The 57,671-nt window shown below is 72.8% G+C and carries 42 protein-coding genes; 31 read left to right on the top strand and 11 right to left on the bottom strand.

What is annotated here, in order from left to right; genetic code table 11:
* Positions 1-209: 209 nt before the first annotated feature.
* Entirely contained in the window at positions 210-1,643 is a 1,434-nt protein-coding gene (locus IE321_RS03250) for a pre-peptidase C-terminal domain-containing protein (RefSeq protein WP_226653038.1), read from the top strand.
* 138 nt (positions 1,644-1,781) lie between these two features.
* On the opposite strand, the gene IE321_RS03245 is transcribed toward IE321_RS03250, so the two are convergent.
* On the bottom strand, positions 1,782-3,170 hold the full coding sequence (locus IE321_RS03245) for an aspartate ammonia-lyase (RefSeq protein WP_190221661.1): 1,389 nt from the start codon (positions 3,168-3,170) through the stop codon (positions 1,782-1,784).
* Positions 3,171-3,626: 456 nt separating this feature from the next.
* Here IE321_RS03245 and IE321_RS03240 point away from each other — a divergent pair, with 456 nt between their 5' ends.
* Positions 3,627-4,526, top strand: a complete 900-nt coding sequence (locus IE321_RS03240; protein WP_226653039.1) for a flavin monoamine oxidase family protein — start codon at positions 3,627-3,629, stop codon at positions 4,524-4,526.
* A gap of 35 nt (positions 4,527-4,561) precedes the next feature.
* Here IE321_RS03240 and IE321_RS03235 read toward each other — a convergent pair whose 3' ends face one another.
* The gene (locus IE321_RS03235) at positions 4,562-7,780 is read right to left on the bottom strand and encodes a hypothetical protein (protein ID WP_229916293.1); all 3,219 of its coding nucleotides are present in this window, start codon (positions 7,778-7,780) and stop codon (positions 4,562-4,564) included.
* Positions 7,781-8,093: 313 nt separating this feature from the next.
* Positions 8,094-8,669: an antibiotic biosynthesis monooxygenase gene (locus tag IE321_RS03230; RefSeq protein ID WP_229916291.1), complete on the bottom strand. Its 576-nt coding sequence runs from the start codon at positions 8,667-8,669 to the stop codon at positions 8,094-8,096.
* Between the two features lie 168 nt (positions 8,670-8,837).
* Here IE321_RS03230 and IE321_RS03225 point away from each other — a divergent pair, with 168 nt between their 5' ends.
* Positions 8,838-9,923: a PP2C family protein-serine/threonine phosphatase gene (locus tag IE321_RS03225; protein ID WP_226653040.1), complete on the top strand. Its 1,086-nt coding sequence runs from the start codon at positions 8,838-8,840 to the stop codon at positions 9,921-9,923.
* Between the two features lie 102 nt (positions 9,924-10,025).
* On the opposite strand, the gene IE321_RS03220 is transcribed toward IE321_RS03225, so the two are convergent.
* Positions 10,026-11,414 (bottom strand): cytochrome P450, encoded by a 1,389-nt coding sequence (locus tag IE321_RS03220; RefSeq protein WP_226653041.1) that lies wholly within the window; start codon positions 11,412-11,414, stop codon positions 10,026-10,028.
* 36 nt (positions 11,415-11,450) lie between these two features.
* On the opposite strand from IE321_RS03220, the gene IE321_RS03215 reads away from it, so the two are divergent.
* The 13 genes from IE321_RS03215 (at position 11,451) to IE321_RS03155 (ending at position 26,709) form a co-directional block, all read left to right on the top strand.
* On the top strand, positions 11,451-12,224 hold the full coding sequence (locus IE321_RS03215) for a DUF3471 domain-containing protein (protein WP_308439700.1): 774 nt from the start codon (positions 11,451-11,453) through the stop codon (positions 12,222-12,224).
* 66 nt (positions 12,225-12,290) lie between these two features.
* Complete coding sequence (locus IE321_RS03210; protein WP_190221657.1) at positions 12,291-12,797, top strand: ATP-binding protein; 507 nt, start codon at positions 12,291-12,293, stop codon at positions 12,795-12,797.
* A gap of 359 nt (positions 12,798-13,156) precedes the next feature.
* Entirely contained in the window at positions 13,157-14,209 is a 1,053-nt protein-coding gene (locus IE321_RS03205; protein WP_190221656.1) for a substrate-binding domain-containing protein, read from the top strand.
* 145 nt (positions 14,210-14,354) lie between these two features.
* Positions 14,355-15,959: a sugar ABC transporter ATP-binding protein gene (locus IE321_RS03200; RefSeq protein ID WP_190221655.1), complete on the top strand. Its 1,605-nt coding sequence runs from the start codon at positions 14,355-14,357 to the stop codon at positions 15,957-15,959.
* A complete protein-coding gene (locus tag IE321_RS03195) occupies positions 15,956-16,984 on the top strand; it encodes an ABC transporter permease (RefSeq protein WP_190221654.1) in 1,029 nt (342 codons plus the stop codon). Before IE321_RS03200 ends, IE321_RS03195 begins: the two co-directional genes overlap by 4 nt.
* A 134-nt stretch (positions 16,985-17,118) precedes the next feature.
* Positions 17,119-18,210, top strand: coding sequence for a substrate-binding domain-containing protein (locus tag IE321_RS03190; RefSeq protein WP_190221653.1), 1,092 nt, complete (start codon positions 17,119-17,121; stop codon positions 18,208-18,210).
* Positions 18,211-18,344: 134 nt separating this feature from the next.
* On the top strand, positions 18,345-19,649 hold the full coding sequence (locus tag IE321_RS03185; RefSeq protein ID WP_190221652.1) for an ABC transporter substrate-binding protein: 1,305 nt from the start codon (positions 18,345-18,347) through the stop codon (positions 19,647-19,649).
* A 96-nt stretch (positions 19,650-19,745) separates the two neighbouring features.
* A complete protein-coding gene (locus IE321_RS03180) occupies positions 19,746-20,642 on the top strand; it encodes a carbohydrate ABC transporter permease (RefSeq protein ID WP_190221651.1) in 897 nt (298 codons plus the stop codon).
* A 92-nt stretch (positions 20,643-20,734) separates the two neighbouring features.
* Positions 20,735-21,589, top strand: a complete 855-nt coding sequence (locus IE321_RS03175; protein ID WP_226653043.1) for a carbohydrate ABC transporter permease — start codon at positions 20,735-20,737, stop codon at positions 21,587-21,589.
* A gap of 24 nt (positions 21,590-21,613) precedes the next feature.
* A complete protein-coding gene (locus tag IE321_RS03170) occupies positions 21,614-22,627 on the top strand; it encodes a hydroxyacid dehydrogenase (RefSeq protein WP_190221649.1) in 1,014 nt (337 codons plus the stop codon).
* A gap of 122 nt (positions 22,628-22,749) precedes the next feature.
* Entirely contained in the window at positions 22,750-24,774 is a 2,025-nt protein-coding gene (locus IE321_RS03165; protein WP_190221648.1) for an outer membrane protein assembly factor BamB family protein, read from the top strand.
* A 2-nt stretch (positions 24,775-24,776) separates the two neighbouring features.
* Complete coding sequence (locus IE321_RS03160; protein ID WP_190221647.1) at positions 24,777-25,628, top strand: heparin lyase I family protein; 852 nt, start codon at positions 24,777-24,779, stop codon at positions 25,626-25,628.
* A gap of 151 nt (positions 25,629-25,779) precedes the next feature.
* Positions 25,780-26,709 (top strand): ROK family protein, encoded by a 930-nt coding sequence (locus IE321_RS03155; RefSeq protein WP_190221646.1) that lies wholly within the window; start codon positions 25,780-25,782, stop codon positions 26,707-26,709.
* 114 nt (positions 26,710-26,823) lie between these two features.
* Here IE321_RS03155 and IE321_RS03150 read toward each other — a convergent pair whose 3' ends face one another.
* The 4 genes from IE321_RS03150 to IE321_RS03135 form a co-directional block, all read right to left on the bottom strand.
* Complete coding sequence (locus IE321_RS03150; protein ID WP_190221645.1) at positions 26,824-28,575, bottom strand: glycoside hydrolase family 35 protein; 1,752 nt, start codon at positions 28,573-28,575, stop codon at positions 26,824-26,826.
* A 163-nt stretch (positions 28,576-28,738) separates the two neighbouring features.
* Positions 28,739-30,070, bottom strand: coding sequence for an ABC transporter substrate-binding protein (locus IE321_RS03145; RefSeq protein WP_190221644.1), 1,332 nt, complete (start codon positions 30,068-30,070; stop codon positions 28,739-28,741).
* Between the two features lie 116 nt (positions 30,071-30,186).
* Positions 30,187-31,155 carry a carbohydrate ABC transporter permease gene (locus IE321_RS03140; protein WP_190221643.1) on the bottom strand — a complete coding sequence of 323 codons (969 nt, stop codon included), beginning with the start codon at positions 31,153-31,155 and terminating at the stop codon, positions 30,187-30,189.
* Between the two features lie 4 nt (positions 31,156-31,159).
* On the bottom strand, positions 31,160-32,089 hold the full coding sequence (locus IE321_RS03135; protein ID WP_190221642.1) for a carbohydrate ABC transporter permease: 930 nt from the start codon (positions 32,087-32,089) through the stop codon (positions 31,160-31,162).
* Between the two features lie 272 nt (positions 32,090-32,361).
* Between IE321_RS03135 and IE321_RS03130 the strand changes: the two genes are divergently transcribed.
* On the top strand, positions 32,362-33,363 hold the full coding sequence (locus IE321_RS03130; RefSeq protein ID WP_190221725.1) for a LacI family DNA-binding transcriptional regulator: 1,002 nt from the start codon (positions 32,362-32,364) through the stop codon (positions 33,361-33,363).
* A 602-nt stretch (positions 33,364-33,965) separates the two neighbouring features.
* Here IE321_RS03130 and IE321_RS03125 read toward each other — a convergent pair.
* The gene (locus IE321_RS03125; RefSeq protein WP_190221724.1) at positions 33,966-34,964 is read right to left on the bottom strand and encodes a LacI family DNA-binding transcriptional regulator; all 999 of its coding nucleotides are present in this window, start codon (positions 34,962-34,964) and stop codon (positions 33,966-33,968) included.
* 451 nt (positions 34,965-35,415) lie between these two features.
* On the opposite strand from IE321_RS03125, the gene IE321_RS03120 reads away from it, so the two are divergent.
* The 3 genes from IE321_RS03120 (at position 35,416) to IE321_RS03110 (ending at position 40,490) form a co-directional block, all read left to right on the top strand.
* On the top strand, positions 35,416-36,855 hold the full coding sequence (locus tag IE321_RS03120; RefSeq protein ID WP_190221641.1) for an RICIN domain-containing protein: 1,440 nt from the start codon (positions 35,416-35,418) through the stop codon (positions 36,853-36,855).
* 231 nt (positions 36,856-37,086) lie between these two features.
* Positions 37,087-39,507, top strand: coding sequence for an RICIN domain-containing protein (locus IE321_RS03115; RefSeq protein ID WP_190221640.1), 2,421 nt, complete (start codon positions 37,087-37,089; stop codon positions 39,505-39,507).
* 182 nt (positions 39,508-39,689) lie between these two features.
* Entirely contained in the window at positions 39,690-40,490 is an 801-nt protein-coding gene (locus IE321_RS03110) for a DeoR/GlpR family DNA-binding transcription regulator (RefSeq protein WP_190221639.1), read from the top strand.
* A 99-nt stretch (positions 40,491-40,589) separates the two neighbouring features.
* On the opposite strand, the gene IE321_RS03105 is transcribed toward IE321_RS03110, so the two are convergent.
* On the bottom strand, positions 40,590-42,143 hold the full coding sequence (locus IE321_RS03105) for a sigma-70 family RNA polymerase sigma factor (protein ID WP_190221638.1): 1,554 nt from the start codon (positions 42,141-42,143) through the stop codon (positions 40,590-40,592).
* Between the two features lie 77 nt (positions 42,144-42,220).
* Positions 42,221-43,012, bottom strand: a complete 792-nt coding sequence (locus IE321_RS03100; protein WP_190221637.1) for a hypothetical protein — start codon at positions 43,010-43,012, stop codon at positions 42,221-42,223.
* Positions 43,013-43,330: 318 nt separating this feature from the next.
* Here IE321_RS03100 and IE321_RS03095 point away from each other — a divergent pair, with 318 nt between their 5' ends.
* The 11 genes from IE321_RS03095 to IE321_RS03045 all read left to right on the top strand — a co-directional run.
* Positions 43,331-44,530 carry a S8 family peptidase gene (locus IE321_RS03095; protein WP_190221636.1) on the top strand — a complete coding sequence of 400 codons (1,200 nt, stop codon included), beginning with the start codon at positions 43,331-43,333 and terminating at the stop codon, positions 44,528-44,530.
* Positions 44,531-44,637: 107 nt separating this feature from the next.
* A complete protein-coding gene (locus IE321_RS03090) occupies positions 44,638-45,429 on the top strand; it encodes a YqjF family protein (RefSeq protein ID WP_043220040.1) in 792 nt (263 codons plus the stop codon).
* 122 nt (positions 45,430-45,551) lie between these two features.
* Positions 45,552-46,634 carry a substrate-binding domain-containing protein gene (locus tag IE321_RS03085; protein WP_190221635.1) on the top strand — a complete coding sequence of 361 codons (1,083 nt, stop codon included), beginning with the start codon at positions 45,552-45,554 and terminating at the stop codon, positions 46,632-46,634.
* 101 nt (positions 46,635-46,735) lie between these two features.
* Positions 46,736-47,536, top strand: a complete 801-nt coding sequence (locus tag IE321_RS03080) for an ATP-binding cassette domain-containing protein (protein WP_043220043.1) — start codon at positions 46,736-46,738, stop codon at positions 47,534-47,536.
* Between the two features lie 71 nt (positions 47,537-47,607).
* Positions 47,608-48,828: a sugar ABC transporter permease gene (locus tag IE321_RS03075; protein ID WP_226653061.1), complete on the top strand. Its 1,221-nt coding sequence runs from the start codon at positions 47,608-47,610 to the stop codon at positions 48,826-48,828.
* 411 nt (positions 48,829-49,239) lie between these two features.
* Positions 49,240-50,160: an alpha/beta hydrolase gene (locus tag IE321_RS03070; protein WP_190221723.1), complete on the top strand. Its 921-nt coding sequence runs from the start codon at positions 49,240-49,242 to the stop codon at positions 50,158-50,160.
* Between the two features lie 51 nt (positions 50,161-50,211).
* Complete coding sequence (locus tag IE321_RS03065) at positions 50,212-51,723, top strand: DUF8189 domain-containing protein (RefSeq protein ID WP_190221633.1); 1,512 nt, start codon at positions 50,212-50,214, stop codon at positions 51,721-51,723.
* 196 nt (positions 51,724-51,919) lie between these two features.
* Positions 51,920-53,431 carry a DUF8189 domain-containing protein gene (locus IE321_RS03060; protein WP_226653045.1) on the top strand — a complete coding sequence of 504 codons (1,512 nt, stop codon included), beginning with the start codon at positions 51,920-51,922 and terminating at the stop codon, positions 53,429-53,431.
* Positions 53,432-53,499: 68 nt separating this feature from the next.
* The gene (locus IE321_RS03055) at positions 53,500-55,542 is read left to right on the top strand and encodes a DUF8189 domain-containing protein (protein WP_190221632.1); all 2,043 of its coding nucleotides are present in this window, start codon (positions 53,500-53,502) and stop codon (positions 55,540-55,542) included.
* Positions 55,543-55,864: 322 nt separating this feature from the next.
* Entirely contained in the window at positions 55,865-56,674 is an 810-nt protein-coding gene (locus IE321_RS03050; RefSeq protein ID WP_190221631.1) for an FHA domain-containing protein, read from the top strand.
* On the top strand, positions 56,671-57,671 hold a 1,001-nt coding region (locus IE321_RS03045), incomplete at its 3' end, for a serine/threonine-protein kinase (RefSeq protein WP_373316601.1). The genes IE321_RS03050 and IE321_RS03045, both read left to right, overlap by 4 nt.

The following is a 57,671-nucleotide window of genomic DNA, read 5'->3' as shown; positions in this document are numbered from 1 at the left end:
CCCATTACGTTCATGTAACGAGAGTCCAGACCCCGGTTTTAGGGTGATTCGGTGGCTTATGGCGTGCATGGATGACTCGATTGCGAGGGGCCTGCCGCTGTTCCGGACGTACATCTTCCCCATCAAGGCCGTTACTTGTATGTTCCGCTACCAACCCCGCAGCCCTCGTCCGACGGCCGCGGCATCGAGCCCCCTTCTCAGGAGTGCGCATGACACACCGTTCCTTCAGGGCCCCTGCGGCAGCCGCCGTCGTCCTCGCCGTGATGGCCTCCGTGCTGATGGCGCATCAGCCGGCGCAGGCGGCGGCCGACCGCATCCGGCTCGGCAGCGCGTCCGACGTCAGCCGCAGCACGTGGAACGGTCCGGCGTTCACGATGAACGGGGCCGGCGGCATCGTGACGGCCTCGATGACCCGGGCCATCGACGAGATCCGCGGCGGCGCCGGGAGTCTCGACGTGGTCGTCCTGGCCGGCTCGGCACCGACGTCGGGCAGCAGGACTCCGGAGTGCGACACGATCACGGGACTGGCCGGCGTCAACTCCTGTACGACATGGACGCTGACGACGGCGTCCGACGGCGACAACGGCCAGATGAACACGGACGTCCGCAACGCCGAGTTCGTCTACTTCGCCGGCGGCGACCAGTGCCGCTACGCCGCGTGGAAGGGAACCGCCCTGGAGGCCTCCGTCGAGGCGGTCGTCGCCAAGGGCGGTGGTTCCGGCGGCGGCAGCGCGGGCCACCACATCAACAGCCCGATCGTCTACGACGCCTGCAACGGCAGCGTCACCAGCGCGGAAGCCCTCGCCAACCCCTACGACCGGTACGTCAGCTTCACCACCGGCATGTTCGCGTGGGCGAACTACGGGGCGGTCATCAACGACTCCCACTTCGTGACCCGCGACCGCATGGGCCGCACCATGTCCTTCCTGGCGCGTGCCGTGAAGGACGGCCTCGCGCCCGGCGGCTCCGCCTGGGGCGTCGGCGTGGAGGAGGGCGGCGGGTCCCTGTTCCTCGACCGCAACGGCATGGCGACGCAGTACGGCAAGGACGCCTACGTCGTCCTCGCCGACCACCAGCCGGAGCAGGCGGTGGAGAGGAAGCCGCTCACCTACAGCGGCTTCAAGATCTGGCGCCTGACGCCGGGCTCCACCTTCGACTTCAAGAACCGCCCCACCTGCGGCTACTACCTGCGCAGCGTCACGAACGGCGTGACCGACGCCAACCTCTACAGCGGGACGCCCGTGACCGATTGCGGCACCCAGGGCGGCGGCGGGTCCACGATCGCGGAGAGCGAACCCAACGACACCCGCGACACGGCCGACGACGCCACCGCGCTCGCCTCGCCCGGCACCCTGACGGGCGGCATGAAGTCAACCACCGACCGCGACTACTTCAAGGTCTCGGTGGCGGCCGGCCAGACCGTCTCGGTGAACTGCGCCGTGCCCACCGCCTACGACGCCGACGTGTACTGGCTCGACGCGAACGGCAGCACCCTGACCCGGTCCGTGAACGACGGGGCGGGCGCCGACGAATCCCTGTCGTTCACCAGGACGGCGACCGGAACGGGGACCTACCACCTCGACGTGGAGGCCTACAGCGGCTCCGGCACGGCCGCCTACGCCTGCACCCTCACCAGAAGCTGAGACGGCCGACCCCCGCGGGGCCCTCGCACACGCGCCATGGCCCCGCGGGCGTCCCGCACCGCACACCACGTATCGCACGTCAGGTTCCGGCCGGGACTCGGCTCGGCCGGGACCTGACGTGCCGCGGCTCGCCGGGGTTCAACTCGGCCGGGCGAGGCGCCACGGATCGAGCAGCTCGTCGAGTTCGTCGTGGGTGAGGAGCCCGTCCCGCGCGGCGAGCTCCCGGACGGGAACCCCCGACTCGCGGCACTCCCGCGCCAGGGCCGTGGACCGCTGGTAGCCGATGACCGGGTTGAGCGCGGTGGCGAGGCCGGAGCTCCGCTCCACCAGGGCGCGCAGGCGCTCCTCGTCGGCCTCGATGCCGGCGACGCAGCGCTCGGCCAGGAGCCGGCAGGCGGCGGCAAGCCGGTTCGCGGAGTTGAGCAGGTGGTGGACCATGAGGGGTTCGAAGGCGTTCAGCTGGAGCTGACCCGCCTGGGCCGCCGCGCAGACGGCGGCGTCCGCGCCGAGGACGTCGAAGCAGACCTGGTTCACGGCCTCGGGCATCACCGGATTCACCTTGCCCGGCATGATGCTCGACCCCGCCTGGAGCTCCGGCAGCCGGATCTCGCCGAGGCCCGCCCCCGGACCCGAGGCGAGCAGCCTGAGGTCGTTGCAGATCTTGGACAGCCGTACGGCGAACTGGCGGAGGGCGCCGGAGAGGCGGACGAATCCGCCGATGCCCTGCGTGCTCTCCACCAGGTCGCGGGCGGGCCGGACCGGCACGGACGCGACGGTCGCGAGGTGTGCGACGGCCTGCCGGGCGAAGCCCGCGTCGGCGTTGAGGCCGGTACCGATCGCGGTGCCCCCCAGGTTCACTTCCAGGAGGGAGGCGGCGGCCAGGCCGATCAGGTCGGCGTCGTCCCGTACGGTGAGCGCGAAGGCGTCGAACTCCCGGCCCAGCGTCATGGGCACGGCGTCCTGCAACTGGGTGCGCCCCAGCTTCACCGTCTTCGCGAAGTGCCCGCCCCGGTCGCCGAAGGCGTCGCGCAGTACGGTCATCGCGTCGAGCAGCCGCCCCGCGGCGGCGTACACCGCCAGCTTGGCCGCCGTGGGATACACGTCGTTGGTGCTCTGGGAGCGGTTCACGTCGTCGTTGGGGTGCAGGTGCTCATGGGCGCCGCGCGGGTGCCCCAGGATTTCGAGCGCCCGGTTGGCGACGACTTCGTTGGCGTTCATGTTCGCCGAGGTGCCCGCGCCGCCCTGGAAGACGTCCACGACGAATTGCTCGTGGAGACGACCCGCACCGATCTCCCGGCACGCCGCCACGACGGCACGGGCCCTTTCCTCGGGAAGGGTCCCCAGTTCCAGGTGGGTCAGCGCGGCCGCCTCCTTCACCGCGGCCAGCGCGACGACGAGTTCGGGATGCGACGAGAGCGGAATGCCCGTGAGGGGGAAGTTCTCCAGTGCGCGCAGGGTGTGAATGCCCCAGTACACGTCTTCCGGCACTTCTCGCACACCGATGAGATCGCGCTCTTCGCGTCGCATGTCCGCCCCTCGCTGTCGGCTCGGGCGGCTCGCGCGCCACCCGCCGGTAAGTATCATCCATTACAGATGGAGTGTGCAACAGCTCTGAAGAATCACACGTTACGAACGCGGGGCGAGCGCGGTCGCCCGCGCTCCGAGCCGTACGGGTGAGCGGGACCGGTCAGCCGATGGCGATCCGGTCGACCAGGAAGACGGTCGACAGGTAGGCGTCTTCGGTGCCGGTGAACTCCGGCTTCGCCGTCCGGCTCTTGCGGGCGGAAAGGTCGACGGTCTTCTGGACGTGTCCGGAGCTCGCGTCGGCGTTGGAGCAGGTGGCCAGGGTGGTGCCGTCGACCTTGACGCCGAGGGTGTCGTAGGCGGTGGAGCCGGACTCCTGGGTCGTGACCCTCAGTCAGAAGGTGAGCTTCGGGGTGCCGGTGGAGGGCCGCCCAGACGGTCGACAGCCGGCTGCGCAGAGTGCCGGGCCGTCACGTCCGCAGACTGCTCGAAGTCCTCGTCTCGGTCACCACCACCGCCGACCTCGACCGCTACTCCATGCACGCCTTCATCGAGGCGGTCCGCCACCAGGGCGGTCTGGCGGCGATGCTGTCCACGAGCGGCGGAGCCCAGGAGAGTCTGATCACCGAGGGCGCCGGCACGCTGACGGAACGACTCGCCGCCGACCTGGGGGAGCGGGTGCTGACCGGTCGACGGGTCACCTCGATCCACCGGGACGACGACGGAGTGACCCTCCGTACGACGGCCGGAGCCGTCCGGGCCGTCGGGGCGATCATCACCGTCCCGCCCCCCATGTCGGCCCGGATCGCCTACGACCCCCCTCTGCCCCCGAGCAGAACAGCGGTCGAGCAGCACACGTACATGGGATCGGTGTACAAAGCGATCGCGGTCTACGAACGCCCGTTCTGGAGGCAGGGGAAGGCGCACGCCGAGTTCATGCTCCTGGCCCACCCCGGCGGAGCCGTGTTCGACACCACGCCGCCCGGCGGGCCGGGGCACCTGTGCGTCCTCGTCGCCGGTGCGGAAGCCAGGGAACTCGACGGCATGGACGTCGCGGGGCGGCGCCGGGCGCTGCTCGGGCAGCTCGTTCCGCACATCGGCCCGCAAGCTCTGGCTCCCGCCGGCTGGCACGAGAAGTCATGGCATCTCGATGAGCACGTCGGAGGCGGTTACGCGGCACTGGCGATCCCCGGAACCACCGACGGGTACCTCCCCATGCCGTCCGCGCCGGTCGGCGCCCTCCACTGGGGCGGGACCGAAACCGCGAACGAGCACGCCGGATACATCGAAGGCGCCATCGAATCCGGCGAGCGCGTCGCCCGCGAAGTGCTCCGGAGCCTGGGGCGCACCGCGACGTGAGGACACGCGGACGGGTCCGTGGCGACGAGGCAGGGTCACGAGACGTCGAGGGGGCCCGTCAGCAGGCGTCGGGCCGTGGCGAGGTCGCCGGCGGTCAGCGAGGTGCCGCCGGGTGCCGGGTGCGGGAGGCTCGGGTCCGGTGCGGCGGCGAGCGCGTTCATCTGGTCGTCCATCGAGGCGATGGTCAGGTCGGAGAGGACCCAGCCCAGCGGTGCCGTCACCTGGGGCTGGGAGCGGGGGGCGACGAGGAAGCTCCGGACGTCCACGGGCCTCGTACGGCCGGCCGAGACCTTCGTGTCCGGGCCGAGGCCGGGCAGCGGTCCGGAGAACCGCATGAGGGCGGCCTGCTGGAGGGTGGTCGAACGCGCGGCGACCTCGGCGGCCTTCAGACCGGTGAGGGGGGCGAGCAGTTCGTCCGCGGGGACGAGCGCGGGCTCGGGCGTCTCGACGGAGTAGTGGTTGTCGAGGAACACCAGGAGCGGGACGACGTACCGCGTGCCGGCGCCCTCGGCCGTGCCGACCCGCCGGTTGTGGTCCGCGACGGCGGGTTCGACGGCGCTCCAGAGCTCCAGGAGCGCGGCGATGCCGCTGCCCTCCAGATTGCCGCCGTCGATGGACGAGACGGACTCGGCCACTCGCTCGGCGTCGCCTCCGGCGCCGTTCCCGCGGGGGACGCACCGGTACATCGTGCCGCTGGGCGAGACGTACGCGAAACGTGCCGAGAGGTGGGCGGCGGTGGACACGCGGAGCCCGGCGTCGTCGGTGCGGCAGTCCGCCGGGTCGGTGTACCCGAGGGCGTCGATGGTCGCGGTGGTGAACTGGGGGTCGGAGGCCGGGCGGGAGACCACCGCCTTCCGGCAGCGGAGACCTCCGTCACCGGTCGCCCCGCCGGCCGTCCGGTGCGCGGAGACCGCGATCCGGCATCCCGAGCGCACGTCCGTGCCGTTCAGGATGAGGACCGGACCGGATGCGGCCGCCCGGTCCCGTCCGTGCGGCGGGTGTCCGGTGACGGTGAAGTAGTCCTTCTCCCAGGCGTTGTCCGCTCCTGGCCAGGAACGTTCCCAGGCGCGCTCGAAGACCGAGGCGCGGTCGCCGACCACCTGGTCGAGCATGCGGTTCATGCCGTGGAACGCGCGGGTGCCGTCCCGGTAGAGCAGAGCGGCGACGTTCGCGGCGAGGGCGTCCTCGTCGGCGAGCCGGCGGACGATCTCCCGGCTCCGCGCGGGCGCGGTGGGGTCGGCCTCGACGGCGGGGCCGGATCGTGCGCCGGGGGCCGCCGCCCCGGGGGCGGGGTCCTGGGGCGTGTCACCGCCCGCGCCGGGCGCGCGACCGGAGAGGGCGTACGCGGAGAAGCCGAGGCTGCCGCCGGACACGCCGCTGAGCCCGAAGACCGAGGGCGTGGTGCAGGGGGACGCCTCGGTGAGCCGGTCCATTCCGGAGCTGGTCCAGTACGCGGCCCGGATGCCGCCGCCGGCCGCCGCCACGAAGAGCATGGGGAGCGCGTTGCCCGTGGTCTCTTCGGGCAGCCCGTCCCGGCACTTCGCGGCGTCTTCGTACCAGTCCGCGAACTCGGCTCGGGAGGAGAAGGACGGGGGAGACGTGGGCGCCGGGGCGCCCGGGGCCTTGAGGCGTACCGCGTGGTAGACGCCCGTGGTGTCGAGCATCGACTGGGTGACCAGGACGGCGAGGACCGGCAGCCAGATCGGGGTGGAACGAAAGCGCAGGGCGCGGAACGCCCGGTACGGCATCCGGGTCTCCGCGCGGCGGACGAAGGCCGCGCACAGGAGGACGACCGTGGTGAGGAAGAGGGAGAGGACACCGAGGGTACGCAGCCGGGAGCCCCAGCCCAGGGGGTCCACCGCGGTGAGGACGCCGAAGAAGGCGGTCACGGCGAGGAGCACCCCGCCGGTGATCATCGGCACCAGCTCGCGGCGGCTCGTCGCACCCGAGGTCGGGGTCCCGTCGGCCGCTCCGAAGAGGATTCGGTCCCACCACCAGAGGAAGGCGTGGAGGGCGGGCGGGACGACCAGGGAGAGGACGACTCCGGCCCAGAAGCAGAACCGCAGGCCGCCGGTGGAGACACCGGCGCCTTCGACGAGCGAGCCGAGGAGGACGGGGCGGGCGAAGGAGCGGACCAGACCGAGCGAGGCGATCAGCAGCGGCATGATCGTGAGCGCGCGTCCGATGCCCTCGACGCGGCCGCGGTTCCAGGTCGGTGGCCGCACGACGCCGGGCGCGGGCCCGGGCCCGCGCACGAACAGACCGGCGAGGGCCGTCACCAGCGCGATCAGGGGAATCGCCAGGGCTCCGAACTTCTGGTTCCAGTGCTGCGCGGAGAAGACCGGCCAGAAGCAGCAGACGACGAGCAGCGTGGCGCCGAACACCGCCAGGGGAACGGCGATTCCGTGAGCCCTGCGGCGCTCGCCCGGCTCACCGTCGAGGAGCGCCCACCGCCCGGCGACCCACAGGGCGAGGCTCAGCCCGAGCAGGGTGATCACCGGCCCGACGACGTCACCGGCCCGGAACGGGTCCTCCCCCTGGTGGACCCAGGCCCGCTGGATGTCGGGGAACTGCTCCAGCGGCCCGCCGCCGGGCAGCACCACCAGCGCCGCCAGACAGGCCACGGCGACGAGCTGGACCCGGTGCCGCGTCCAGGACCGGGTGGAGGCGGAGAAGCCGCACTGCCACCGGATGAACCACCGCGTCAGACGGACCGGCAGGACGTCGACCACGAGGACCGCCACCGCCAGGAAGACCGCGGCCCCGAGGGCGAGCCACTTGAACCAGGACAGCACCGTGACGGCCCACGCCCAGGCACTCAGTCCGCCCCCACCGCTCAGACCCGCGTGGACGAGCCCGCCGGTCGTGGCCGTCTCGGCCAGGTCGGCGAGGAGGTACAGCAGCACCAGGACCTTGACGAGACCGTCCGGGCACGGAACGGCCCTGGACGTGCCCTGCTCCTTCCGCAGGCCCAGGACGCGGTGCAGGAGCTTGTACAGGCCGAAGGCGAGGGCGGGAGCGAAGAAGACGAAGTCGAGGGCGAGGTGGAGGGCGAGCCACCCGGCCAGATGTGCCTCGCCGCTCGACGCGTCCGGGGACGCCTGTCCGGCCCAGGCGGTCCACGCCCTGATCGCGTCGATCCGCTCGCCGGGATCGACCGGGAGAAGACCGGGCGGGCCGGTGAGGGCACCCATGTCGTAGGAGAAGTGGCCACCTGTCGAGAGGGTTCCCAGCAGCTGCGAGATCTCGCTCATCACCAGGAGGGACCCCGCCGCGAGGGTCGGTACCCACCATCTCCAGCCCCACCGCCAGGCCCGCCCCGCCCCCTGTACGGCTGCCGCCACCGGATTGCTCATGCTCACGACGTGCGCAGAGGACGAGGCCCCCCGCGCGCGACACGCTCGAAACCGGAAGGAGGTTCATGCGTATGGCACGGCGCCCGTGAGGGGCGCTCCGGCCGGGGGCGTACGGGATGCCTCCGCGTCTGAGGGGGCGCTCCGGTCGGGTGCGTACGGGATGCCTCCGCGTCATCGCCCGGCGAGTGCGACGCTCACCCCGCCCGGTGGGTCACGGGGTCAGCCACCTGCGCAGGAGGCGGCTGACGGCCGGCATCGAGACGTACGTCATGAGGATGTTGAAGACGCAGGCGGTGACCGCGCTGCCGAGGAGAAGGGGGACGCCGGTGAGGCGGGGGGTGAGGAAGAGGCCGCCGAGGACGGAGATCGGGTAGATCGCGACGGTCGCGCTCACGGCCATCTTCCAGCGGGGCGGCGCGGGCCGGGTGGAGCCCGGCTCGGCGAACCACGTCTCCATGCCGGTCAGCTTCCGCCGGGCGATCTCGGTGTGGTGGTGCCCCTCGCAGTCGGCGAACCAGGCCGCGCGCTCGGGGGACTCCTGCCAGGTCCGGCAGGCTTCCGCGTCCCGGAAGCGGTGCACGAGGAACCAGGGGGCGTCGCCGCCGGAGGAGCGGAACAGGCCGTAGCCGAGGTGGCCGGGGAAGGTCGCGGCTGTGTCGAGGATGCCCTGCGCCCAGCGCTGGAACGAGGCTTCGTGACCGGGCTCCACCCGGCGGGCTATCAGCAGGGTCACCTCGCCGGTGTCGGCCGGGACGGTGGCGTGCTCAAGGCTGACGGCGGTCAACACAGACTCCTCGTGATCTCACCGCGCCCAGCCGTACTGTACGCGCCCGCCTCCGCCCGGCCGCGACAGGACAGGCCCCGGCGCCTGAGGTATGCCTTTTACGTGTGCCCCCATCGGCGAGACCGTGTCTCCCGCCCGTCGCGGCGCGGCGGGCGGCGGTTCCTCCTCGCCGTGCCGTTCGGGCTGATCGCGGCGGTCACGGTGGTGGACCTCCTGGTCCCGCCCGAGGTGCACCTCGGGCCGTTCCTGATCGCCGCGCCCGCCGTGACGGCCTCCTTCGCGGGAGCCCGGATGACGGCCTTCGTGGGGGCCGTCGCGGTCCTCGCGCAGACGGTGGTGTCGTTGGCGCGGACGAGCGTCACGGACCTCAACCACGCGTACCAGATCGTCGCCCTCGTCCTGATCTCGGTCATCGCGACCCTCTTCGCCCACCTGCGGGAACGCGACGAGAGCCGGATGGCGCGCCTGCGCTCCATCGCGCACGCCGCGCAGAGCGTCGTCCTGCCGCCCCTGCCCGAGCGGGCCGGACCGCTGCGGATCGCCTCGGTGTACCTCGCGGCCGAGGAGGAGGCGCAGATGGGCGGGGACCTGTACGCCGCCGCCCGTACGGGATCGGGGACCCGGCTGATCATCGGCGACGCCCGGGGCAAGGGGCTCGACGCGATCAGCGAGGCGTCGCTGGTCCTGGGCGCCTTCCGGGTCACGGCCCGCCGCGAGCCGGGGCTGCCGGAGCTGGTGGCCCAGCTGGAGGCGGGGGTCGGCCCGGCGGAGCGGCACGGGGCGGCGCGGCCCGGTGCCGACGGCGTGCCCGACGGGGCGGACGAGGCGTTCGTCACCGCCCTCGTGCTCGACGTCCCCGACCGCGAACCGGTGCTGCGCCTCGTGAACTGCGGCCACCCGCCGCCCCTGCTCCTGAGCGGGGGACGCGTCATCCCCCTCGAAGGGGCCGGTACGTGTCCTCCGCTGGGGCTCGCGGACGTCCTCGCGGCGGACGTGACGGTCGAGACCTTCCCCTTCGGCGAGGGGGACGTCCTGCTCCTCCACACGGACGGGGTGACCGAGGCCCGGGACGCTTCCCGCGCCTTCTACCCCCTGACGGAACGGCTCACCGCCTGGGCGGACGCCGGGGACGACCCGCGGTACCTGCTGGACCGGCTGCGGGCCGACCTCCAGGCGTACGCGGGCGGCCATCTCGGCGACGACGCGGCGCTCGTCGCGGTGCGGCGCGCCGGCGGCACGGAGACGGAGCGCGGGTGACGGAGCGCCGGTGACGGGGCGCGGGCGACCGGACGTCCGTGGCGATGGCGGTGGTCGTGGCGACCGGGCCGGCTCGGGTTCCGGGCCCGGCGTGCCGTCGGATCAGCCCGGCGGTGCGAGCCCGTCGGAGGGAGAGCGCGGGCCGTCCGGGGCGTCCGGGCCGTCCGCCGGTACGGGTTCCACCACCGGGACCCGGAGCGGGGCGCGGAAGGACAGCAGCCCGAGGACGGGAGCGCGGTCCGCTTCGGGCGCGAGCCGCAGGGCGGGCAGGTGCCGGGCGGCCGCGCGGAGTGCCACGGCCGCCTCCGTACGGGCGAGGGAGGCGCCGGGGCAGCGGTGCCGTCCGACGCCGAAGGCGAGGTGGAGGCGTCCGTTCGCCCGGTCGGGCAGCATCCGGCCGGGATCGTCGAAGACCTCCGGGTCGGAACCGCTGCCCATCAGCATCAGCAGCAGTTCGGCGCCGGCGGGGAGGGCGACGCCGCCCAGCTCCACCGGGTGTGCGGTCACGCGGCGCCACGAGGTGACGGGCGGCTCCCGCCGCAGCACCTCGTCGACCCACGCACCGGCCAGGCCCTCCTCGTGGCCGGTCCGCGGCCACAGTCCCGGTTCGGCGAGGGCGCGGTGCAGGACGGTGGAGATGAGCTGGCCGGTCGTGGACTGCCCGGCGACGAAGACGAAGAAGCAGGCGCTGACCACGGTCCGCGGATCGACCGGTGTCCCGTCGGGCAGCCGGTGGCGGTTCAGCGCGCCGACGAAGCTGTCGGCCGGTGCGGTCCGATCGCCGACGAGGGCCGTCAGCCAGGTGTGGAACTCCGCGACCAGCACGGCCAGTTCGCGCTGCCGTTCCGGGGACGGCCGCCCCCAGAAGAGCTCCAGCGAGGCGTCGCTCCAGCGCACCAGCGTGCCGGCGTCGAGGCCCTCGACGCCGAGGAGTTCCATCATGACCCGGCACGGCAGCAGGTGCGCGAAGGCGGGGAAGAGGTCGCCGCGTCCGGTGGCGTCCAGTTCCGCCCGTACCGTCCCGAGCAGCTCGCCGGCCACCCGCTCGATCACCGGGACCGAGGCAGCCACCCGCCGGGCGTTGAAGAAGCGCGTGACGACCCGGCGCAGTCCCGGGTGGCTCTCGGTCGCGTTGTTGGCGAGCGCCGGGCCCAGCCGGAAGCCGGCCCGGGCCAGGATCCGCAGCGCCGGGACGCCGAGCGGCGTGATCGCGTGCTGGGCGTTGTCCGGGCGGAACGCGGCCGGATCGAGCAGCACCCGGCGGATGTCCTCGTACCGGCTGACCAGCCACAGTCCGGTGGCGGGGTCGTGGTGGACCGGAGCGTCGGCCCGCAGCCGGTCCAGGCGGGGGTACGGGTCGCGGACGAAGTCCTCGCCGAACAGGTCGAGGAGCCCCAGTGGCCCGAGCGCGTCGTCCCGGCCCGCGTGGTCGTAGGGGCAGGTGCCGACCGTACCGGCGGGGGAGAGGGCCACGTCAGGGGCGGAAGTCACGGGGGCGGACGCTAGCACGCGCGGGGGTGCGTACCGGTGGGCGTGTGCGGGGGATCACGTACGGCCGCCGCCGTGCCGGGGTCGGCCCCGGCCCCGACCCCGGTGGCGGCGGGTGCCGGATCGCCTGAACGGCCTGTCCAGGCAGGACGGGCACCGGGGGAGGGGCTTGCACGGGTGGCATCTCCCGAAACGACGGTGTGTGCCCCCGACGCCTGCGCGCCACGGGCGCACTGGGCCCGGTTTCACGCACCGCAGCGGACTGCCCGACCACGCCGGGGACTTGCTGGAGGACGTGGGCTACGACCGCTCGTACATTCTGGAGCACTTGCGCCACGAGCCGCCGCCCCCCTCCCCGCGAGGGCGAACGACGCCTCCACCGGCACGTACGCCAACGACCCCTACGGTCCGATGACGGTGAGCGCCCAGGGGAGCGAACTCACCATGCGGCTCGGGCCCGACGGGCAGCGGTTCACGCTGAGCCACTACGACGGCGACCCCTTCTTCCACCGCACCACCACACCACCGCACCACCGGCGAGACGGCCGTAGGCCTGTCGGGCGTGACCTTCACCGTGGGCTCAGGCGGTCAGGCCGACAAGGTCCGCGTCGAGAACCTCGACACGTGGGCCTCGGCACCTTCACGAGGAGGGGCCGGCACCGGCGAGGCAGGGCCGTCGGGTCCTGCCGGTACGGCCGCGTGAAGCGATGCGTCCGAAGCTGTTGTGTTATCCGGGGACAGGAGTACTGTTTGCGTAAACATCCCGCAGGGGTGGTGCACCTCCGTCTCTCAGGAGCGCCCGCCCGGTCGTAGCCGCCGAAGAAGCCCGTCGGCGCGTATCGACCGACCCCTGCCCCTCTGCTCCCCCCAGAGGTAGCCATGTACCTGAGCGCCAGTGCACCTCACCCCTCCGCACCCGCTGCCCGGAGCCGCGATGCGCGCGTCGCACTGCTGGCCGTGCCGACCGAGGCGGAGCACGTCCCGCGGGTGCGTCACTTCACGGTCGCCGTGCTGCGCGCGTGGCGGCTGGACGAGGAGGCGTGCGAAACCGCCGAACTCGTCGTGGCCGAGCTCGCGGCGAACGCCGTCCAGTACGGGGGCGGGGAACTCTCCCTCCACCTCTCGTTCGCGGAGGGGTCGGGTCGCCTCGTCGTGGTCGTGCGGGACTCGGGTCGCGCCCCGCGCCGGAGGCCCGGACGTGACTGCGATCCGTGTGAACGAGGCCGCGGCATAGAGATCGTCGCGTACCTGGCGCAGTGGGTGCGCGTCGAACACCACCCCGGCGGACGGTGCGTCAAGGCGTGCGTCCTCGTACCGGAAGCAGGCGCCGACGCCCTCCCGGGCCTTCCGGTCGATACGGCGAGCGTTGCCGCGGTCGTGGTGTAGCCGGCGCAAGTCCAACAAATTTCAACATTCAGGGGTGCGATGCCCGGTCGCACCCCTGGTCGGCGTTTGTTGCGTCAAGTCCCTTGCAGAGCACCGGTAACGGCGATGTATCGATCCCTGACCTGCGAGGAAGGATGTTGACTTTTGATGGAAACAGCGATTCTCTGTGGTGCATCGCGTTGGTTAACGAATGACTATGGTGACTTCGACCCTCGGAGCGCCCGGTCGTCCGCTCTCGCACCGTCGTCGGTCGGGTTCGGAACCCCCGTTCCCTCCTTCGCCGCGACCCTCCGCAAGTCCACCTGATTCTGTGCCTCACCGGTCGGCCGTGTGCGGCATGTCCGAGCAAGGGGAATGACATGTTCACTGAACACCACCGGCGGCCGATGACGGCGGCCGTCCTGGGCCTGGCCTCCGTCCTCGCGCTGACCGCCTGCTCCAGTGGGCAGCAGGCGGCGGGCTCGGGGGACGCGGACGTCGCCAAGGTCGACGGCAGGATCTCCCTGACGTACCTCCAGAAGCAGGGCGACCAGGAGTACTTCGTGGGGGAGGCGGCCGGCGCCAAGGCCAAGGCGGCCGAACTCGGCATCGACCTCAAGGTCGTCAACCTCGGCACCGACGCCAACAAGACCGTCAGCGAGGCCCAGTCGGCGATCTCGCAGAAGAGCGACGGCCTGATCGTCGTCGTCCCCGACCCGGCGGTCGGCCCCCAGGTCGCCCAGCTCGCCAAGGATGCCAAGGTCGCCCTGCTCACCTCCGACGACCAGATCTGCACGACCGGCCCGGACCCGTCCTCCTGTCCCGCGGACGCCCTGGTGCCCCGCATCGGCTTCAGCGGTGCCCAGATGGGCGGCGAGGTCGGCAAGCGCGCCGCCGCGGAGTTCAAGAAGGCCGGCTGGAAGCCCGAGGAGACCCGCACCCTCTCCGCCTGGAAGCAGGACGTCACCGTCTGCACCGACCGCGTCAAGGCGTCCAAGGACGCCTTCGCCGCCGGCTCCGGCGCCGAGGTGCGGAACATCGACGTCCCCACGGACAACAGCCCCACCGGCGCCCAGGACAAGATCGCGGCCACGATCACCGCGAACCCGGACGTCAAGCACTGGGTGGTCTGGGGCTGCAACGACGAGAACGTCCAGGGCGGGGTGACCGCGCTGGAGAACGCCGGCTTCAAGGCCGACGACGTCATCGGCGTGGGCCTCGGCGCCTACCTGGCCTGCAAGAACTGGAGCACGGACAAGCCGTCCGGCATGAAGGCCGCGCTCTTCATCAACGGCGAGGACGTCGGCGCCCTGGCCGTGCAGACGATGTACGACAAGCTCAAGAACGGCAAGGACTTCCCCAAGGAGGCCTTCGCCCCGACCACCATGGTCGACGCCTCCACCTGGAAGTCCGCCGGAGTCACCTGCGGCTGAGCCGCGGCCCCTCGACGCCGGTGCGGCGGCCCGCCCCGCCCGCCGCACCGGCCTCCCCCGCTGCCCGGCGCCCCGCCGCACCGGCCTCCCCCGCTGCCCGGCGCCCCGTCGGTCCGTCCCCGTCCCTCCAGCCCGTGAGGCCACCATGACCACACCCGGCACCCGACCCCCCTCGCCGGCGACCCCAGGTGCCGGCGTCGCCGTCGAGAACATCACCAAGCGCTTCGGGGCCGTACAGGCCCTGGGCGGCGTCACCCTGACCTTCCCTCCCGGGCAGGTCACCGCCCTCATGGGCGAGAACGGCGCGGGCAAGTCCACCCTGCTGAAGATCCTCACCGGCGACCACCGGCCCACCGAAGGACGCGTCCTCCTCGACGGCGCACCGGTCTCGTTCGCCGCGCCCCAGGACGCGCGCAGGGCCGGAATCCGCATCATCCCGCAGGAACCGGAGATCATCCCGCACGTCTCCGTGGCGGAGAACGTCTACGCCGGATCCCTGCCCCGCAAGGCCGGCCGACGCCTCGACCGTGCCGGACTGCGCCACAGGATCACCGCCGACCTGGCCCGGCTCGGCTTCGACAGGGTCATCGACCCCGATCAGCTCGGCTCCGAACTGACGCCGGCGCAGCGGCAGTTGGTGGAGATCCTGCGCGCCCTCACCGGCGAGGCCAAGGTCATCGCCTTCGACGAGCCGACCTCCTCGCTCGCGGAGAACGAGGCCGAGGCCCTGTTCACCCTGATCGACCGACTGCGCACCCAGGGCATCGCGATCATCTACGTGTCCCACCGCATGAAGGAGATCTTCCGGCTCGCCGACCGGATCGCCGTGCTCCGCGACGGGGTCTCCGCCGGCGTCCTCGACGCCGCGCGGACCACCGAGAGCGACGTCGTGCGGATGATGGTCGGCCGCGACCTCTCCTCGCTGTTCGTACGGCAGGACGTCGCCCGGGACGACGTCGTCCTGGAACTGGACGGCGTCACCACCGACGACGTCACCGACATCAGCCTCCGGATCCGCGCCGGAGAGGTCGTCGCCCTCGCCGGGCTGATGGGCGCCGGGCGATCGGAACTCGGACTCGCGCTCGCCGGCGACCGCCCCCTGCGCTCCGGGCGGATCACCCTGAACGGCAGGCCCCTGCGGCTGCGCAGCCCGAAGGACGCCATCCGGGCCGGCATCGGCCTGGCCCCGGAGGAGCGCAAGGCGCAGGCCCTCTTCCTGCAGCGCTCCATCCGCGACAACACCTCCCTGGTCAGCCTGGAGCGGCTGCGCCGGCTGCGCTTCGTCCGCGGCGGCCGGGAGAAGGCCGTCGCCCAGGAGTTCTCCGACCGGCTCAGGGTGCGCACCCCGTCCATCGAGCACGAGGTGCGCAAGCTGTCCGGCGGCAACCAGCAGAAGGTCGTCCTCGCCCGCTGGCTGCTGCGGCGGCCGAAGGTCCTGATCCTCGACGAGCCCACCCGCGGCATCGACATCGGGGCGAAGGCGGAGATCTACCGGATCATCGCCGACCTCGCGCGCGACGGGGTCGCCCTTCTCGTCATCTCCTCCGAACTCCCCGAGGTGCTCGGACTGGCCGACCGCGTCGTGGTGATGCAGAACGGTCGCGTCACCGGCGAACTCGACCGCGCCGAGGCGACCGAGGAGTCGATCCTCCACCTCGCCATGGCCGACGACCTCGCCCCCCTGGCAGCCGCCCCCGCCCCGGCCGTCGCCCGGCCCCGTACCGACTCCGCCCATGGAGGCCCCCGATGACCACCGCCACCACCTCACCGGCCGAGACCGACAAGGCCCCGGCGCCTGCCCGCGGGCGTTCGCCGCTGGCCGCCCTCGGCGGCCAGAACCTCAGCCTCGTCGGTGCGCTCGTCGTGGTCCTCGGGCTGTTCGGCGTCCTCAACGAGAACTACCTGAGCTGGTCCAACGTCCAGGTCATCGGCGAAGCCGTGACGATCACCGGCCTCCTCGCCATCGTCCAGACCGTCGTCATCATCTGCGGCGGCCTCGACATCTCCGTGGGCTCGCAGGCGGGCCTGGCCTCCGTGGTCAGCGCGATGGCCTTCACCGGAACCGGCTCCAACCCGTACCTCGGCATGGGCGCCGCCGTCGCCGTCGGAGTCCTCGTCGGCATCGTGAACGGCGTGGCGATCGTCTACGGACGGGTCAACCCCACCATCGCCACCCTCGCCGGGCTCGCCGCCTACAAGGGCGTCTCCCAGCTGGTCTCCGACGGCCGGGCGCAGGGCTACGTCCTCAACGACCCGGTCTTCGTCTTCCTCGGCCGCGGCAAGATCGCCGGCCTGCCCGTGATGATCTGGATCCTCATCGTCGTCGCGATCGCCGTGCACGTGATGCTCAAGTACACCGACATCGGCCGCAACCTCTACGCCATCGGCGGCAACGACACCGCCGCCCGCCTCGCCGGCATCGACATCAACAAGTACCTCGTCGCCGTCTACGCCCTCATCGGCGTGGTCGCCGCGATCGCCGGCGTCCTGCTCACCGCCCGCACCGGCTCCGGCCAGCCCGTCTCCGGCAGCGAGGGCCTGGAACTCAAGGCCATCACCGCCGCCGCGCTCGGCGGCTGCGCCCTCAAGGGCGGCAAGGGAGGCGTCGGCGGCACCCTCCTCGCCGTGGCCCTGCTGGGAGCCCTGGAGAACGGCCTGACCGTCGAGGGCATCAACACCTTCTGGCAGAACGTCGCCCAGGGCGCCCTGCTCGTGGCAGCCGTCGTCATCCAGCAGCGCCGCACCGGCGAACGCGCCGTCGGGCTTCCGCACTGACCGGACGCCGTCTCGGTCCACCTCGGCCGGCGCACGGCAGGACGTGAGGGCTTTCCCCGCGGCTCGGTTGGTACCTTTCGTTTGTCGAGTGAAAGCGATTGGCTTCGCTTGCGAGGAGAGAGGGGGCACGTGACGTGCTGGCTGAAGAGCGGCGTGAGGTCCTGCTGCGGCTGATCGAGCGCCGGGGGTCGGTCAAGGTGACGGACGTGGCGGAGGAGATGGGGGTCTCCGCCGTCACCGTGCGCCAGGACGTCCGGGACCTGGCGGGGCGGGGCCTGGTCGTGCGGGTGCACGGCGGGGCCATGTCGCCCGGCGCCGCGCGGGCGGCCGACGTGGCGGGCCCGGCCGCCGCACGGCCGGCGGCGGGGCAGGGGGACGTCCTGGGGCTGATCGTGCCGCCGGGGGGCTACTACTACCCCGAGATCATCCGGGGGGTGCAGGACGCGGCGCGCGCGCACGGGGTGCGGGTCGTCCTCGCCGTCTCCGGCGAGACGCTGACGGACAACCAGGAGCAGGTGCGGCGGCTGATCGCGGCGGGCGTCGACGGCCTGCTGCTGATGCCGAGGGCCGGACTGGAGCCCGCGGACGTGGCCGAGGAGTGGCTGGCCGGCCTCGACATACCGGTCGTCCTCGTGGACCGCAGGGTCGGTGGGCAGGCCGGACGGCTGGAACAGGTCGCGTCCGACCACGCCCACGGCGCGGGCCTGGCGGTCCGGCACCTCGCCGGGCTGGGGCACGGGCGGATCGCGCTGGTCGCCCGGGCGGAGAGCCCCAACACGCCCCTGATCCGCGAGGGTTACGCGGCCGCCTGCCGGGCCCTGCGGCTGCCGGAGGGCCCTGAGTACGCCATCGACCCGGCCGACGGGGCGGCTCCGGCCGAGTGGTTCGAGGAGTTCGTGGAGGTGGTCGAGGCGGGCGGGGTCCGGGCCGCGCTCGTCCACAACGATCTCGACGCCGTCGCCCTGATCGGCTTCCTCCAGGCCCGTGGCCTGCGGGTTCCCGAGGACCTGGCCATCGTGACGTACGACGACGAGGTCGCCGAGCTGGGCGATGTGCCGCTCACGGCCGTGGCGCCGCCGAAGCGGGCGGTGGGGGCGTGGGCGGTCGACCTGATGCGGCGGCGGATCGCGGAACCCGCCGCGCCCCTGGCCGAGCTGCTGCTCCGCCCGGAGCTGCGGGTGCGGGACTCCTGCGGAGCTTCCTCCGGGCCCCGTCGGCGGGGGTAGGGCGGGACGGCGGAGCCACGTCGAACGCTTTCGTTTTCTTTCGTTTCACATCAAGTGAAGCGAAAGGCATTGACGATGCATGCGTACTGACGAATGATTCCGGTCAACGCCCCCGCGAACGATCGGTGTACCTCATGCTTCGCAGAACCACGGCCGCCCTGGCCGGCTCCGCCACCGCCCTCGCCCTGCTCGCCACCGCCTGCGGAGGAACGGACCAGGCGGCCTCCCCGGGGAAGAAGACCGGGGAGGTCACCTTCTGGTCCTTCCTCAAGGGGTCCGACAAGGTGGCCGAGGCCTTCAACCGGAGCCACCCGGACATCAAGGTCACCTTCGAGACGGTGCCGTCGGGCCAGGAGTACTACTCCAAGCTCACCAACGCCGTGAAGGCCGGCACCGTGCCGGACGTCGCGGTGGTCGAGTACCCGCACCTGCCGGAGTTCGCCGCGCAGGGGAAGGTCGAGGACCTGAGCGGCACGCTCGGCCCGGTCGTGAAGGAGAAGTTCCCGGAGGCGGCGCGGCAGCTCGTCGACCTCGGTGGCAGGACCTGGGGCGTCCCGCGTGACGCGGCGCCCCTGATGATGATGTACCGCAAGGACTTCTTCACCCGGCACAAGATCGACGTCCCCACCACGTGGGACGGGTACCGGAACATGGCCGAGCAGGTGAAGAAGGCCGACCCCGCCGCCCGCGGCGGCGTCCTGTACACCGACAATCCGGGAGTGCTGGAGGCGCTCTCCTGGCAGGCCGGCGGTCAGTGGTTCGCGACCGAGAAGGACTCCTGGAAGGTCACCGTCGACGACGGCCCGTCGAAGAAGGTCGCCGCCTACTGGGGCGACCTCGCCCGCAAGGACCTCGTCCGCTCGCTGAGCCAGCTGGACCCCTTCTGGACCAGCGTCCAGAAGGACCGGACCGTCGCCTACGTCTGTGCCAGCTGGTGCGCGGGGGCGCACCAGGCGACCGTCCCCGACCAGAAGGGCAAGTGGGCGGTGGCCCCCGTGCCCACCTGGGACGGCAAGCCCGCCTCGGGCATGTACGGCGGCTCGTCCTTCGTGGTCCCGAAGGGGGCGGACAACAGCGGGGCCGCGGCCGAGTTCATCAAGTGGATCACCACCGACCCCGAGGGCATGAAGGCGTGGGTGTCGTCCGGCACCAGCAGCATGTTCCCCGCCGATCCGAAGCTGGTCCCGGTCACGAAGGCGGCCTTCAAGACGGACTACTACGGAGGCCAGGACATCTACACCCTCATGGCGCGGTCCTACGACGCCATCCGGCCCGGCTGGACGTGGGGCCCGGTCATGGGCGCCACCAACACCGCCCTCGTGGACCAGCTGCCGAAGGTCGCCGACGGCACGGTGAGCCTGCCCGGCGTCCTCACCACCGCGGAGCGGGCCACGATCGAGCAGATGGAGCAGCGCGGCCTGAAGGTCACCGCCCCGTAGGAGCCCACAGCCCGGAAGGCCGTACCCGGCTCCGCGCCCCGGCCCCCGGCTCCTTCCCGCAGTCGCCCCACCCCGCCCCACCCAAGGAAGGCCGGTATGGCAAGCCCATCCGCCCGAGGACAGCGCCGGACCGCCGTACTGCTCCTCACCCCGTTCTTCGGCCTCTTCGCGGCCGTCACCCTCGCCCCGCTGCTGTACGCGGCCTGGCTGAGCCTCTTCACCACCCGCACCTCCGGCCTCGGGTTCGGCGGCACCGAGAACGTCTTCACCGGGCTCGGCAACTACGTCCGCGCCCTGTCCGACGAGGCCTTCCGCGACGGTTTCCTCGTCATCGCCGTGTACTGCGCGGTCTACATCCCCCTCATGATCGGCGGCGCGCTGGTCCTGGCCCTGCTGCTCGACTCGGGTCTGGCCAAGGCCCGGAACTTCTTCCAGCTCGCGCTGTTCCTGCCCCACGCCGTGCCGGGACTGATCGCCGCGCTGATCTGGGTCTACCTCTACACCCCCGGCCTGAGCCCGGTGATCGACCTCCTGGCGTCCGGCGGCCTCGACATCAACTTCCTGTCGGTCGACAACGCCGTGTTCTCCGCGGCCAACATCGCGGTCTGGGAGTGGACGGGCTACAACATGGTCATCTTCTACGCCGCCCTCCAGGCGGTGCCCCGCGAGACCCTGGACGCGGCGAAGGTCGACGGCGCCGGAGCCGTACGGACGGCGCTGTCCATCAAGGTCCCGATGATCTACCCGGCGGTGGCCCTCGCCGTCCTGTTCACCGTCATCGGCTCGATCCAGCTCTTCACCGAGCCGAAGGTCATCTACAACGCCTCCAGCGCGATCGGCAGCAGCTTCACCCCGAACATGTACGTCCAGACGGCCGCCTTCCAGAACAACGACTTCGGCCTGGCCGCTGCGGCTTCGCTCCTGATCGCCCTGTTCGCCGCCGTGCTGTCGTTCGTCGTCACCCGTATCTCACGCCGCGGGAGCCAGTCGTGACCGAGACCTCCACCCTCGACGCTCCGGCCCCCGCCCCCGTGACACCGCCACCGCCCGGCCGCCGGCCGGCGGCACGTCGACGCAAAGGCGCCATGAAGTCACCGTCCGTCCTGCTGTCCAAGGCCGGGGTCACGGCGATGCTGGGCCTCGCCACGCTCTACACGCTGCTGCCGCTGACCTGGCTGCTGCTGTCCTCCACCAAGAGCCGCGAGGACCTGTTCGGCACGAACGGCTTCGCGCTCGGCGACGAGATCCACCTCACCGAGAACCTCGGCCACCTGTTCACGGCCGACGACGGCGTCTACCTGCGCTGGCTGCTCAACACGGTGCTGTACGCGGGTGTGGGGGCGCTCCTGGCGTCGGTGTTCGGCGTCGCCGCCGGCTACGCCTTCGACAAGCTCGCCTTTCCCGGCAAGGAGCGGCTGTTCTCGCTGGTGCTGCTGGGCGTGATGGTGCCCGGCACGGCGATGGCGATCCCGCTGTACCTGCTCGCCGCGAAAGTCGGCCTCGTGAACACGTTCTGGGGCGTGTTCATCCCCGGCCTGGTCTTCCCGTTCGGCGTCTACCTGGCCCGGGTCTTCAGTGCCTCCTACGTGCCGGACGAGGTCCTGGAGGCGGCGCGGATGGACGGGGCCGGCGAGTTCCGGACCTTCTGCCGCATCGCCTTCCCGATGATCGCGCCCGGTTTCGTCACCATCTTCCTCTTCCAGTTCACCCAGATCTGGAACAGCTTCTTCCTGCCCCTGGTGATGCTCTCCGACCAGGACCTCTACCCGGTCAACCTGGGCCTGTACGTCTGGTACTCGTCCGCGCTCACGCAAGGCCACCCGGAGGACTACCTGCTGGCCGTCGTCGGCTCGCTCGTGGCCGTGGCCCCGCTCATCGCCATCTTCCTGATGCTCCAGCGGTTCTGGAAGTCCGGCATGACCGCCGGCGCCGTCAAGTAGGCCGCGACCATGAGGAATCCACCCATGCACCCGACCCCGACCACTCGCCCCCGCGCCCTGTTCGCCATGGGCCGCCGCCACCGGGACGCGATGTTCCCGCCCGCCGAGATCCAGCGCCTGACGGCCTGTGTCGACATCGACCCGGACCACGTCGCGGAGGACCTCACCGACGAACCGGCCCTGGCGGACGTGGAGATCCTGATCACGTCCTGGGGCTGCCCCGTCCTCGACGAGGAGGTCCTGGCGCGGGCACCGGCGCTGAAGGCGATCGTCCACGCGGCGGGCAGCGTCAAGCACCACGTCACGCAGGCCTGCTGGGACCGGGGCGTCCTGGTCTCCTCCGCCCCCGCGGCCAACGCCGTCCCCGTCGCCGAGTACACCGTCGCCGCGATCCTCTTCGCCAACAAGCGCGTCCTGGAGATCGGCGGCCTCTACCGCGAGCACCGCGCGCCGCTCGACTGGTCCCGCCGCTTCCCCGGCTTCGGGAACTACCGCCGGACCGTGGGCGTGGTCGGGGCGTCGCTCGTCGGCCGCAAGGTGATCGAACTGCTGCGGCCGTACGACCTCGACGTCCTTCTCGCCGACCCGTACGTCAGCACCCTGCGGGCGGCGGCGATGGGCGTCCGGCTGGTGGAGCCGGACGAACTGGTCGAGGCCTCGGACGTCGTCTCCCTGCACGCGCCCGAACTGCCCGAGACCCGTCACCTGATGGACGCCCGCCGACTGGGCCTGATGCGGGACGGCGCCACGCTGATCAACACGGCCCGCGGCTCCCTCGTCGACACCGACGCCCTCACCGCCGAAGCGGCGACCGGCCGCATCCACGCCGTCATCGACGTCACCGAACCGGAGGTGCTCCCCGCCGCCTCCCCGCTCTACACCCTCCCCAACGTCCTCCTCACCCCGCACATCGCCGGCTCGCTCGGCGGCGAGCTGCACCGGATCACCAGCAGCGCCCTCGACGAGATCGAGCGCTACTGCGCCGGCGAACCGTTCGCGCACGCCGTCCACCACGCCGCACTCGCGACGTCGGCCTGACGACTCCGGCCGGTCCCGGCCGCCCCCACGGCCCGGGAACCGGCCGGCACCAGCCGTGCCCCCGCCACGGCAACCACTCCTCCCGCCCCGTGTCCCCGCACGACGAACAAAGGAGTTCCCCCATGCAGCACACTTCGTCCATGGCCAGACGCCGGCTGCTCATGGCAGGCGGCGCCCTCGGGCTCGCGGCAGCCGCGGGCCCGCTGCTCACCGCACCGGCGCAGGCCAGGGCCACGGCCGCCGGGCCCTGCACCCGCGTCACCGATCTCGGCCCCGGCATCGAGCAGTTCGCGCTGATGAGCGCGCTCCAGGTCGGCGACACCGTCTACATCGGCTCCCGCAACCTCGAACCGACCCGCGTGCTCGCCTTCCACCTGCCCACCCGCAAGGTGGTGGCGCAGACCGTCCTCGGCGTGGGCCACTCGATCCAGGCGCTCGCCGCCGACCCCACCGGCAGGTACCTGTACGCGGGCATCCTGCAGAAGGGTGACGAGGGGAAGCCGAACCTCTTCCGCTGGGACCTGACCACCCCGGACAAGCCCGCCGTGGGCGTCGGCCGGACCGAGGACCGCGACATCCGCGACCTCGCCGTCGCCCCGGACGGCACCGTCTACGCGGTGGGCGGGATCCCCGGCAAGGCGCCCGCGCTGTGGAGGTACGACCCCGGCACCGGCAAGGTGACCGAGCTCGGCGTCCCCGACCCGAAGGCCACCCTGGCCAGGGCCGTCGCCGCGACGGACACCACCGTCTTCTTCGGAGCCGGCAGCACCCTGGGGGGCGGGGACGGGGCGAGCAAGGCGTCGCTGTTCGCCTACGACCGGGCGGCGGGCACATTCCGCAACGTCACGCCGCCGGAGATGGAGAAGGACCCCAGCCTGCGCGACCTTCTCGTCGTCGGAGACCGCCTGGTCGTCAGCACCTCGGGATCGACCGAGCCCGCCAAGCTGGCCGTGATGGACCTCGCCGACCTCTCCTCGTACAGCCTGACGCCGACCACCGGCAAGGTCGTCAAGAACCTGACGGCGAACGCCGACACCGTCTACTTCGCCACCGACACGGGGCTGCACTCCTACTCGTCGGCCACCGAGGTCATCAGCCCCGTCGCGTTCGACGGCGACCTCGGCGAGATCTGGGGCCTCGACGCCGTCGGCGGCAGACTGACCGTCGTCTCGGGATACGGCTTCGTCGGAGAACTCGACCCGGCCACCGGCCGGGCCGTCGTCACCGATCTCGGGGAGGCGGGCGCGCCCGTCATCGCGCAGACCGCGATGGGCATCGCCGCCGACCACCGGTACGCCTACGTCGGCGGCAACAACGGCATAGCCCGCCACGACCTGCGCACCGGCGAGGTGGTCAACCTCCGGGCGCCCGGCGAGGCGAAGGACGCCGAGGTGCTGGACGGGGTCCTGTACACCGGGCAGTACAGCTCGCAGGGCATGTGGACCTACGACCCCCTGAAGGGCGGACAGCCCCACCAGCTCGCGGACTTCCCCGCCGAACAGAACCGGCCGCTCGACGTCTGTCACGACCCCGTCAACGCCCTCCTGCTGGTCGGCGTCCAGTCGGACACCGAGGGCGGCGGCTCCCTGTGGACGTACTCCACGAAGACCGGCGAGAAGGCCGCCCACATCAACCCGGTCGACGGCACCCAGCTGGTGCGCGCCGTCGCCACCCGGGACGGCGTCGCGTACCTCGGCGGCGACAACCCCACCGCCCAGGGGCCGCGCGGCACGATCGTCGCCTTCGACCCGGTCGCAGGGCGCGAACTGTGGCGCCTCGACCTCCCCGGCTCGCTGACCACCGGGACCGCCGCGCTGGCGGTGCGCGGACGCCACCTGTACGGACTCACGAGGAAGGGCGGCTTCTTCGTCGTCGACCTCACGATCCGCCGGGTCGTCCACACCGCCGACCACCGCGCCGTCTGCCCCGGCTTCGCGGCCATGGTCACCAGCCGGGGCGTCGTCTACGGCGTCTCCGACACCACCCTCTTCCGCTTCCATCCCAGGACCTTCGCCCTCAGCACCGTGGTCGCCGAGATCAACGGCGCCTGGTACAGCGGCCCGCACGTCAACGCCGACCACCGCGGCCGGCTGTACACCATGCGCGGCCGCAACCTCGTCCGCGTCGAAGACAGGCCGGTGATCTGATCATGAAGAAGTCGACGAAGCGGTCCGTCATCGCGGTGGCGGCGGCGGGGGCGCTCACCCTGACGGGCCTGACCGCCGCGCAGGCCGGCCAGAACGACGGGAACAACGCCGTGGCGGGTACGTGCGCCGATGACAGCGGCCCCTCGGCCCTGCTGACCATCGACTACGCGAACGGCGAGCTGGACTCCGGCATCCCGGACCTGACCACGACGCACGCGACGGCCGCCGACGCGTCGTCGGTCGTCACGTCCGGGAACGACCACGCCGTCGCCCACAAGGTGACCCTGGGCGACCCCGCCTACGTCTCCGACGGCGCGCCCCGCAGCGAGAGCGCCACGAACGACGTCCACGAAGGCAAGTTCGTCGTGGGCGACGAGCAGCGCTACGAGTTCGGCGTGCTGCTGAAGGACTGGAAGCCCTTCGAGCCCGGCGACTCGGAGAACGGCGACATCATCTTCCAGGGCAAGCACGCCGGCGGGAACCAGCCGTCCTTCTACCTCATGACCAAGCGGAACAGCATCGCCTTCCGCTCGCCGGTCCTCGGGCTGCAGGTCAGTGTCGTCGACGACTTCCGCCCGCACATCGACCAGTGGATGCACTTCCGCGTGGACGTCAGCTGGACCGACGACAGCACCGGCTACTACAAGGTCTCCAGCAAGCTGCCCGGCGAGACGCGGTACACGCTGCGCAAGACGTACGAGAACGTGAAGACCTTCCACCCCGTGAACCCGGCGGACTTCGGCTACCTCAAGTGGGGCCTCTACCGGCCCGGCCAGAGCCTGGAGAAGGGAGACGTACCGACGAGGATCGTCCAGCACGACGACATCCGCGTCCTGGACCTCTCCCAGGGATGAGAGCGACCCCTCCCGGGGAGAGGCGAGAACAGCCGGGGCGGGACCCCTCCACCGGGAGGGGGCCCGTCCCGCACCGCCGTGGCGCGCCGCGCCGGCGGTCGGCACCACCCAGTGGCTCGGCCCGCTGGACGTCACCAGTGGAAGTGTTTCCGTGAGGCATGTCATCGCCCTCGACGTGGGCGGCACCGCAATGAAGGCGGCCCTGACCGGGCTCGACGGGACCCCGCTGTACGAGGAGCGGCGGGGGACCGGGCGCGAACGGGGGCCCGAAGCCGTCGTGGAGTCGGTCCTCCGTTTCGCGGAGGACCTCGGCGTCCTCGGACGGGAGCGTCTCGGGACGGCGGCGGAGGCCGTCGGTCTCGCCGTCCCCGGCATCGTCGACGCGGAGCGGGGCGTCGCCGTCCACGCCGTCAACCTCGGCTGGCGCGAGGTCCCGCTCGGGGCGTTGCTCGGTCGCCGGCTCGGCGGCGTGCCCGTCGCGCTCGGGCACGACGTCCGCACCGGAGGCCTCGCCGAAGGCCGGCTGGGAGCGGGCCGCGGGACCGGACGGTTCCTCTTCGTGTCGCTGGGCACCGGCATCGCCGGTGCCATCGGCATCGGCGACCGCATCGAGGCCGGCGCCCACGGCTGCGCCGGCGAGATCGGCCACATCGTCGTCCGCCCCGGCGGCCCCGCGTGCGGCTGCGGCGGGCGCGGCTGTCTGGAGACGCTGGCCTCCGCCGACGCGGTCGGCCGCGCCTGGGCCGCGGCGAGCGGCGACCCGTCCGCCGACGCCGCCGACTGCGCCGGGGCCGTGGCGGCGGGAGACGAGGCCGCGTCCCGGGTGTGGCGGGCGGCGGTCGCCGCCCTCGCCGACGGCCTGGTCACCGCGGTCACGGTCCTGGACCCCCGCGCCCTCGTCCTCGGCGGAGGGCTCGCGGAGGCCGGCGACACCCTGCTCGCGCCGCTGCGCGCGGCGGTGGCGGAACGCGTCACGTTCCAGCGGCTCCCCGCGATCGTGCCCGCGGCCCTCGGCGACACGGCCGGGTGCCTGGGCGCGGGCCTCCTCGCCCGGGACCTGCTTGCCCGGGCCGCGGTCTGACCGCGTACCGGCTCCGCCCGGGCAGGCTCCGACGGCCACCGCTCCGGCCTCCCCGGGGTGGGGACCGGCCCGGACGGCCGGGGGACGCGTCCGGGCCGGCGGCTCGGGGTCCGGCTACTCCTCGGTGGGGCCGAGGTCGGGCGTCGCGCGGAAGTCGACGGTGCGCGCCCGGGGGCCGGCGTGGAGTTCCAGGACGACGAGCTCGTTCGTACCGGAGCGCAGGACGGGGGCCGGTACGTACAGCGAGCGCTGGGGCCCGCGGGACCAGTAGCGGCCGAGGGGGAAGCCGTTGACCCAGGCGTTGCCCTTGGTCCAGCCGTCGAGGTGCAGGAAGGTGTCGGCCGGCTCGGTGACCTCGAACGTCCCCCGGTGGAAGGCCGGGCCGACGGGGGTGCTGGTGGTGGCCGAGAAGGGGACGGCCTCCAGCGCGGTGAGCGGGAGCGGGCGGTTGGTCCAGGCCGTGGGTGCGACGCCGTCGACGAGGACGGTGCCGAGCAGGCCCTTGCGGTCGTGGATGCCCTGGCCGTAGTTCACCCGGCCCTGGTTCTCCACCAGGATCGACAGCACGCTGCCGGCCCGGGGCGCGGTGAAGGCCAGCGCGTGCTCGTGGTTCTCCCGCTCCAGGACGCCCACGGGCTGCCCGTCGACGAAGACCTGGGCGCGGTCGCGGACGTGCTCGATCTCCAGCAGCGCGGGGCCGCGCAGCGGCAGCGTCGTCTCGTAGAGGACGAAGCCGAAGTCCTGTTCCAGCTCCTCCATGGTGAGCGGTCGTCGCGAGTCGACCGGCTCCGCCAGCGCGTCCGCGCACGGCAGCAGCCCGGCGGACTCCGTCAACGCCACGGTGGGGACGGTCAGTTTGGCACCGGGGGCGGGGACGGGACCGGCGGGCAACGGCGCGTGCTTGGCGATCGCGTCCCGGAAGGCGGTGTACTTCGGCGTCGGGTCGCCGGCCTCGTCGAGGGGCGCGTCGTAGTCGTAGGAGGTGACGGTGGGGCGGTAGGTGTGCTTGTCGTTGGCACCGTTGGTGAAGCCGAAGTTGGTGCCGCCGTGGAACATGTAGAGGTTGACGGAGGCGCCGGCGGCGAGGGCTTCGTCGAGCTCGCGGGCGGCGTCGTCGGGGTCGCGCACCACGTGGCGGGCGCCCCAGCGGTCGAACCAGCCGAGCCAGAACTCCGTCGTCATGAGCGGCCCCTCGGGGCGCTGCGCGCGCAGGTCGGCCAGGTGCCGGGCCGAGCGGCTGCCGAAGTTGGCGGTGGCGAGGACGCCGGGCAGGGAGCCGCGTTCCAGGTCGACCGGCTGGTCACAGGTGAAGAGGGGGACGTCGACGCCGCAGCGGCGGAGCGAGTCGGCGATGTGTTCCAGATAGGCGGTGTCGTCGCCGTAGGCGCCGTACTCGTTCTCCACCTGCACGGCCAGGACCGGGCCGCCCCGCGAGGCGAGGTGGGGCCGGAGCGGGGTGAGCAGGCGGTCGAAGAAGTCGTCCACCGCCGCCAGGAAGCGGGGGTCGCGGGAGCGCAGCCGGATGTCCGGTTCGGTGAGCAGCCAGGAGGGCAGGCCGCCGCCCTCCCATTCGGCGCAGATGTACGGGCCCGGCCGCAGCAGCACGTACAGCCCCTCGGCGGCGGCGAGTTCGAGGAAGCGGGGGAGGTCGAGGCCGCCGTCCAGCACGAAGCGGTCGGGGCGCGGCTGGTGGAGGTTCCAGGGGACGTAGGTCTCGACGGTGTTGAGCCCCATGAGCCGGGCCTTGCGGAGCCGGTCCCGCCACTGGTCGGGGTGGACGCGGAAGTAGTGCAGCCCGCCGGACAGGAAGCGGAAGGGCTGGCCGTCGAGGAGGAAACCGGCCTTGTCTATCTGGAGTTCGGGCATGCGCTGGGTGCTCCTGTGGGTGAAGGGTGGTGCGAGGGCCGGCGCCGCCCGGCCTGTTTGCGCGAGAAGGATGGTTGCGCAAACAGGCCGGGCGTGCCAGTCCCTGTGCGCGGGCGCGTGGGGAGGAGGCGCGAGGTGCGGTTCCGCCCCGCGGTTCGCGGAACTACTTGTTGACGGTGAAGCCCTGGTCCTGGCCGTACTTGACGCTCGTGTCCTGCCACGCCTTGAGGCCGTCGGCGAGCTTGGTCGGGGAGACGTACGCCTTGCCGACGGTGTCGTTGAAGACGGAGTTGGCGTAGACCTGGTAGGGGAGGTAGGTCCAGTCCTCGCCGACGTTGCGGGCCGATTCGGCGAAGACCTGGTTGGCCTTCTGGCCGCCGAAGTAGGGGAACTCGGCGTTGAGGAAGGCGTCGGCTTCGAGGTCGGCGCGGGTGGCGGGGAAGGCCCCGGCGGCGACCCGCGTGGAGGCTCCGGCGCCGGTGGTGGCGAACTCGGTGAAGGCGTAGGCGAGTTCCTTGTTCCTGGCGGCCTTGGGGACGGCGAGGGAACTGCCGCCGTTCTCGGCGCTGGCCGTGTCGCCCTTGGTCCACTGGGGCAGCGGCGCGACCCGCCAGTCGCCGGAGGCGGAGGCGACGCCCGAGGTGAAGTTCGCGGGCATCCAGGCGCCGATGGAGAGGGTGGCGAGGGAGCCGTCGGCGAGGCCCTTGTACCAGGCGTCGCTCCAGGAGCTGACGGGGGCGACGAGCTTCTCGTCGAGGAGCTTCTGCCAGGTGTCCGTGTACTTCTGGGTGCCGGCGTCGCCGAAGTCGATGGTGACGTCGGTGCCCCGGCTCTCGTAGGGGCGGCCGCCGGCCTGCCAGATGAGGCTGGTGGTGGCGCCCGCGTCGCCGGTGTCGTTGGTGATGAAGACCTTGGGGTCGGCCTTGTGCAGGGCGCGGGCGGCCTCGACGTACTCGTCCCAGGTCGTCGGGACCTTGATGCCGTGCTTGTCGAAGACCTTCTTGTTGTAGAAGAACGCCATGGGACCGGAGTCCATGGGCAGCGCGAAGACCGCCTTGTCCTCGGTGACGGCGTTCCACGGGCCGGTGGTGAAGCCGGTGCCGTGCTTCTGGGCGCCGTAGGGGGCGAGGTCCTCCACGGTCTTGGCGGTGGTGAACTGACCGAGGGCGTAGTACTCGACCTGGGCGACGTCGGGGGCGCCGGAGCCGGCGGCGATGGCGTTCTGCAGGGCGGTGTACTGCTTGTCGCCGGTGCCGGCGTTGACCAGTTCGACGTCGACCTCGGGGTACTTCTTCTCGAAGTCCTCCGCGACCTTCTTCAGCGTGGGCTCCCAGGCCCAGACGGTCAGCTTGCCGCCCTTCTCCAGCGCGGCGGCCACGTCCTTCGGGCCGGTGTCACCGCCGTCGCCGTCCGCACCGCACGCGGTGACGGTCAGGCTGAGCGTGGTGAGGACGGCGAGCGCGCCGAGCAGTCTGCGGGTGGTGTGCGTGGCCATGGAGGTGCTCCTGGTCGGTGGGGAGGGAAGGGAGGGAGAGGGCGAGAGGAGAGAGCGGGAGGGAAGGGGGGAGGGGAGGGCGGCGGGTCGCGCGGGGGAGTGGGGGCGCGGGCCGGTCATTCCTTGACGCTTCCGGCGGCCAGACCGGACTGCCAGAACCGCTGGAGGAGCAGGAAGACGGCGACGATCGGGACGATCGTGAGGAGGGAGCCGGTGACGATGAGGTCGAAGACGGCCTCGCCGCCGGCGGTCTGGGCCTGGGCGTTCCAGGCGTTGAGACCGAGCGTCAGCGGGTACCAGTCCGGGTCCTTGATCATGATCAGCGGCAGGAAGTAGTTGTTCCAGGTGGCGACCATCGAGAACAGCAGGACGGTGACGGTGCCCGGCATGAGGAGCGGCAGGGCGATCGTGAAGAAGGTGCGCAGCTCGCCGGAGCCGTCGATCCGCGCGGCCTCCAGGAGTTCGGTGGGGACGGCCTCGGCGGCGAAGACCCACATCAGGTAGAGGCCGAACGGCGAGATCAGCGAGGGGATGATCACGGCCCAGGGGGTGTTGGTCAGGCCCATGCCGCTGAACATGAGGAAGGTGGGCACGGCGAGCGCGGTGCCGGGGACCGCGACGGCTCCGATGACGACCGCGAAGATCGCCTTCCGGCCGGGGAACTGGTACTTGGCGAGGGCGTAGCCGCCGAGGACGGCCAGCACCGTGGCGCCGCCCGCGCCGGCGGCGACGTACAGCAGGGTGTTCAGCAGCCAGCGGACGAAGACCCCGTCGTCGTACGTGAGGGTGCGGGTGATGTTGTCCCACAGGTTCACGTCGTCGGCGAACCAGAGGCCGAAGGAGTCCAGCAGGCCCTTCTGGTCCTTCGTCGCGTTGATCAGCAGCCAGGCCAGCGGCAGCAGCGTGTACAGCAGGACGAGCCCGGCGACCAGGGTCAGCGGGATGCTGGGGCGGGGGTTGAGCGGGGTCCGCGGGAGGCGCCCGCGGCGCGTGGGGACGGTGGTCCGGGAGGCGGCCCGGGCGGCGGTGGGCCGCGGGGCGTCGGCGGGGCCGCCGGCCGTGGCGCTGGTGAGGGTGGTGGTCATCGGCTCAGCCCTTCCGCATGCCGCGCAGCTGGACCGTGTAGGCGATGATCGCGGTGATCACGCCCATCACGATCGCGACGGTCGCCGCGTAGTTGTGCTGCTGTCCGGCGAAGGACAGCGAGTAGGTGTAGAGGTTCGGGGTGAAGTCGCTGGTGATGGCGTTGGGCGCGAGCTTCTGCAGGATGCTCGGCTCGTTGAAGAGCTGGAAGCTGCCGATGATCGAGAAGATCGTGGCGATCACCAGGGCGCCGCGGATGGCCGGGAGCTTCACCGAACGCACGACCCGCCACTCGCCCGCGCCGTCGATCGCCGCGGCCTCGTACAGCGAGCGGGGGACGACCTTCAGCGCGGAGTAGAAGATCAGCATGTTGTAGCCGACGAACTCCCAGGTCACGATGTTGCCCAGGGAGGCGAGGACCAGGGACGGCGACAGCGGGTCGGGGAGCGTGACGCCGAGGGCGTCGTTGACGTTCCCGACCAGCCCGAACTGCGTCCCGTACATGAAGCCCCAGATCAGGCTGGCGACGACGGCGGGGACGGCGTACGGCAGGAAGACGGCGACCCGGAAGAAGCTCGCGCCGTAGAGCCGGCCGCTGTCGATCGCGAGGGCCACGAGCAGGGCGATGCCCAGCATGACCGGCACCTGGACGAGGAGGAAGAGCCCGACGCGCAGCAGGCCGTCCCAGAAGCGCGGGTCGGTGAGCGCGTCCGCGTAGTTGTCGAGGCCGACGAAGGAGGTGCCGCCGATGAGCCGGTCCCGGAAGAGGCTCAGATAGAGGGCGTATCCGATCGGCGCGAGGAACACCAGGCCGAAGACCGCGACGAACGGGCCGGCGAACCCCCACCCCACCCAGGCTTCCTTGCGGAGGCGGAACCGGGAGCGTGGGCGGGGCGGCGGCGGGGCCGCCTGTGCTGACGTCGTCAGGAGCGTCATGGTGGGTCCTTGCGTCGTTGACCGGACGGTCGGGAGACGGGGTGCGAGGCAATGGGGCCTGTGGCCGAGAACCGCCCCTGTGAGGGGCTGGCCGACGAGGAATGTTTACGCAATCATCGGTAGGGTGATGGTGACACTGCCGCTGAGGGCCGTCAAGCACGAAGGGGCGGCGAATGAGAGGGACTCGGGTGACTGAGCAGAAGGCGACCGGTCGGTCGGCGGCCGCGGACGACGGACGGCGCGGGGCGCGGGGCAGACCGCGCCGCGTCTCCATGGCGGACGTCGCCCAGCGGGCGGGGGTGTCCGCGCAGACGGTCTCCCGCGTCTCCAACGGCGACGGGGCCGTCGTCGAGGCGACCCGGCAGAAGGTCCTCGACGCGATGAAGGAGCTGGGCTACCGCCCCAACAGCGCGGCCCGCGCCCTCAAGCGCGGGGACTTCCGGGCCATCGGCGTCATCATCGGCGGGCTCAGCAGCACCGGCAACGTCCGGACCCTCGACGCCGTCACCGGCTCGGCGTCCCGCGCCGGCTACGCCGTCACCCTCATCCCGCTCGACGCGCCCACCCAGGACAACGTCAAGGGGGCCTTCACCCGCCTCGACGAACTGGCGGTCGACGCCGCCGTACTGATCATGGAGGTGCACCTGCTCGATGCCGTCGCCCTCACCCTGCCGCCGCACGTCAAGGTGGTCGTCGTGGACTCCGACGCCACGGGCCGCTTCCCGGTGGTGGACACCGACCAGCGGCAGGGCGCCCGCTCCGCGGTGCGCCACCTGCTCGGACTCGGCCACGAGACGGTCTGGCACGTAGCGGGCCCCGAGGAGTCCTTCGCCGCCGGCCGCCGCGCAGAGGCGTGGGAGGCGGCCCTGCGCGAGGAGGGCTGCCCGGTCCCGCCCGTACTGCGCGGGGACTGGGCCCCCGAGTCGGGGTACGAGGCGGGCCTGAGGCTCGCCGACGAGGAGTCCTGCACGGCGGTGTTCGTGGCCAATGACCAGATGGCCCTCGGCGTGCTGCGGGCCTTCCACGACCGGGGCGTCCGCGTCCCCGAAGACGTGAGCGTCGTCGGCTTCGACGACATCCCCGAGGCGGCGTCCTTCATCCCGCCCCTGACGACGGTCCACCAGGACTTCGCCGAGGTGGGCGCCCTGTGCGTCGACGCGGTCCTGCGGGAACTGGCCGGCGAGACGGTGACGGGCGTCCGCCTCGTCGCCACCACCCTGAAGGAACGCGCCAGCACGGCACCCCCGCCCGGCGAGGACCGGACGACGCGCTGAAACGGGCTCGTCGGGCGTGGGCGTGGGCGTGGGCGTGAGTGGGCCTGGGTACGGCTGCGGGTTCCGGTCCGGTCGGGATCCGGTTGGATCGGGGCCAGTCGGGCCGTGACCCGGTCGGGTTGGGGTCGGACCGGGGAGCGCCGGGACGGATTCGGGTACGGGTGCGGGCACCTGTGCCGGTTCGGTTACCGGCCCAGGTGTGGGTGCCGCCCTGCGTACGGACGCCGACCTGCTTTCTGGGCGGGCCCAGGCTCCGGCCCGATCCCCGTCCCCGGTGCGGGCCCACGTCGCGGCGGACCCCGTTGAGGTAGGGCCAGTCGGGCCGTGACCCGGTCGGACTGGGATCGGACCGGGTAGGGCCGGGGCCGGTTCGGGTGCGGGGGTCGGTCAGGGCTCAGGTACGGGCCCAGGCCCAAGCCCTGGCGTCGGCCCGGTCCTCGGGCGTTGGCCCAGGCCGGGCATCGGTCCACGTGCAGGCCCCGGCCCAGGCTCAGGCGGCGGCCCAGGCCCAGGCGGCCCAGGCGCAGGTCGCAAGCGCGCCGGTTCCATGGCCCCGGCGGCCCCGGCGGCCCCGGCGGCCCCGGCGGCCCCGGAGCCCGGCCTCAGGTTGTCCCGGAGCCGGGGCGGGGTGGTGCCGTGCTCGACCGGACGACGAGGACCGGTTCGACGGCGCGGCGGCGCGGGCCGTCCGTACGGCCCTCGATCTGGTCGAGCAGCAGGGCGACGCAGTGCTTGCCGACGACCTCGAAGTCCTGGTGGACGGTCGTCAGGGGCGGCTGGAGGTATGGGGCCTCGGCGATGTCGTCGAAACCCGCCACGCTGACGTCCCCCGGCACGCTCCTGCCCGCCTCGTGCAGCGCGCGCATCAGCCCCATCGCCATCTGGTCGTTCGCGGCGAAGACGGCCGTGACCTCGGGGCGCCGGGCGAGGTCGAGGCCGGTGCGGTAGCCGGACCGGGCCGACCAGTCGCCGTACGCGACCGGCGGGACGGGCGCGCCCGCGTCCGTCAGGGTCCGACGCCACGCCTCGGCGCGCCGGCGCGCGGCGAAGGAGTCGGCGGGGCCGGCGAGGTGCCAGACGGTGCGGTGGCCGAGGCCGAGCAGGTGGGAGACCACGCTCTGCGCGCCGTGGGCCTGGTCGAAGTCGACGTTCGGGTACGCGTGCCCGGTGTCGCCGTCCGCGACGACGACCGGCATCGACGGCGGCAGCCGCAGCGACGGGGTGTCCAGCATCTGTGATTCGACGAGCACGATGCCGTCCACGGACTGGAGCATCAGGTGCTGGAAGGCGTGCCGCACGGCCGCCTCGGTCTGGGCGCGTACGCCCATGAAGTTCACGGAGTAGTCGGCCTCGCGGGCGGCGTCGGCGATCGCGCCGAGCGTCCGGGCGTTGCCGTGCGCCCCCATGCCGAAGCTGACGACGCCGAGCGCCCCGAACCGGCCGGTGACCAGCGCGCGGGCCGCCGTGTTGGGGCGGTAGCCGAGGGACTGCATGGCGGAGAGCACCTTCTCGCGGGTGCCGGCGTCGACGTTCTGGCGGTTGTTCGCCACCCGGGAGACGGTCTGCGAGGAGACGCCCGCCATCGCGGCGACGTCCGCCATGGAGGGCCACTGGCGGGCCGGCCGGGAGCGGCGCGCCCGCGTCGTGTTGTCCGTCGCCATCACGTGCCCTTCCGTCGGAGACATCGGGAGCCGCCCGCGCGGAGACCCTGGAGCGTGTTGGCGCAAACATACCAGCCGGTCCAACTCCGTCGGATCGTGTCGGAATCCTTGACAGCCCCTCCCGCCCCTCCCAAACTCTCCTCCGAAGCGCGATGTTTACGCGAACACGATCCGGTGACACCTTCCCGTAACGGGAGATCACCTTCCGTCGGCGATGCCGGAACTTCCCGGCCGTCGTCCCCGGCCGGGCACGCGATCCCTGAGCGTGCCGCCTCGGCAGTCGCGGACACCCCCACCCGAGGGGCACGCCCCGCCTGCCCGACCGCCGCGCGGGGCCTTCCCGGGCCCCCTCCCCTCCCCGCCCCCACCCCAGACCGCGAGGTACGCGATCATGCGACGTACGTCCTCGAGAACGGCCACCGTGCTCACCGCACTCTGCGCCGTCCTCCTGTCCCTGCTGGGCGCCGCCGGCACGGCCCATGCCGCAGCCGTCACCGTCACCAATGCCACCCAGTTCACCGACCCGGCGGGCAACCCCGTCCACGCCCACGGCGGCGGGGTCCTCAAGGTGGGCTCGTACTACTACTGGTTCGGCGAGGACCGCAACGCCGACAACAGCTTCCGGTACGTCTCCGCCTACCGCTCCACGGACCTGAAGACGTGGGAGTTCCGCAACCACGTCCTCACCCAGGAGACCGACCCCGAACTCGCGGGCGCGAACATCGAGCGGCCCAAGGTCGTCCACAACGCCTCGACCGGCCAGTTCGTGATGTGGATGCACAAGGAGGGCAGCGCCACCGACTACTCCGAGGCCCGCGCCGCGGTCGCGGTCTCCTCGACCGTCGACGGCGACTACTCCTGGCGCGGCAGCTTCCGCCCGCTGGGCCACATGTCCCGGGACATCACGACGTTCGTCGACACCGACGGCACCGGCTACATGATCTCCGCGGCGAACGAGAACGCGGACCTGCACGTCTACCGGCTGACCCCGGACTACACCGCCGTCGACGCCCAGGTGCAGAAGCTGTGGTCCGGGCAGTGGCGGGAGGCACCCGCGATGTTCAAGCGCAACGGCGTCTACTTCCTGCTCACCTCCGGCGCCACGGGCTGGTCCCCCAACCAGCAGAAGTACGCCACCGCCACCAGCATCACCGGCACCTGGACGGGCCTCCAGGACGTCGGCGACTGGAACACCTACGGCTCCCAGACCGCGTACGTCCTCCCGGTCCAGGGCACGTCCGGCACCTCGTACCTCTACATGGGCGACCGCTGGGGCAACTCGATGGGCGGCATGGTCCAGGACTCCCAGTACGTCTGGCTCCCGCTGAAGTTCCCCACCGACACCACCATGACCATGGACTACTTCCCGCAGGTCGCCGTCGACACCGCCGCCGGCACGGTGCAGGGCCTCGGCACGTGGGAGACCCTGACCGCCTCGCACAGCGGCAAGTGCGCCGACGTCGCCGACCGGTCCACCGCCGACGGCGCCGCCCTCATCCAGTGGAGCTGCTCCCGCGGAGTCAACCAGCAGTTCTGGCTGAAGCCCGCCGGCAACGGCCGGGTGCAGATCGTGAGCCGCTACAGCGGAAAGTGCCTCGCCCCCAGGGACGCGTCGAAGGCCGACGGCGCCGCGATCGTCCAGTACGCGTGCGACGGCACGACCGCGCAGCAGTGGACGGTGAAGGCCTCCGGCGGCGCCGTGCAGCTGTCCGCCGCGCAGAGCGGCAAGTGCCTGGACGTCACCAACACCTCCACGAACGACGGCACGCCGCTCATCCAGTGGAGCTGCAACAACGGCGCCAACCAGAAGTGGCTCCGCGCGACCGTCTGACCTTCCCCCGACCGCGGCGGGCCGTACCTCGGCCCGCCGCACCGCTCCGCCCCTCCGGTGATCCGGGAGCCGGGATCCACGACCGCGGATCTTGGACCTCGGCCCCGGGACCTCGGACCTCGGCCCCGGGATCCAGGCCCCGCTCCGGCCCCGGCCCCCGGATCCAGGCCCCGCTCCGGCCCCGGATCCCGGCCCCCGGTTCCACGACGCACTCAAGGAGACCGACCGACCATGCCCCCCACCCGTGTACGCCCCCCGAACCGCATGCGCGGCAGCGCCGCGCTCCTGGGCGCCGCCGCCGTGGCCGCGCTCCTCGCGACCGGCCTCACGCCCATGGCCTCCGCGGCGGCGGAGAGTGCCGAACAGGCCGTGACCGTCCGCCCCGATCCCAGCTACCAGCAGCAGCCGTTCGAGGGCTGGGGGACGGCGCTCGCCTGGTTCGCCAACGTGACCGGAGGCTGGCCGGACGCCCAGCGCAACGCGCTCGCGGACGCCCTCTACGGCGCGGACGGCCTCGGTTTCACCATCGCCCGCTACAACATCGGCGGCGGCGACAGCCCCGAGACCACCCCCTACATGCGGGCCGGTGCCGCCGTCCCCGGCTGGTGGAACCGTCCCGGGTCCGAGTCCCCCGACTGGTGGGACCCGAACAACCCCACCCACTGGAATCCGGACGCCGACGCCAACCAACGCTGGTGGCTCACCGCCGCCAAGGCGCGCGGCGCCGACACGTTCGAGGCCTTCTCCAACTCCGCGCCCTACTTCATGACCCGCAGCGGTCTGGTCTCGGGCAACTGGAACGCCGGGGAGGACAACCTCCGCTCCGACCAGTACGACCGGTTCGCCGCGTACCTCTCGGGCGCCATGGAGCGCGCGCAGGACGCCACCGGCGTCACCTTCGACACCCTTTCCCCCGTCAACGAACCCAACACCAGCTACTGGGGCGCGGGCGGCCGGCAGGAAGGCTCCCACTGGGACCCCGCCTCGCAGGCCCGCATGGTCACCACCATGCGGGCCCGGCTGAACGCCGACGGCGTCGGCACGCGCGTCGCCGGCATGGACGAGACCAACCCGAACACCTTCCGCACCAACTGGGACGCCTACGACCCGGCGACCAAGGCCGCGCTCGGCCGGCTCAACACCCACACGTACAGCACCGGCGGCCGCACCGGTGTCCGCGACATCGCCAAGGGCACCGCCACCCCGCTGTGGATGTCCGAGGTGGACCTCGGCGGCAGCGTCGGGCAGAGCTTCACCGACATGAGCCCCGCCCTCGACCTCACCCAGCGCGTGAACGAGGACTTCCGCGAACTGGAGCCCCGCGCCTGGGTCCTGTGGCAGGCGGTCGAGGACTACGAGAACATGACCCCGGGGCGCGAGAACTCCAACTGGGGCCTCATCCAGACCGACTTCACCCCGGCCGACGCCACCACCGAGCCCCTCCGCAAGAACAAGAAGTACTGGGCGATGGCGAACTACACCAAGTTCGTCCGCCCGGGCGCCCGCGTCATCAACACCGACAACGCCGACACCTTCGCCGCCCTGCGGCCGGCCGGGCAGGGCGCGGTCGTCGTCCACACCAACCCCACCGGCGCGTCCCAGCGGCTCACCCTGAACCTCGGCGGATTCCAGTCCGTGGGCACGGGGGCCGTCGAGCGCTACACCACCGACGGCACCAAGAACCTCCAGCGCGAGAGCGACCTCGCCCCCGCCGGGAAGACGCTCACCGCCACCGTCGGTCCCGGCTCCGTCACCACCTTCGTCCTGCCCGGTGCGACGGGCGTGAACAACGCCGACACCACGGCCCCCACCGGCGCCGCGCGGCAGCTGCTCAACGACCACAGCGGCAAGGCCCTGGCCGTCGCCACCACCAACGGCCGGACCACGCTGGTCCAGCGCACCTCCAGCCCCGGCACCACGGCGCAGCAGTGGAAGTTCACCAAGCTCGACGCGGCCGACTGGGGCAACACCGCGGCCTACCGCGTCACGAGCGTCGCCAACGGCAAGGCGCTCGCGGCCCAGGGCGACGCCCTCGCCCTGGTGACCCCGGGCACCTCCGCCGAGCAGAAGTGGCTGCTGTCCACCACCGGGGACGGGCACCACACGCTCGTCAACGCCGCAGCCGGCAAGCTCCTGGACGTCAGCGGCGAGTCCACCGCCGACGGCGCGCCCGTCGCGGTCTACCGCCCGACGACCGGCTCCAACCAGTCCTGGACCTTCCGCTCCGCGGCGGCCGACACCTGGACGCCCCTGCGCCTGCGCCACAGCGGCAAGTGCCTCGACGTGAGCGGCGCCTCCAGCGCCGACGGCGCCCAGGTCCTCCAGTACACCTGCGGCGGCGCGACCAACCAGCAGTGGTCCCTGCGCCCGGCGGACGGCGGCTACGTCAGTGTCGTCGCCCGGCACAGCGGCAAGTGCCTCGACGTCACCAACGAGTCGACCGCCGACGGCGCGGTCGTCTTCCAGTACGGCTGCAACGGCGGCGCCAACCAGCAGTGGTCGGTCCACCGGTCGTCCGACGGGTACCTCACCCTGCTCGCCCGGCACAGCGGCAAGTGCCTCACCGTGAACGGCGCCTCCACGGCGAACGGCGCCGTGGCGGTCCAGTACGCCTGCGGCACCACCGCCGACCAGCAGTTCGGCACCTCCTGACGGCCCGGCCGGTCCGGACGGCGGCCCGCCTTCCGGACCGGCCCCCGGCACGTCCCGCGCCCCGGGCGGCGGGCACCGCCCCTCACACGGAGGTATGTATCCTGTTCGAATCTGATGAATTCGGTGGGCTTCGCGCCGGCCGGGTCCCCCACGGGACGGACGACACGGAGGCGGAGGACCCGGTGCTGGCGCTGCAGCGGCGAGCGGTGATCCTCGACCTCCTGCGCCGTGACGGCGCCGTGCGGGTGACCCAGCTCGTCGAGCGGCTCGGTGTCTCGGACATGACCGTCCGGCGGGACCTGGAAGCGCTGGCCCGGACCGGCACGCTGGAGAAGGTGCACGGCGGGGCCGTCGCCACCTCCTCCTCCACCACCGGAGAGGAACCCGGCTTCGAGGCCAAGGCCGGTCTGGAGTCGACGGCCAAGGCCGCGGTGGCCGGGGCGGCGGCCGCCCTCGTGAAGCCGGGCAGCGTCGTGGCCGTCTCCGGAGGCACGACCGCCTTCGCGGTGGCCTCCCGGCTCCGGTACGTCCCCGGGCTCACCGTCGTCACCAACTCGCTGCCCGTCGCCGAACTCCTGCGCGGTTTCGCCGACGAGCCGGACGCGGGCGCCCCGGCCGTACTCCTCACCGGTGGCGCCCCGACGAGGTCGGCCGCCCTGGTGGGGCCGCTGGCCGACCAGACCATCCGCTCGCTCCGGGTGGACCTCCTGATCATGGGGGCCCACGGGGTGTCCGAGCGCGCGGGCGTCACCTCACCGAACCTCGCCGAGGCGCAGACCAACCGGGCCCTGATCGAGTCCGCGGCGCGCCTGGCCGTGGTCGCGGACCACAGCAAGTGGGGCGTGGTGGGCCTCAGCCGCTTCGCCGCGCTCTCCGAGATCGACTACTTCGTCGCGGACGACGCCCTCGGCGAGGACGCCCGCGCGGTGCTGACCCGCGAGACGGGCCGCCTGATCCTGGCCGGCGCGGCGGACGAAGCCTGATCCGGACGCGACCGGGTCCCGAACGCTCAGCCGCGCACACGGAGCCGGGACCCCTGCCGTCCGCGGACTCCGGCGCGGCCCCGTGAGCCCGGCAAGGGCTCACGGGGCGGGGCGCAGCACGTGGAAGCCGGCCGGGTGCCGCGTGCTCGACGCGGGCGAACTGCGCCACCAGACGCGGGAGTTCTCCTCGTCGATCCGGGCGACGTAGACACGGCTTCCGTCGAGGAGGAGCACCGGAGCGCCCTCGTACACCCAGGGCGGCCTGGGCGCGGGGGTGCGTCGTCGGGGCGCGGGGCGGGGAGACGGCGGGGGAGGGGGCAGAGGTGTCGAGCGGGTCGCTCTCCCGGTGCCGCCTCCGGGTGTCGCTTTCGGCCGGGGGCGCGACGGGGTCTCCCGCGTCGCCTTGCCGGGCGTCCCGCGGCGGGGGCGATCCGCGCGGGCGGGTCTCTTCGAGGACCCGGTCTCGGGCCCGCCGACGAAGCCGCGCAGCTTGGCGTGGGCCCCGGCCTCGATCTGGCGAATCCTCTCCCGGCTGAGGCCGAGGTCCCTGCCGATCTCCTCCAGCGTCGCCTCCGTCTCCCCGAAGACGCCCGCGCGGCGACGGACGACGAGGGCCTCCCGCTCCGTCAGGCGGGCGAGCAGGCCGGCGAGCCGTGCGGCGTCCAGCCGGGCGAACACGTCCTCCACCACCGAGGGAACGGGCCGGCGGGCGCCGATCAGCTCGCCGAGGTTCGCCCCGTCCCCGACCTCCCGGTCGAGCGAGTCGGTGACCCGGCTGATCCGGTGGACCTCGTCCACCTGACGCACCGACAGGCCGGTGGCGACGGCGACGTCCGCGGCCCCGCGCGGCCGGCCGGCGTGCCGCAGCGCGCGCTCGGCGCGGGCGACCTTCCGCATCCTCTCGTGCAGGTACATGGGGATCCGGATGGCGGTGCTCTCTTCGGCGACGGCCCGGTTCATGCTCTGCCGGACCCAGATCCAGGCGTAGGTGGAGAACCGGAAGCCCTTCGAGGGGTCGAACTTCCGCGCGGCCCGCATCACCCCGAGCATGCCGTGCTGGACGAGGTCCTCGTCTTCCAGGCCCCGGCCGGTGAAGCCCTTGAGGCAGGCGCGGGAGAGCCCCTGGTTGTGCAGGACGAGGCAGTCGTAGGCCCGCCGGCGGAGGTCGTCGCGGGGCAGGGCGGCGATCTCCTCGGCCGACGGCTCGACGCCCATGCGGGCGGTGCCGCCGCGCAGGAGGACGCTCAGCCCGACCTCCGCGGCCGCTCCGAGGAGCCGCGCGTCCGGCCGGGCGGAGTTCCGGTCCTCGTCCAGGACCCGCCGCGCCACCGCCAGGGATCGCGCGAGGTCGGGCGGTACGGGGGGAGGCGGGGGCGGTGTGGACGCCGGGGCGGATCCGGACCGGGACGGCGCCGCGACGGGGCGGGGTGCGCGCCGGGCGGGCCCCGCGGTCTCGGGCGGGCGGGTCTCGCGGGCCGCGCCGGGCGCCTCGACCTCGATGCCCGCTTCCCGTAGCAGGCGGTCGAACCGGGTCCGTTCCGAGGGGGTCAGGCCCGTCAGCCGGACCACCCCGGACCGGGCGCGTTCCGTGACCCGGCGTCCTTCCACGTACCGGCCCAGGAGGGCGAGCGCGGTGCCGAGGCGCGGGGGCACGGGCGGGGTTCCGGCCGTTCGGAGGTCCGGGCGGCGCGGTGCGGGGCGGAGGTCCACGGTCGTCGCCTTCCCCGACGCTACAGGTACCGGATGGGCGGGGGGCTCTGGTCCACCGGCGGTTCGACCCGTTCCCGCTCGGGGTCCTCGGTCGTCTCGGGGGCGGGTTCCGGTGCGGGCAGGTCCTGGAAGGGGAGCCAGGTGCGGTGCTCGGTGTCGGTCTCGCAGCACTCGTCGTGGCGGACGGCGACCTTGAAGTCGCCCGGCCCCACCGACGCGGGGAGGACGGCGTCGACGCGGCAGCTCATGATCAGGGATCCGCCCGAGGGGAAGGCGGTGCCGTCACCGTCGTTCCGGAGCGTCTCGCAGCCCGAGTAGAACGGCCCGGCGGTCAGCTCGCACAGGCCGACGTCGTCCAGCGGCAGGCAGTCGGGGAACTTCGAGGGCTTCACGAAGAAGGTGAAGCCGTAGTTGTGCCCGACCCAGAGGCTGTTCGGCGAGGGGATCTCGGGGCGGCGGTCGTCGGTGGCGGTCATGCGCACGGTGAACGTGGCGTGGACCTCGCCGGGCTTGTCGTACGGCTCGCCCTCGCGGCCGCCGACGTCCGTGGCGAAGCCCGTCCACGCGTACCCGTACCGCCAGTCGTCGACGGTGACCGGCGTGAGGTCCGGCAGCCGGGGTTCCGGGGTCGGAGTCGCCGGGTCGGGCGTCGCGTCGGGCGTCGGGTCGGCGGGGGAGGGGGCCGGCGCGGGAGGCTTCCCGGCCGCCGTCGCCGACGGCTTCGGGTCCTCCACGGGCCGCTCCGTGCCCGGTGCGGCGCACGCGGTGGCGGTGACGACGAGGGCGAAGGCGGAGGTGAGGCGGTGGCGCACGGTGGTCCCCCTGTGTGGGCTTGCTGTGGAGGAAGCGTAACGAGTCGGAGGAGGACGTGACACGTGAAAGCGCCCAACCGGCCCGCGCTCGGCCGCGGTTGGGGTCGGAGACCTCGTACTCGCGTGAACGTGCGCGTTCCACGGGGGAGTTCGAGAGAGACCGTGTGCGGGATGGAGACGATGCGGAGGGCTTTTTAAGAAACCTTGTTGAATAACCCCGTACCCCCGGTTCGTACTTGATTTGCTCCTGCCAAGCCGCACAGGGTTCTCTCGAACGTTTGACGCCCCACACGTCAACACGAGGAGAGATCCCCTTTCATGGCAACTCACAAGCGACCCCACGGTCTTCGCAACGCGGCCATAGCCACAGGTACGGCCGTCGCGGCCGCCGGCGCACTGTTCGCCGGCGGCCTCGCCGGGGCGGCGGCCCCGGCCGAAGGGACCGTGCACGGCCTCGGCGCCCCGGGCGCCGTCGCCGGCAGCTTCGTCGTCATCCTCGACGCGTCCGCGAACAAGGCGGAGCTCGCGAAGAAGTACGGCGGCACCCTCCAGCGCTCCTACGGCTCCGAGGTCAACGGCTTCTCCGCGTCCGGCCTGAGCGTCGACGAGGCCAAGCGCCTCGCCGCCGACCCCGCCGTCGGGACGGTCGTGCAGAACAAGCGCTTCACCATCAGCGAGACGCAGGAGAAGCCCCCGTCCTGGGGCCTGGACCGGATCGACCAGGCCGAGACGGCAGCCGACGAGAAGTACACCTACCCCGACGCCGGCGGCGAGGGCGTGACCGCGTACGTCATCGACACCGGCGTCCGGATCTCGCACCAGGACTTCGGCGGCCGGGCGAGCCACGGCTTCGACGCCGTCGACAACGACGACACCGCCGACGACGGCAACGGCCACGGCACCCACGTCGCCGGCACCGTCGCGGGCACCGCCCACGGCGTCGCCAAGAAGGCCAAGATCGTGGCCGTCCGGGTCCTCGACGACAACGGCTCCGGCACCACCGAGCAGGTCGTGGCCGGCATCGACTGGGTCACCCAGCACCACTCGGGCCCCTCCGTCGCGAACATGAGCCTCGGCGGCGGCGCCGACGAGGCCCTCGACGCGGCCGTCAAGCGCGCCGTCGACTCCGGCGTGACCTTCGCCGTCGCGGCCGGCAACGAGACCTCCGACGCCGGACAGGGCTCGCCCTCCCGGGTGCCCGAGGCGCTCACCGTGGCGTCCAGCACCAAGGACGACGAGCAGTCGGATTTCTCGAACTTCGGCTCCGTGATCGATCTCTACGCCCCCGGCTCGGAGATCACCTCGGCCTGGAACGACAGCGACACCGGCGTCAAGACCATCTCGGGCACCTCGATGGCCAGCCCGCACGTCGCCGGCGCCGCCGCCCTGTACCTGGCGGGCCACCCGTCGGCGACGCCCGCCGACGTCGCCGCCGCGCTCACCGGCGGGGCCACCGAGGGCGCCATCAAGAACCCGTCCTCCGGGACGCCGAACAAGCTCCTCAACGTGACGGAGTAAGCGCGGCGGGTAGCCGGGCGACACCGGGGTGGCCTTCCGAGGTGGGGAAGGCCACCCCTTCCCGCGCCCCGGCCCGTCCCCCGGTCCCCGTACCGGATACTGCTGCGATGCCGCAGACGCCGCCCGCCGTGCAGCCCGAACCCATCACCGCCGACCCGCCGCACCGCACGGACCGCACCCTGCTCACCCAGTCCTGGCTCGACCTGGCCTTCCTCCACTGGGCCGCGGACCCCGCCGCCGTCGCCCCGCTGCTGCCGGCCGGCACGGTCCCCGACACCTTCGACGGCGTCACGTACGTGGGGCTCGTCGCGTTCCGCATGCACCGGGTCGGCTGGTTCCGGCTGCCCGGGCTGCCCTACCTCGGGACCTTCCCCGAGACGAACGTCCGGCTCTACTCCGTCGACGGCCACGGCCGCCGCGGCGTCGTCTTCCGCTCCCTCGACGCCTCCCGGCTGCTGCCCGTCGCCGTCGGCCGGTGGGCCTTCCGGCTCCCCTACGTCTGGTCGCGGATGAGCGTCCGGAGCGACGGCGCCGTCGTCACGTACCGCAGCGACCGCCGCTGGCCCGGGCCGCGCGGCGCCCGCAGCGCGCTCCGCGTGGAGGTCGGCGAACCCGTCGCGGAGCCCACGGACCTGGAGCACTTCCTGACCGCCCGCTGGGGCATGCACAGCTCCTTCGCCGGACGGCCTCTCTACCTCCCGAACACCCACCCCCGCTGGCCGCTGCACCGTGCCCGGCTCCTCGCGTGCGACGAGACCCTGCTCACCGCCGCCGGCCTCGACGCGCCCCTCGGACCGCCCGCGAGCGTGCTCTACTCGCCCGGGGTCCCCGTCCGGTTCGGCGCCGCGGCGCGCCCGCCCGCGCGGGCCGTACCCCGGCAGCGGCGGGGCGGGTCCTGAGGCTCGGGAGGTCCCCTCCGCGCGTTGGGTCTAGTGTCGAGGGATAGGCCGAAGGTGCGCTCGCGCCCCCGCGGTCGTGCGGATCGCGGGGGCGGGTCGAGGGCGCGCGAAAGGAGCCTCCCATGACCCGTACATTGCGAGGCGCGATAGCGGTGGCCTCGACCGTGGCCCTGTCGATGGGCGTGGTGGCGACCGCGACCGGTACGTCGCCCGGTCAGGCGAAGCAGGAGATCAAGATCGGACTGCTGCTGCCCGAGAGCAAGACCACGCGGTACGAGAAGTTCGACCGTCCGTACATCGAGCAGAAGATCAAGGAACTCGCCCCCGACGCGCAGATCGACTACTACAACGCGGCGGAGAGCGCGACCACCCAGCAGCAGCAGGTCAACACCGCCCTCGCCAAGGGCGACCAGGTGCTCATCCTCGACGCCGTGGACGCCAAGTCGATCCAGTCCTCCGTCGAGAAGGCGAACAAGGCCGGGGTCAAGATCGTGGCCTACGACCGCCTCGCCCAGGGCCCCGTCGACGCCTACGTCTCGTACGACAACCGCAAGGTCGGCGAGCTCCAGGGCAGGGCGCTGCTCGACGCGCTCGGCGACAAGGCGGAGAGCGGCGAGATCGTCATGCACAACGGCTCGCCCACCGACCCGAACGCCGCCGAGTTCAAGGCGGGCGCGCACAGCGTCCTCGACGGCAAGGTGAAGATCGGCAAGGAGTACGACACCCCCAACTGGGACCCGAACAACGCCAACCAGCAGATGTCCGGCGCCATCAGCGCGCTCGGCAAGGACAAGATCGTCGGGGTCTACTCGGCCAACGACGGACTGGCCGCCGGCATCGCGACCGCCCTCAAGGCCGCCGGCATGAACGTGCCGCTGACCGGCCAGGACGCCCAGCTCGACGCGATCCAGCGGATCCTGCTCGGCACCCAGACCATCACGGTCGAGAAGCCGTACAAGCCGGAGGCCGACATCGCCGCGACCATGGCCGTCGACCTCGCCGAGGGCAAGCAGCTGCCCGACGACCTGACCCCCGTCACCGTCACCAGCGGCAGCGGCCAGAAGGTCCCGGCCACGCTGCTGACCCCGGTCGTGGTGGACAAGGACAACATCAAGGACACGGTCGTCAAGGACGGGCTGTACACGGTCGACGAGATCTGCACACCGGCCTACGCCGACGCCTGCAAGGAAGCCGGACTGGAGTGACGCGCCCCCTGACGCACGCTCCCTGACGCGTGCCGCCCGACGCGCGCTCCGTGCGACGCGCCGGGTGGTGCGCGCTCCCGCCGAGGAGGCGGTGGTCGAAGGTGACGCAAGCACCTGTGCTCAGCCTGCGGGGGGTGTCCAAGAGGTTCGGCGCGGTCCAGGCCCTGTCGGACTTCGACCTGGAGGTCCGCGCCGGTGAGGTGGTCGCCCTGGTCGGCGACAACGGCGCCGGCAAGTCGACGGCCGTCAAGGCGATCGCGGGGGTCAACCCGCCCGACGGAGGCGTCATCGAGTGGCAGGGCCGCCCGGTCACCATCCACCGGCCGCACGACGCCCAGAGCCTCGGCATCGCCACCGTCTACCAGGACCTTGCGCTCTGCGACAACCTCGACGTGGTCGGCAACCTCTTCCTCGGCCGGGAACTGCGCCGCTTCGGCGTGCTCGACGAGGTCCGCATGGAGCAGCGCTCCCGGGAGCTGCTGGACACGCTCTCCATCCGGATCCCGTCGGTGCGGATCCCGGTCGCGTCGCTCTCCGGCGGCCAGCGGCAGACCGTGGCGATCGCCCGCTCGCTCATCGGCGACCCCAGGATCGTCATCCTGGACGAGCCGACCGCGGCGCTGGGCGTGGAGCAGACCGCCGAGGTCCTCGACCTCGTCGAACGGCTCCGTGAGCGCGGCCTCGGCACCATCCTGATCAGCCACAACATGGTCGACGTGATGGCGGTCGCCGACCGGATCGCGGTGTTGCGCCTCGGCCGCAACAACGGCCTCTTCGAGAAGCGCTCCACCACCACCGAGGAGATCATCTCCGCCATCACCGGAGCCAGCGACAGCGCCGTCACCCGGCGCCAGGCCCGCAAACGCGAGGAGCGGGAAGCACGCGGGGAGGGATCGCCGTGAAGCGCGCCGGAGACGACCGCCGCCCGTCCGAGCCCGGCGACGCGGCCGCCCAGCAGACGGCCCCCGAGGCGATGCCCGCCGTCGACAGCCGGCTGATCGTCCGCGAGGAGGGCTTCCGCGGTTACGTGGGCGAGTTCCGCCGCAAGCTGCGCAGCGGCGAACTCGGCTCCCTGCCCGTCGTCATCGCCGTGATCATCATCTGGACGGTCTTCGGCAGCCTGGACAGCGCCTTCCTGTCCGCGCAGAACCTGTCCGACCTCAGCCAGCAGATCGTCGGCACCGGCATGATCGCCGTCGGCATCGTCTTCGTCCTCCTGCTCGGCGAGATCGACCTCTCCGTCGGCTCCGTCAGCGGACTGTGCGCGGCGATCTTCGCCGTGCTGAACGTCATCAACGGCATGAACGAGTGGCTGGCGCTGCTCGTCGCCCTCGCCGGGGGAGCGGCGGTCGGGCTCATCCACGGCTTCTTCTTCGCCAAGGTGGGCGTGCCCGCCTTCGTCGTCACGCTCGCGGGCAACCTCGCCTGGAACGGGCTGATGCTCCAGGTGCTCGGCACCAGCGGCACGGTCAACATCCCCGGCGACAGCATCGTCGCCGAGCTGTACTCCACGATCTTCGAGAGCCCCGCCGCGGCCTATGTGACCGCGGCGGTGGGCGTCGGGCTCTTCCTGCTCGCCTCGCTGCTCGACGCCCGGCGCCGGCAGGCCGCGCGGGTGCCGTCCCGCCCGCTCGCCGAGATCGTGCTGCGGACCGTCGTCATCGCGGCGATCGCCTTCGCCTCCGCGTACATCCTGAACCAGTACCAGGGCCTCCCGCTGGCGCTGCTGATCTTCCTGGTCCTGCTGGTGGTCCTCGACTTCGTGCTCCGCCGCACGCGCTACGGCCGCCAGATCTTCGCCGTCGGCGGCAACATCGAGGGCGCGCGACGGGCCGGCATCAGCGTGCCGTTCGTCCGCATGAGCGTCTTCACGATCGCCGGCACCATGGCGGCCGTCGGCGGCCTCTTCCTCGCCGGCCAGATCCAGTCCGCCAGCCAGACCTCCGGCGGCGGCAACCTCCTCATGAACGTGATCGCCGCCGCCGTCATCGGCGGGACGAGCCTGTTCGGCGGACGCGGCTCGGTCTGGTCCGCGCTGCTCGGCGCGCTCGTCATCGGCTCCATCCAGTCCGGCATGAACATCATGGGCGTCAGCAACGCCGTCCAGTTCATGATCACCGGTTCGGTCCTGCTCGCCGCGGTCGTCGTCGACTCCCTCTCCCGCCGCAGCCAGAAGGCCGCCGGCCGCGCCTGAGGCTCCGGCCCACTCGGGTCCCGCCGCACCACCCCGGAGCGGCGGGACCCTCACGCGTCCGCCGAGCGGCAGATCCCGCGCCTGTGCCCGTGCCCCGTGCCCGGTGCCTCCGGGTCTCGTGCCCGGTGCCCCGGCGCCTCCCGCCCCTGGCCCCCGCCTCGTAGCCCACGCACCCGCCGCCTGTCCCTCCGTAACCTTCCGGGGTCCGCTGCCCCCGCCTCCGTTGCTACGTTCCCCACCGCCTGACCGCGTGGCCCGCTCCGAGGGGTCCGTGCGGTCCGGAGCGGTGCGGCGGGGCTGTCCGTCGTGCCCGGCCCTTCCTCACGCCCCGACCAGGAGGACCCGTTGAGCGCGCAGCACCGCCCCTCCCGCAGGAACATCCTCAAGTCCGCAGGCGGCCTGACGGCCGCGATGGCCCTGGGCGGCGCGGGTGTCGTCGCCGCCGCCTCGCCGGCCGCCGCCGTGGGCGACGGCTTCGGGCTGCGCATCGTGGAGCGCGGCGAGGCCGACCACCGCATGTGGTACTACCGCTTCGCCACCAGCGCGATCGGCTGGAACCCGGCCGTCAACGTGCTCCTCCCCGACGACTACCACTGGAGCGGTCGCCGCTATCCGGTGCTCTACCTGCTCCACGGCGGCGAGCAGGACTTCATCACCTTCGACCGCGAGGGCATCCGCGCCTGGACGGCGGGCAAGCCGCTCATCGTCGTCATGCCCGACGGCGGCCGGACCGGCTGGTACTCCAACCCCGTCAGCTCCAACGTCGGCCCGCGCAACTGGGAGCACTTCCACATCGCGCAGCTGATCCCGTGGATCGACGCGAACTTCCGCACCTACGCCGAGTACGACGGCCGTGCCGTGTCCGGCTTCTCCATGGGCGGCTTCGGCGCGCTCAAGTACGCCGCGAAGTACTACGGTCACTTCGCCTCCGTCAGCGCCCACTCCGGCCCGGCCAGCCTGCGCCGCGACAACGGCATGGTGGTCCACTGGGCCAACGCCACCTCCGCGGCCCTCGAACTGGGCGGCGGCACGGTCTACGGCGCGCCCTTCTGGGACGAGGCCCGGGTGAACGCCGACAACCCGGTCCAGCGGATCGAGAGCTACCGCAACAAGCGCGTCTTCCTGGTCGCCGGTACGAGCCCGGACCCGGTCAACTGGTTCGACTCCGCCAACGAGGGCCATGTCCTGTGGGGACAGCGGGAGTTCCGCTCTCTCCTCGGGAACGCGGGCATCCCGCACGAGTGGCACGAGCCGCCGGGCGGCCACTTCATCCGCCACGACATGATGCAGCGCGACATCGACGGCATCATCGGCAGGCTCCGCAAGGCGTGACGCCCACCCGCCCGACCGGCACCACGACATGATCAAGAGGAGGAGTGGCTCGTGGCCCTCGGACTTTCCCGCCGCGCGCTGACCCGGGTCCTCGCGGCGACCGCCGCCCTGGTGTCCGCGCTCACCGTGACGGCGCCGGCTTCGGCCAGGCCCGTCGCCGTCACGGCGGCCTGCCCGTCCGCGGGCTTCGTGAGCCAGCCGTACCACTCGGGCCACAACGGCGTCGACATCGCCGCCGACTACGGCACGCCGATCCACGCCGTGGCCGACGGAGAGGTCACCATCTCCGGTTACGAGAGCGGCTACGGCCAGTGGATCCGCATCCAGCACCCGGACGGCACGATCTCCGAGTACGGGCACATGTACCAGCGGGACGTGGCGGAGGGGGAGCACGTCGTGGCCGGTCAGCGGATCGCCCTGATGGGTTCCGAGGGTGATTCGTCCGGCCCCCATCTGCACCTGCGGATCTGGGGCGATCCCTCCACCTCGTACGGCGTCGACCCCGAGGTCTACCTCGCGGAGCGGGGCGTGACCCTGCCGTGCGTCCCGGGCAGCGTCCCGCAGCCCCGGCCGCCGGTCCACCCGGTGGAGTCGGGCCGGGTGGTGTCGGCCCGTTCGGCGGACGGGCGCCTCGAGGTGTTCGCGGCCGGAGCCGACGGCGTGCACCACGCCTGGCAGACGGAACGCAACGGAGCCTGGTCGCCCTGGGAGTTCCTCGGCGGCCCGGGCGGCGGTGAACTGGCGATCGCCCCGAACGAGGACGGCCGCCTGGAGCTCTTCGCACTGAACGGGAGCACCTTCCAGCACCGTTACCAGCTGTCCCCGTCGGGGGCCTGGTCGGGCTGGGAGGCGTTCGGTGGGGGCGGCAGAGACACGGCGGCGGGGGTGAACGCCGACGGGCGGATCGAGGTGTTCGCGTCGGGTCCGGTGGGTCTGTTCCACAGGTATCAGACGGCGCCGAACGGCGGTTGGTCCGATTGGGAGCCCACTGGGGGCGGTCCGGCCGACAGTCGGGTGGAGATGGAGAAGTCGCGGGACGGCCGGCTGGAGGTCTTCGCGTTGAACGGGAGTACCTTCCAGCATCTGTACCAGACGGCGCCGAACGGTGGTTGGTCGCAGTGGGACGGTTTCGGTGGGGGTGGTCGTGATCTGACGGTCGACCACAACGCCGACGGCCGTCTGGAGGTCTTCGCTTCCGGTCCGGTCGGTGTCTTCCACAAGTACCAGACGAGTGCGACGAGTTGGTCGGAGTGGGAGCCGGCCGGCGGGCCCGCCGACTCCCAGCTGAGCAGCGAGCGGACGGCCGACGGCCGCGTCGAGGTGTTCGCCATCAACGGCGGGACGGCGGCGCACATGTGGCAGACGGCGGTCAACGCCCCCTACGGCGCCTGGGAGACCTTCGGGACGGGCGGGACGGAGGTGGCGGCGGCCAGTAACGCCGACGGGCGCATCGAGGTCTTCGGCGCCAACCCCACCGGCACCTTCCACAAGTGGCAGACGGGGTTCGCGACCTGGTCCGAGTGGGGCTGGGTCAACGGCACCGCCGGCCCCGCCCTCGACTGACCGCACCCTCTGCGGACCGCACCCTCTACGGACTGCACCCTCTACGGACTGCACCCTCTACGGACTGCACCCTCTACGGACTGCACCCTCTGCGGACCGCACCCTCTACGGACCGCGCCCTCGCCCGGTCGGCCTCTCGACCGGCCGACCGCCCCGCCCCCGAACGACCCGTCCTGGCAGCCCGAGGAGGCAGCAGGTGACCAGCGTTCCCCCGTCCGCGCCGAGCGGTACGCCCACCGACGCGAGGCCCCGGGCCCGGCTCCGTGCCCCGCGCCGGCTCGCCGTCCCGCTCGTGACGTCGCTGCTCGTCGCGGGCGGCGTGCTCGCCGGTGCCTCGCCCGCGTACGCCGCCCCCAGCGACCTCTGCGCCCAGGTCGGCTACCAGGCCGGCTTCCGGGGCGACGCGCTGGTGACCGCGATCGCCGTGGCCCTCGCGGAGTCCAGCTGCAACCCGTCCGCGTCCAACGTGCAGAACAACTCGCCCGCCTCCACCGACCGGGGCCTGTGGCAGATCAACGACTACTGGCACGCCGAGGTCGGCGACGCCTGCGCGTACGACGCCCAGTGCAACGCGAACGCGGCCTTCGACATCTCCTCCGGCGGGACCGACTGGCAGCCCTGGTCCACCTACAACCAGGGGCTGCACCGGCGGCACCTGGACGAGGCACGGGCAGCCGCCGACCGGCTCGGACATCCGGGTGAGCCGGGGCCCGCTCCGCTCGTGTACCCCGCCGAGTCGGGCCGGGTGGTGTCGGCCCGTTCGGCGGACGGGCGTCTGGAGGTGTTCGCGGCCGGAGCGGACGGCGTGCACCACGCCTGGCAGACCGAGGTGAACGGCGCCTGGTCGGCCTGGGAGCCCCTCGGCGGCCCGGCGGGCGCGGAGCTGGCGATCGCGCCCAACGCGGACGGTCGCCTGGAGATGTTCGCGATCAACGGGAGCACCTTCCAGCACCGTTACCAGCTCTCCCCGTCGGGGGCCTGGTCGAACTGGGAGACGTTCGGCGGGGGCGGCAAGGACACGGCGGCGGGGGTGAACGCCGACGGGCGGATCGAGGTGTTCGCGTCGGGTCCGGTCGGGCTGTTCCACAAGTACCAGACGTCCCCGAACGGCGGTTGGTCGGACTGGGAGCCCACCGGGGGCGGTCCGGCCGACAGCCGGGTGGAGATGGAGAAGTCGCGGGACGGCCGGCTGGAGGTCTTCGCACTGAACGGCAGTACCTTCCAGCACCTGTACCAGACGGCGCCGAACGGTGGTTGGTCGCAGTGGGACGGGTTCGGCGGTGGCGGTCGTGATCTGACGGTCGACCACAACGCCGACGGCCGTCTGGAGGTCTTCGCCTCCGGTCCGGTCGGTGTCTTCCACAAGTACCAGACGAGTGCGACGAGTTGGTCGGAGTGGGAGCCGACCGGCGGGCCCGCCGACTCCCAGCTGAGCAGCGAGCGCAGCCCCGACGGCCGCGTCGAGGTGTTCGCCATCAACGGCGGGACGGCGGCGCACATGTGGCAGACGGCGGTCAACGCCCCCTACAGCCCGTGGGAGACCTTCGGGACGGGCGGTACGGAGGTGGCGGCGGCCGCCAACGCCGACGGGCGCATCGAGGTCTTCGGCGCGAACCCGACCGGCACCTTCCACCGGTGGCAGACCGGCTTCTCCACCTGGTCCGACTGGGGCTGGCTCAAGGACTCCCCGGGCCCGGGCCTCGACTGACCGACGCGGGCCGACCGCCGCCATCGCCCGACCGCCACCCCCTCACTCGCCCTCCTGGAGACGCCCCCATGCGACCGATCAGCAGACGGAACCTCCTGCGGGGCGCCGTCGCGGGCGCGGGGGCGGTCCCGCTCCTCGGCGCGGGCCCCGCCGCGCTCGCGGCCGCCGGTTCCGTCGCGCCCGCGCGGTGGATCGGCGCCGGTCCCTTCACGCACGTGTACGACCCGTCCACCGCCACGAGGGCGCGCTACCTCAACGACCACACCCTCATCAAGGCGCGCGACCGCTGGCACCTGTTCAGCATCGTCGGGGACAGCGCGCCGCGCGGCGAGTCCCCCGACAGCGCCGCCGAGACGTCCTTCGCCCACGCGTCCGCGCCCACCCTGCACGGCCCGTGGACCACGCACGCCGACGCGCTCACCGTCGACCCCGCCTACCACGGCGAGGAGCACCTGTGGGCGCCGCACGTCATCGAGGCCGGCGGCCGCTTCTGGATGTTCTACGCGGCGGGCGGCGCGAGCGGCACCGGCGGCGCGGCGATCAACCTCGCCACCTCCACCGACCTGTCCACCTGGACCCGCGAGCCCTCGGGCCCGTTGTTCCGGGGCCTCGCCGCCCGCGACCCGATGGTGCTGAGGGTCGGGGCCGAGTGGGTCATGTACTACACCGAGCTGTCGGGTCCGGGCGGTCACCACGTCGTGGCGTACCGGCGCTCCGCCGACCTCGTGCACTGGAGCGCGCCGGGCACCGCCTTCACCGACGCGAGCACGGAGGCCACCGTCTCGGTGACCGAGTCGCCGTACGTCGTCGAACGGGACGGCTGGTACTACCTGTTCGTCGGGCCGAGGGGCGGCTACGAGGGGACCGACGTCCTGGCCTCGCGCGACCCCTTCCGCTTCGACCTCGCGGGCTACGCGGGGCACGTGGCCGGGCACGCCGTCGAGGTGGTCGCCGACGGGGACTCCTGGTACGCGACGGCCGCCGGCTGGTTCCGGCAGGGCCTGTACGTGGCGTCCCTGGAGTGGCGTGACACGCCGCCGTCCTGGCAGAGCCCGGACAATCCGGTGGCCGGGCTCGACGTCGACGGGCGGCTCACCGTCCTCGCGCTCGACGCCGCCGACCGCTCGATGCTGAAGCGCGTGCAGCTCGACCCGGCCGCCGGCGTCTGGTCGGAGTGGGAGCCGTTCGGCGGCCCGGCGGGCGCGGTGCCGACCCTCGGCCGCAACGCGAACGGCCGCCTGGAGGTGTTCTCGCTCGCCCCGGGCGGCGCGAACCTGCACCACCGGGTCCAGCGGCCGGACGGCGGCTGGCACGACTGGGAGGAGTTCGGCGGCCCGGCAGGCGCGGCCCCCGCCGTCGCCCGGGACGCCGCCGGCCGCCTGGAGGTGTTCTCGCTCGCGCCCGGCGGGGCCTCCTTCGCGCGGCGCCGCCAGTGGTCGCCGGGGTCGCTCGCCTGGGATCCGTGGGAGCCGGGCTTCGGCGGGGCGGCGGGTGCGCCGCCGGTGGTGGCGGCCAACGCCGACGGTCGCCTGGAGGTGTTCGCGCTGAGCCCCGGCGGGGCCGGCGTCCGGCATCGCTGGCAGGAGTCGCCGGGCGGGGCGTGGACCGCCGGGTGGCACCCGTTCGGCACGGCGGCCGGCGGGCCGCCGCGCGTGGCGCGGGACGGCGGCGGGCGGCTGACCGTCGCCGCCGCCGGGCCGTCCGGGATGGGTGCCTTCGCCCGGCGGCAGTCCGTGCCGAGCGGCGGCTGGGACGACTGGCTGCCGCTGTTCGGCTGGAGCGCCACCGCCCCCGTGCTCGTCGCCAACGCCGACGGCCGCCTCGAAGCGGTCTCCCTCGCGCCGGGCGGCGCCCGTCTCGTCCACCGCTGGCAGCTCACCCCGGGCGGGGCGTGGGACCCGGGGCGGGAGTTCGGCGAACCGGGCCTCCGGCTCGCCGCCACCCCAGCCGCCGTCGCCGACGCCACCGGACGGATCCACGTCCTCGCCGTGACCACCGAAGGGCGGGTGCGCGTCCGGGTCCAGGCGCGGCCGAGCGGCGACTGGCTCCCGTGGGGCGACTTCGGCGACCGCCTCGTGGCCCCGGTCGTGTCCGGCGCGCCCGCGCCCTGAGGGAGGGCCGCCGAACGGATCGCGCCACGCGAGGAGGGACGCCGGGGGTCGGTCCGGGCCCCGGAGCGCGCTCCGGGCAGTGACCTTGCCCACCTTGCGGGCGGGGTGGAGCATCGCCGACCCCCGTCCAGATAACTGGAAATGTGTTCTAAAAAGCTCTTCCTGATGATCCGTCAGGGTGTCCCCCGTCACAATGCGGCCTGTGCCCCCGCGCACCGCCGGGAGGCGTCGCCGACGTGGCCGAAGGGTGCCGGTGCACGACTCGTACGGGTGGGTAGGGTTCCGCTCGTCCGGGAACCGGGACGTGCGGATCGGGGGAGCGATGAGCGGCGTGGTCGTGCATCTGCCGGGGGGCAGCGGAGGCGCGGACGGCGACGAAGGGCGGGCCGACGCGGTGACGTTGCGGCTCGGGCCCGGCGAGGTCGCGCGCTTCGGGCGCGGCTCTCCGGGCACCCCCGTCGAGCTGCGGCTCGCCGACGCGGCGATCTCCCGGCTGGCCGGGGAGATCCGCGTGACCGACGACCACTGGCAGCTGACGAACCACAGCAGCACCCACAGCTACCTGGTGGAGAACCCGGAGGGAGCGGGCGAGTACCTCCGGGTCCCGCCCCGCCGGCTCGGCGCCCCCGTGCCCTTCGAGTTCGCCCGGGTGGTCCTGCCCACGCGCGGCGAACACCCGGTCACCTTCCAGGTGTTCGCGCCCGACCACCTGTACCTCGACCCCGAGGCCATGGGCGTCCCCTGGGGGAGCAGCACGGTCACCGCGTACTCCCTGGACGAGACCGCCACCTACTTCCTCGTCCTCGTCGCGCTCTGCGAGCCGAGGCTGCGCGACCAGTCGCGGGTCGCGGTCCCGACCACGCCCAGCATCGTCGAGAGGCTGCGGACGCACCCGGGCTGCGCCGGGCTCACGGCGCGGGCCGTCAGCTCGCACATCGACTACCTCGCGGAGGAGAAGCTGCGGATCGCGGCACCCGGCGGCGCCGATCCGGGCAAGGGCGACCGCCGCAACGGCAAGCGGGAGGAGATCGTCGGCCTCGCGCTGCGCTTCGGCCTCGTCCGGGAGGACCACCTCGCCCTCCTCCCGCCCGTGACGGGCGCGGGCGGACGCGAGGGGCAGGCCGCGCGGTGACGCCGCTGGAGGACCGGCGCGCCGCGGCCGACCGGGACGAGGGCCCGGAACTCCTCCCGCCCGGCCACCGGGTGGGCGCGTGGGAGGTCGTCGAACCGATCGGAGCGGGCGGCTGGTCCACCGTGTACGCCGCCCGCCCCGCCGTGCCCGCGACGGCCGGCCCCGCCCGGGTCGCCCTCAAGGTCATGCCGACCGCCGGCCTCGCGCCCCGCCAGCTCCACCGGCTCGTGGAGTCCGCGCGGCGCGAGGCCGCGCTCGGCCGCCGCGCCGGACACCCCCGGCTGATCGCGCTCCTGGACACCTTCACCCTCACCGCCCCGGACCGGCCCTCCCTCGACGGCGCGCTCGTCCTGGTCATGGAGCGCGCCACGGGCAGCCTCCGCGACCTCCTCGACGCGGCCGGCCGCGGGCACCGCCACGACGGGACGCCCGACGACGGGGCCCACCCCCGTGAGGCCGACCGTGACGCCGACCGCGAGGACCACCGCGCCCGCCTCGCCGAGGGCATCTGCGAAGGGCTCGCCCACCTCCACCGCTCGGGCTGGGTCCACGCCGACCTCAAGCCGGAGAACGTCCTCCTCGCCGAGGACGGCTCCGTGAAGCTCTCCGACTTCGGTCTCGCCACCGAACTGACCGGCACCCACGGCCACATGCCTCCGATGGGCACCCTCGACTACCTGCCCCCCGAGCGCTGGCGGGCGCCACTGGGCGAGCGCGGCGTCCAGGTGCGGACGACCGCCGACATCTGGGCCCTCGGCATCGTCCTCCACGAACTCCTCGGCTCCGGCGTCCCGCCGTTCCCCGGTGCCACCCCCGGCGCCCGGGGCGCGGCCGTGCAGGAGTACGCGGCCGGCCGTGCGCCGCTCCGCCTGGACCCGGCGGTGCCGCCGTTCTGGCGGGAGCTCGTCGCCGACTGCCTCTCGGGCACCCACGCGGCGAGCGCCCCGGCCACCGCCGAGGCCCTGCTCGCCCGGATCGCCACCGTCACCGGAGCCCG

The organism is Streptomyces hydrogenans, from assembly GCF_014656075.1.
Classification (GTDB): Bacteria; Actinomycetota; Actinomycetes; order Streptomycetales; family Streptomycetaceae; genus Streptomyces; species Streptomyces hydrogenans.
Note: the sequence above shows the minus strand (reverse complement) of the source record. Positions and strands in the feature narration are given on the sequence as shown.

Bases quoted from the DNA above. Each gene is read 5' to 3' on its own strand.
- IE321_RS03160 (WP_190221647.1), top strand. From the start codon at position 24,777: ATGAAGAAGTCGACGAAGCGGTCCGTCATCGCGGTGGCGGCGGCGGGG.
- IE321_RS03165 (WP_190221648.1), top strand. From the start codon at position 22,750: ATGCAGCACACTTCGTCCATGGCCAGACGCCGGCTGCTCATGGCAGGC.
- IE321_RS03140 (WP_190221643.1), bottom strand. From the start codon at position 31,155: ATGACCACCACCCTCACCAGCGCCACGGCCGGCGGCCCCGCCGACGCC.
- IE321_RS03175 (WP_226653043.1), top strand. From the start codon at position 20,735: ATGAAGTCACCGTCCGTCCTGCTGTCCAAGGCCGGGGTCACGGCGATG.
- IE321_RS03095 (WP_190221636.1), top strand. From the start codon at position 43,331: ATGGCAACTCACAAGCGACCCCACGGTCTTCGCAACGCGGCCATAGCC.
- IE321_RS03150 (WP_190221645.1), bottom strand. From the start codon at position 28,575: ATGCCCGAACTCCAGATAGACAAGGCCGGTTTCCTCCTCGACGGCCAG.
- IE321_RS03050 (WP_190221631.1), top strand. From the start codon at position 55,865: ATGAGCGGCGTGGTCGTGCATCTGCCGGGGGGCAGCGGAGGCGCGGAC.
- IE321_RS03200 (WP_190221655.1), top strand. From the start codon at position 14,355: ATGACCACACCCGGCACCCGACCCCCCTCGCCGGCGACCCCAGGTGCC.
- IE321_RS03125 (WP_190221724.1), bottom strand. From the start codon at position 34,964: ATGGCGGACGTCGCCGCGATGGCGGGCGTCTCCTCGCAGACCGTCTCC.
- IE321_RS03115 (WP_190221640.1), top strand. From the start codon at position 37,087: ATGCCCCCCACCCGTGTACGCCCCCCGAACCGCATGCGCGGCAGCGCC.
- IE321_RS03135 (WP_190221642.1), bottom strand. From the start codon at position 32,089: ATGACGCTCCTGACGACGTCAGCACAGGCGGCCCCGCCGCCGCCCCGC.
- IE321_RS03170 (WP_190221649.1), top strand. From the start codon at position 21,614: ATGCACCCGACCCCGACCACTCGCCCCCGCGCCCTGTTCGCCATGGGC.
- IE321_RS03070 (WP_190221723.1), top strand. From the start codon at position 49,240: ATGGCCCTGGGCGGCGCGGGTGTCGTCGCCGCCGCCTCGCCGGCCGCC.
- IE321_RS03235 (WP_229916293.1), bottom strand. From the start codon at position 7,780: ATGAGCGAGATCTCGCAGCTGCTGGGAACCCTCTCGACAGGTGGCCAC.
- IE321_RS03120 (WP_190221641.1), top strand. From the start codon at position 35,416: ATGCGACGTACGTCCTCGAGAACGGCCACCGTGCTCACCGCACTCTGC.
- IE321_RS03210 (WP_190221657.1), top strand. From the start codon at position 12,291: ATGTACCTGAGCGCCAGTGCACCTCACCCCTCCGCACCCGCTGCCCGG.
- IE321_RS03195 (WP_190221654.1), top strand. From the start codon at position 15,956: ATGACCACCGCCACCACCTCACCGGCCGAGACCGACAAGGCCCCGGCG.
- IE321_RS03145 (WP_190221644.1), bottom strand. From the start codon at position 30,070: ATGGCCACGCACACCACCCGCAGACTGCTCGGCGCGCTCGCCGTCCTC.
- IE321_RS03090 (WP_043220040.1), top strand. From the start codon at position 44,638: ATGCCGCAGACGCCGCCCGCCGTGCAGCCCGAACCCATCACCGCCGAC.
- IE321_RS03075 (WP_226653061.1), top strand. From the start codon at position 47,608: ATGCCCGCCGTCGACAGCCGGCTGATCGTCCGCGAGGAGGGCTTCCGC.
- IE321_RS03085 (WP_190221635.1), top strand. From the start codon at position 45,552: ATGACCCGTACATTGCGAGGCGCGATAGCGGTGGCCTCGACCGTGGCC.
- IE321_RS03130 (WP_190221725.1), top strand. From the start codon at position 32,362: ATGGCGGACGTCGCCCAGCGGGCGGGGGTGTCCGCGCAGACGGTCTCC.
- IE321_RS03055 (WP_190221632.1), top strand. From the start codon at position 53,500: ATGCGACCGATCAGCAGACGGAACCTCCTGCGGGGCGCCGTCGCGGGC.
- IE321_RS03245 (WP_190221661.1), bottom strand. From the start codon at position 3,170: ATGCGACGCGAAGAGCGCGATCTCATCGGTGTGCGAGAAGTGCCGGAA.
- IE321_RS03185 (WP_190221652.1), top strand. From the start codon at position 18,345: ATGCTTCGCAGAACCACGGCCGCCCTGGCCGGCTCCGCCACCGCCCTC.
- IE321_RS03180 (WP_190221651.1), top strand. From the start codon at position 19,746: ATGGCAAGCCCATCCGCCCGAGGACAGCGCCGGACCGCCGTACTGCTC.
- IE321_RS03205 (WP_190221656.1), top strand. From the start codon at position 13,157: ATGTTCACTGAACACCACCGGCGGCCGATGACGGCGGCCGTCCTGGGC.
- IE321_RS03250 (WP_226653038.1), top strand. From the start codon at position 210: ATGACACACCGTTCCTTCAGGGCCCCTGCGGCAGCCGCCGTCGTCCTC.